We start from the raw sequence: 55,203 nt of genomic DNA, 5'->3' as shown, positions 1-55,203 counted from the left end.
ATTCGGAACCGCCGTATGCGACCCACGCTTGTACGGTGGTGTGAGAGGACGGAGGCCGCGAGGCCTCCTCCTACTCGATTGCATACTGCTTATGCCGTTAGCGACACTTTTTGACTATTTTTTCTCTTCCGGCAGCACCAGATTCAGAACGATTGCCGTAATACCACCTGCGGCCATCCCCGACGATAAAATGCTTTTAATCCATTCAGGCATGAACTGGAGGATTTCCGGTTTTTGGGCAATACCCAGTCCCATCGAAAAGGACAGGGCCATGATCAGAATGGCACGGCGGTCGAGCTCGCAGCGGGAAATAATGCGGACCCCTGAGGCGGCAATAGTACCGAACATCACGATGGTTGCACCGCCCAGGACTGGCTCAGGGATCAGCTGCACCAGATTGGCGACACCCGGGAACAGCCCGAGCAGTACCAGCATTCCGGCAACAAAGTAACCGATATAGCGGCTGGCGACGCCGGTCAACTGGATGATGCCGTTGTTCTGGCTGAAGGTCGAATTTGGGAAACTGTTTAATACCGAGGCCAGTGCCGAGTTGATACCGTCGGCAAGTACCCCGCCTTTAATGCGTTTCATGTAGACCGGTCCGGCTACAGGTTGCTCTGAAGTTTCCGAGGTGGCGGTAATATCGCCGATGGCTTCAAGTGAGGTGATGGCAAAGACTATTACAAGCGGGATGAGCAGTGACCAGTCAAATCCCAGGCCATATTGCATCGGCAGCGGAATGGCTATCAGGTCGGTATCGGCGGCGCGCGAGGTATCGATCATGCCGGTCAGCCATGCCAGCACGGTGCCGGCAGCCATCGCGATAACGATCGATGAAACACGCAGGTATGGGTTCTTGACCCGATTGAGTAGCACGATTAACCCCAGCACAGTGCCGGCCAGCATCAGGTTGTCGAGGCTACCGAAGCTGCCGTTTTCAATTGCGGCGTAGCCTCCGCCCATTGACGTCAGGCCAATCTGGATCAGGGTCAGGCCAATCAGAGTCACCACAATACCGGAGACCAGCGGGGTGATTACGCGCTGGGCATGCTGAAGGACTCGAGAGATAAAGACCTCAGTCAGCGAGGCGACCAGGATAGTGCCGAAAATGGCGGCCATCATGGTTGGGATATCGGCTCCGCCGGCTTTGAGCGCCAGACCGGCACCAATAATCGGGCCGAGGAAGTTAAAGCTGGTACCCTGAATCGACAGCAGACCGGAGCCGACAGGACCAAAGGTACGAATTTGGATGAACGAAGCCAGCCCCGAGGCAAATAGGGACATACTGACGATGGTATTGGTATCGCTGGCCGGAACGCCCAGCGCCTGACAGATGATCAGCGACGGGGTGATCACCGCGACAAACATAGCCAGCAAATGCTGGGTGGCGGCAAACAGGGTTTGTGGCAGTGGTGGCCTGTCTTCCAGACGGTAGATCAGATCAGAATTACGTGGTGTTTCGATGTCGCTATGTTGGCGGGTCATGGCCGTTTTTTCCTTGGACTTACTTCGGTATCCCTTTGCGATGCGCTGAATGGGCACTGCGTTGTGAAAGCTGGTTATATCTGTGATTGCTGTTACTCAGATCCGAGCTGACACCGGGAGAAGTGAAAGTGGGTGAAATTTGTGCGCTATTTTAATTATCTTTCTGTAAATAGCAAACGTTTGCGTGTTTTGTTTTGGATTATTTTTGCTTGCTTAGGAAATACACTGAGGAAGGGTGAAAACGTAAGAAATGTGCCAGAGGCGTTATTTATCCTAGGCTGCCAAGATCACAGTACGGAATTATAGTGTCAGCCAAGCGATTGCTATCAGCCAGAAAGGTGATTTTTTACCTTCTCTGGCTGAATTACTGTGTTGGTTAGGCGTTTGAGTAGTTCTCGCGTTGTCCGAGCCAGCGATCAATGATGGCCTTGGCATTGTCCGGGTAGCGGTCGTGGACATAGCGGGCCAGTTTCTGGACCTGGGGGATCAGGTGTTGGTCACGTACCAGATCGGCGACTTTGAATTCGGCGATACCGGTCTGCTTGGTACCCAGCAGTTCTCCCGGTCCGCGAATTTCCAGATCGCGCTGGGCAATCACAAAGCCATCGCTGCTCTCGCGGAGTACACCGAGACGCTTCTGAGCGGTCTTTGACAGCGGGGCGTGATAGAGCAGGACACAATGGCTGGCAACACTGCCCCGGCCGACCCGTCCGCGCAACTGGTGCAGCTGCGCCAGACCGAGGCGCTCGGGGTTTTCGATGATCATCAGACTGGCGTTGGGCACGTCTACCCCGACCTCAATGACGGTGGTGGCAACCAGCAGGTGCAGCTCGCCGTCCTTGAAGCGCTTCATGATTTCTTGTTTTTCAGCCGGCTTCATCCGGCCGTGCACGAGCCCGATATTGAGGTCGGGAAGTTGTGCGGTGAGCTCGTCGGCGGTGTCGGAAGCGGCTTGCGCCTCTAGGACCTCGGATTCATCAATCAGAGTACAGACCCAGTATGCCTGCCGGTCTTCGTTGAGGCAGGCCGAGCGGATCCGTTCGATAATTTCTGCCCGGCGCGAATCGGGTAGGGCGACGGTCTGGATCGGGGTCCGGCCCGGCGGCAGCTCGTCAATGACCGATGTTTCGAGATCGGCATAGGCGGTCATGGCCAGGGTACGGGGGATCGGGGTCGCGGTCATGATCAGCTGGTGCGGGTAGCGACCTTCATTGGCCCCTTTCTCGCGCAGCTCCAGGCGCTGGTGGACACCGAATCGGTGCTGTTCATCGATAATTACCAGTGCGAGGTTGCTAAATACCACTTGCTCCTGAAACAGGGCGTGGGTGCCGACTACCATTTTGGCTTCACCGCTTTCGATGCGGGCTAGCTCGCTATTGCGCGCTTTGCCCTTGAGCTTGCCGGCCAGCCAGCCGACCTCGATATCCATCGGGTTGAGCCAGTTGGCAAAGTTAATCGCATGTTGCTCGGCCAGTAGCTCGGTCGGCGCCATGAGGGCGACCTGATAGCCGTGTTCAATGGCGCGCAACGCTGCCAACGCCGCGACTAGGGTTTTGCCCGATCCGACATCGCCCTGAACCAGTCTCATCATCGGGTGCGGTTTGGCCAGATCAGTTTCGATATCGGCGACAACCCGTTGCTGGGCCCCGGTCGGGCTGAACGGCAGGCTGTCGAGAAGCCGGGTTTTTAAGCTATCGGAAGCGGTTAGCGGCCAGGCTTCGTGCTGTTGGCTTTTGCTGCGCACCGCCAGCATCGACAGGTTCTGTGCCAGCAGCTCTTCGAGGATCAGCCGGTGCTGGGCCGGATGCTTGCCTTCCTCTAGCTGATCAAGGGAGACATCCGGGGTCGGGCGGTGCATGATGTGCAACGCCTGGGCCAGTGTCATCTGGCGATCGTATAAGCCATCAGGTAATAGCTCGCTGACGGCTGCCTTGTCGAGCAGGCGAAGGGCCTGATCGGTCAGGTTACGCAGGGTAAGCTGGCGCAGGCCGTCGGTAGTCGGGTAGACCGGGGTGAGGGTTTCCTCGACGCTGAGCTCGGTCGGTTCGGAGAAGACCTTGTAATCCGGGTGGATGATTTCCAGCCCGAACTTACCGCGCTTGAGCTCGCCGTAGGCTTTGACCTGTTTGCCTTCGCTGAGGCTGTTTTTCATCGCCGCGTTGAAGTTGAAAAAACGCAGTGTCGCCGAGCCGCTGCTGTCGCTGATTTTTACCGTCAGCATCCGCCGTTTGCCAAAGCTGATATTGCTGTTTAGCACTTCGCCCTGAATAGTCAGGTACTGGCCGGGCATGGCATTGGCAATCGGCCAGATCCGGGTTCGGTCTTCATAACGGAGCGGAAGGTGGAACAACAGATCCTGGACGGTGTTCAGACCAATCTTTTCCAGCTTTTCTGCCATTTTGGCACCAACACCGGACAGTTCGGTCAGGGCTATGGTATCAAGTAGTTTTCCGCTCATCGCTTATCCCGATTGTGGCTGTTATTTGGCTTTTTTCTTTGGCTCGGTGGCCTGCATGATGCTCCACCACTGGTCATCAGCGGCAATCTGCCCGTGCTCATCCAGTGGCGGGTATGCTAGCCCTTTGCGGCGGGCAACTTTTGCCAGTACCGGATGACCCCGCTCAAACAGAATACGGTGAACGACCTCATCAGGCAGCTGGGTTTTCTCCAGATCGTACATGCCGGCATTCTGGCGCTGACGCTGGGCCTCGTAGAGGATCAGGGCGCTGGCGACCGAGACATTCAGTGACTGTACCATACCGACCATCGGAATGATGATGTCCTGATCGGCAAGGGCGAGGGCTTCAGGCGTGATCCCATTTTTCTCGCCGCCGAGAATGATGGCGGTAGGCTTGGTGTAATCGACATCACGGAAATCTATCGCGGTATCCGACAAGTTGGTCGCCAGCACCTGCATGCCTTGCTCTTTTAGCGTGTTGACGGCATTGACCATATTGTCATGGGTTTCGAGCTCGACCCAGTTGCGGGCACCTGCCGAGGTGTGACTCAGTACTCGCATGCCTTCCTTTGGCCAGACGGCGTGGACTTTGTGTACCCCCACGGCATCGGCCGTACGGATAATGGCAGAGACGTTGTTGGGTTTATGCACTTCTTCCATGCATACCGTCAGATCTGGCTGGCGGGTTGCCAGGACAGACTGAATACGTTGAAAACGATCGGGAGTCATAGTGTTCTTTGTCGTTCTTTAATAAAGAAAACGCCCGAAAACGGGCGTTTATGTTCAGTATAGGAAAGCTGGGCTAACCCGTTGTTCTTTTGGCCATCAGTTCTTCTGGCGTGATACGCGGACCACATTCGGCATGACCCGGATACGGCGCATGATATTGGCCAGATGGATGCGCCCCTTGGTTGTCAGGCGTACCGTAATGGTATAGAGACGGCCATCTTTTTCTTCGGTGGCCAGCCCCTGGATATTGGAACCGGTGCCCGCGATGGTATTGGTCAGATCGGCCAGTGCCCCCTGATGGTTCTGCATGTCGACCTTCAGGTTGGTGACGAACTCCTGCTCGAAGTCCTCGCTCCATTCGACCGGCATGTATTTGTCCGGTTCTTTCTGGTAGCCACGGATGTTGGCGCATTCTTCCCGGTGGATCACCAGGCCTTTGCCCGGGCTGACATGGGCCATGATCGGATCGCCATGGATTGGATGACAGCAGTTGGCAAACGTCAGCAGGATACCGTCCGCACCCTGGATCGGCAGGCGATGGGTGGTTTCCTTTACGGTCAGCTCGTCGACATTGCCCAGTAGACGGCGGGCAATCACCACGCTCATCAACTCACCCAGGCCGATAGCGGCCAGCAGGTCGTCAATCGTCTCGAGGCGCAAATCGGTCAGTACCTGGTGCAGGTTATCCGGATCGATTTGGTCGATGCTCAGCTCGCCCAGTGCATGGTTGAGCAGGCGGCGTCCCAAGGTGATGGACTCCTCGCGGCGCATAGTCTTGAGTACCTGGCGGATTTTGGTCCGCGCGCGCGAGGTTACGACATAATTGAGCCATGCTGCATTCGGGCGTGCACCCGGCGCACTGATGATGTCAATGGTCTGGCCGTTTTTCAGTGGTTTGCTCAGCGGATAAGGCTGGCGTTCCACCCGGGCTCCGACACAGGCATTGCCGACATCGGTATGGACCGCGTAGGCAAAATCGACCGCCGTTGCCCCGACAGGCAGCTCGACAATCCGGCCTTTCGGCGTGAAGACGTACAGTTCATCCGGGAACAGATCTGATTTGACGTTTTCGATGAACTCGAACGAGCTACCGGCACTTTGCTGCAGCTCCAGCAGGCTCTGCATCCAGCGCTGGGCTTTGACCTGCGCTGTCGTGCCGCTGCTTTCACCGTCTTTGTAGGTCCAGTGGGCAGCGACGCCTTTGTCCGCCATCTGATCCATGTCATCGGTACGGATCTGCACTTCGACCGGTACCCCGTGCGGGCCGACCAGCGAGGTGTGCAGCGACTGGTAGCCATTGGCTTTCGGAATGGCGATGTAGTCTTTCATTCGGCTCGGACGGGGCTTGTACAGGTTATGGACCTGGCCAAGCACGCGGTAGCAGGTATCCAGATCGGTGACCAGTACGCGGAAGGCGTAGATGTCCATGATCGAGTGGAAGCGCTGCTCCTTGTTCTTCATCTTGTTATAGATGGAGTACAGGTTCTTTTCGCGGCCCAGTACCTTGCCTTCGATCCCCGCATCGTCGAGACGTCCCTCGATTTCGGCGTGGATCTTGTTAATCATTTCTTTGCGATTGCCGCGGGCTGCTGCCACCACTTCTTTGAGTACCCGGTAGCGGTTTGGATATAGCGCCTCAAAGCCCAGCTCTTCGAGCTCGGTCTTGATATTGTGGATACCCAGGCGGTGGGCCAGCGGAGAGAATATCTCCAGTGTTTCGCGGGCAATACGACGGCGTTTGTCCGGACGCAAGGCGCCGAGGGTCCGCATATTGTGCGTGCGGTCAGCGAGCTTGATCAGAATAACGCGGATATCATGGGCCATGGCCATGATCATTTTACGGAAGTTCTCGGCTTGCGCTTCTTTGCGGTCGCGGAACTTCAGTTTGTCCAGCTTCGATACCCCGTCGACCAGCTCGGCTACCGTCGAGCCGAAACGGCTGTCGAGATCGTCTTTGGTGACCTCGGTATCTTCGATAACGTCGTGGAGGAGGGCTGCCATCAGCGTCTCGTAGTCGAGGCGCATTTCCGCCAGGATGCGGGCTACGGCAATCGGGTGGATAATATACGGTTCGCCGCTTGAGCGGGTCTGCCCTTCGTGGGCATCTCGCGCAACGAGATACGCCTGCCTGAGCGCCTCGATTTGAGACTCAGGCAGGTATTCGATTGCGACTTCTTTCAGGCTATCAAAAAGATACAATTCGCCCGGTTCCCTGAATTAACGGTGGTCGCCTGCAATAGCGCTAACAGCTGCTAGCTCTGCTGCTTCTTGCTCTTGAAGTTCCTGACGCTCACGAGCATCCAGGATATCTTTAGTGATCAGGCCTTCTTCGATTTCACGAAGCGCGATCACTGTATACTTATCGTTTTCTTCCGGAACCAGTGGATCCTTACCGCCAGTTTGCATCTGACGAGCGCGGCGTGAAGCAATTTGGATCAGATCGAAACGGTTGCCAATTTTATCAACAGCGTCTTGAACGGTTACGCGTGCCATGGAGGACTCCAGTGGTTATATATAAAAGATGGGAAATTGTACAAAAATTGTTACTGTTCTGCCAGTAGGGCATTGAGCATGCTGTTATATTTAGCAGCTTGTTTGTCTTGCTTCAATCGTTCTGCACGAATAATGGCCTTAAAGTCCATCAGCGCAACGTCGAAATCATCATTGACGATAACGTAGTCGTACTCGTCATAATGGGAGATTTCCGAGCGTGCTTCCTGCATTCGACGGGCAATAATGGCATCGCTGTCCTGGCCGCGGGCGTTCAGACGACGCTCCAGCTCCTCTTTTGACGGAGGCAGAATAAACAGGCTCTTGGCTTCTGGCATTTGCTTGCGAATCTGACGCGCACCCTGCCAGTCGATGTCCAAAAAGACATCAATGCCTTTATTTAGCTGCTCTTCAATCCAGGGACGGGAAGTACCGTAGTAGTTGCCAAAGACTTCGGCATGTTCAAGGAATGCACCTTGCTCTGCCAGCTCAGTAAACTCTTCCACACTAATGAAATTGTAATGAACGCCGTGTTCCTCACCCGGACGCATGCCGCGTGTGGTGTGGGATACGGATACTTTCATGTCATAGGTCGGGTTTGTTTCAAGAAGGGCGTTAATCAAGCTTGATTTACCAGCGCCACTTGGTGCCGACACGATGTATAGAGTACCTTTGCTCATTGCCTGTTTCACTCAGTGATAGAAGGGCGCGCAGATTATCATGATCTGCGCACAATTGAAATTATCTGGTTGCCTGAAAAATCATCTTTTTCAAACGTTATGGCCGTAATCTTAAGCCTAGATGGATTTTTCGCTTGTGTCTGCCTGTATAAAGTGATCAAAAAAGGCAGCGGTAGCACTGCCTTTTTTTAGTGAACGCGTTGATTACTCGATGTTCTGGATCTTAATGTTGGGTAATGACAATAAATGTTTATTTGTCAGTTGCTTATGTTGTCATTATTGGCCGATTTGCAGTTTTTACTACCCAATATACCCCCCAAGTAACCATCTTGTAGCTCGTGCATGCATGTATAATATACAGCAACTAGTTTTTTAACATCACATACTAATGAGATTGTTCTGGCTCGCCCTTGGTCATAGACGCATTAGAGATGTTGTCCTAACGCACTATGTTCAGCTTAGCAAAAGTAGCATGTCACCATTAGAATACAAAAACACTATGTATTGTCGCAGCTTTCACCAGCGATCCGAGGTTTTCTAAATGACTGTAATTTGCTGAGTTTATCGATAACAACTATACCTCTCAGTAAATACGTCTGCTTGCCATACTGAACGTAAGACTCTGAAATATATGCAGCTTTTTTTCTATAAGAAACAAGTGATTGTACAAACTCTTCGATATTCCTGTGCTTACTTGTAGCTTGCTCACCAAAGAACTCTACTTTTAGCCTATGAGTTAACTCCTTATCAACGTAATAGATATGCTGTTCTCTAGAAAATACGAAATTAAAGATACCTCGTTCGCTCTTCAAGAAGTTAAATGTGGACTCGTCGACCTGCATTATATTTGCTTTGTTTAAAGCAATATCACGCTTAAATGAATCCATTCGGCAACCTTGCTTCATTTCATTATAAGGAATACAGAGTAGTTCAAGGAAACTGTTTTCTGAAACACCTAAGTCTTTATATATCAAATACATAGTAAGCATCTTGATCTTGTTCAGATACAAGTAGACTTGTTGAGTCGATAGAGTTTCCATCTCACCGTGTGCGGCTCGATCTCGTATCTCCTTGATCTGATAGAAATCTTTATCATTGATGAACACATCTGATACAGTTTTACCGATATAACGTAAGTAAGTTTTAGCTTTCTTATTGAGAGTTGCTGCACTACGATTTGGTATGAGTCTTTTGAGAGTGGTTTCATCTGCTATATTGACCACAGCACCTTCACCAATAACACCTGCTATCAATGGATCATTCTCTGCAAGAGACGTTACTCTTGAAATGAACTTAGCATAGTCATTTTGTGACATCACGTTACTCAGCTCATGCCGATCAACTCTATAACTAAAATACTTATCAAGTATTGATGCATATAGCATAAGTTCATATTCAAGGACATTTTTAATGTTGAACAATGGAATTGTCTTCGACCATATTTTGTCGAAAATAAACTTGTTATCAACAAAGTAGCTCTGACAGATTGCTTGAAATGAGGTTCTTAGTTGATCGGCAGGCATGAATGGGTAGGGCTGAGAAACCTTTTCGGTCTCTTTAACCTTATGACTTGGGACATATAGATACCCCTTGTTTGAGTCTCCGTCATACAACTCAACTCTTGTTACATAACTCGGTGTTCCAAACAGCCAAGTAAACAGGTTAGTCACTTTGAACATTAGTTTGGAAATCTCTTCCATTGAAACAGGGGTATCGTAAGTGAAATTGATGTCTAGGGTACTAGTGAATACGAAACCATCTCCATTATCATTGTCCTTCAAGTGTTTAGATTGAAAGATATTAACGTTCTTAATACTATTGCTGTTAACTAACTCTGCATGCAGTGGCTCAATGTTGGTTTGAGCTGATACGTCTCCACCCTTCTTCAACCTCCTTTTTATCTCATGATTAAAGTAGACAGAAAGCTGAGGCATGATAAACGAGACTTGTGTAATTTGATTTCTATCTGCAGATCCAGTGTATACGTGATCAAACAGCTCATTATCGTATGAAAAACCATGACGGCCTGATAAATAGTACGATGATTCACCACCACTTACGTAATCATGAACGAGGATTTCATCTGCATCCTGAGATAAAAACGGCTCAAATCTATTTGCACATTTGAGCGTTGGAAACCTGCCCCTTTCAAACGAGAGTATTCCATAACTACCATCGCCGAGTTTGACATTTATCTGTTTTTCACAGTCGAGTGTTAGTTCCATTACATCGCATCAATATAAAACCAGTTTCAATTCATTCTACGATTTCACAAACAAAACTCAATTCAATAGACACGATCCATATAAGAACTGATCTACCGTTTCCTTACTAAGTAAGAGCATCGATCGTTGATTTTACCTTCTCCTCATCTGACAATGCGTTGATAATATCATCTGACCAATCGAAATCGGATTCTGAAGCCTCTCTGCCTAGTAAGAGCTTTATCGTTTCTTCTTGTAGTGTGTAGTTGTAGTTCTGAAGCAGTTCAGATATTTCATACTCATCCATTGCAACAAGCGAATCATCCTCATACTGACAGTATTTAACTGTGAGATGTAGCCGCTTTAGCATTATGGTTTCATAGTCTATAGCCTCAAAAGAGTTATTGTTCAACAAATAATCGGCAAATAGTGTTATCAAACAAGATAAGTCATCATAGCCAAGCTCATCATCAGAAGTGACAAAACCATGCTGCTTAGCAAGCGTTTTTAAATCAGTAAGTGTTTCCTGATGAAGATGAACCTTCTTCATTTTAAGTCCGGAATTTCTACGGAGATTGTCTGCTTTTCTTCTCCGGACATTGGCTGCTCTTTTCTGCTTTTCTTTCTTTTCTTTTTCTATGTCTTTCGCTGTCTTCTTTTTGATTCTTAGCTTCATTCCGTGAGTCTCACATTGATTTTGTGTTGGTCATACTATGGTGTGAGACTCACGTAATATCAAGTGTTCTCTTGGGTTTCTTGTGAGGCTCGATAAATGTTTGTGATTATAACTTATTGTAAACATACAATTTAATTTCTGTGAGCCTCACGATTTTTGGTTTTTCCAAAGACTCAATTGTGAGTCTCACAAGTGCTTTGGTATATGAGAAATGGGCTGTTTTGAAAACTGTAAATCGAGTTGTGACATCAAAAAACTGAGGAGAATGTCATGACAGATTTAGGTTTGATTAGACGTGAAATGATCTTGGAACAGCTCTGCATCTCTAACTCAACATTGTATCTGTGGATCTCACAAGGGAAGTTTCCAGAGCACACAAAGAAGTGTGGTCGAATTGTTTTCTGGCGGGTATCAGATATCAAGCAGTGGATGAATGGTTCTTATGGTGCAGAAGTTGACGTAGGAGATTCTGAATAATGGCTAAAAGAAAACTTACATCAGTTGTGTCCGCAAGATTGGTTGGGATGAAGATTATTGAGTGGATTGAGTTGAGACCGAGCGTACGAGCGCAGTCCGTAAACTTGATTAGCAAGGTAAATAAGGTGTTCAAATCATGAGCAAGAAATTAAATTTGAAAGAGCTACAATTCGAATCATGGATTGAAGAATGGGACTGGATTTATAACTACTACGATGCAGCGATAGAAGATGAGTATCGTGTAGATGTGCTAAGAAAGACCGCAGATAGTATCTACTTAGAGCCATATGTAAGGTACACAACTGGATATATGCACGAACTAGCGGACAAGTTGGAATTCTGTACGGATGAAGAACCATGTAAAAGTCCTGCTTGTAAAAGATGCGTTCGCATGTTTCAGATTGAAATCTATCGTTCAATCTTGCGCTCAATTGTGCATGAGCTAGAAAGAGATCCAGATACTCGCTTTTGCGCAATGAATATTGTCCAGTATTCTCGCGCCGTCGATGCCTATGGATTTGTTGATTATGACATCAAAGCGGATAAAACTAGACTTGGCAAGCTATTGTTTAACAGTAAAGTGACTGGCCCAGTTTTGGGTGCATTTGAGATGGATTTTCACAAGACACCACAAAAATGGCTTGGTCACTATCACTTGTTTGCTAGGTTGTCAGGAAATGAGGAAGCCATAGCAAGATTATCTGGGAAAGTTGGCAAATTACATCCCGAGCATATCAAGAGCAACGTTATAGCTAGACCATTTCTCGTTCAGGAAATACAGGATCCACGGAAGCAGATTAGCTACCTGTATAAATTAGGATTTAACGAAGTCAGAGACTTCAAAACACCAAATAGGAAAAGACGTACTAAGAAATACCGGCTCGAAGAGCGGTTGTTTTGTAACTATCTTTGCTGGATGTATGAGATGGGACTGAAGAAGTTCTTAGTTCGACGTAAAGCCAGTGTCTGGCTTAGACATTCCAATTTTTAACTGCTATCTGTTGTAATAGACTAGTGTATGAGGGGTATAGATGCATATAAAGGCTATTTCTATGAAAATCACCTGACAACACTAGTCTTTCTGCGGTGGTAGAAGCAATATCTACCATCTAGCCAATATCAATTAGAATGTATAGGTTGAGTTAGCCTCATATGTAGTGGCTCATACTCAATCATACATATCCGCTGGTAAGTCACGACTAGATCGTACTGTCGGCCTGCGGGTATCGTAACTCACAACTGGACAATTCCGAGTTACGAACCATAGAACACTCTGACTTTTCGCATAACTTGTAATTATAGCAAAGACTTGAGTCCAGTATTTAATTTGTCTAGAAGATATTGAATGTTGTTTAGCTAGGTGCAGAAATGACAAGCCATTTAAACATTGCTTAGCAACAAGGTACCTAAAATCGCGGCTATATTTGAACATCAAAAGCCCCCCAACAATTGGTTATCCAACTATTGGAGGCCAGTTCAAGATGGTGGTTTTTGTTTATTTGTCTGAACATGCTAACGGCAATGACCAGTTAAACAACATTGATGTCATCCTAATTACAAGTGTCACAGCCACACACATCGTGAACGACGTCATGTTGTCTACCCCAACATTCAGAGCCATGGCATAGGTCACGCCACCAATTATACAAGACGTCGCGTATATTTCCTGTTGAAGTACGCCAGCCACCTCACCTGTTAGCGAGTCTCTAAGGATTCCTCCCCCGCATCCAGTAATTACACCCATGGTCGTTGCGACTACGTATGAATCTTGAAACTGCATAGCCTTATCGAATCCAATTCCAACGAACACGGCCAGGCCAACTGCGTCACAGATTAGTAGTGGCCAATTCGGTATGGTCTTCTTACTTCGAACAAGGATGACTGAAGCAATGCATGTAATAAGGATTGTCCAAAGGTATGTGTTGTCATTCATCCAAAATACAGGGGTAGCACCAAGCGCAACGTCACGAACCGTCCCACCGCCAATGGCTGTTAGGCCTCCGAGGACAAGAGCGCCAAACGCGTCCATTCTGAATCGTGAAGCAACCAACACACCTGATATCGCAAAAATTGCAGTGCCGAAGATATCGAAGAAGTAAATTAGTGACATATAGAGAACGTACCAAAGAAAAGCCCTCTTTCGAGAGCTTGGTTATCAATTAGAGTTTAAACAGCCTCGCTGGCTACTAACGGCTTTTCGGCTTTCGACTTAGGGAACATCATCTGAGCCAAGATAGGACAAACCACCAGAATCACAAGAACGTAGTAGAACGCGCTAACAAAGCTGCCAGTCATATCTACTAAGTAGCCAACAATCTGAGTGTTTACCGTAGCCAAGATGTACGACGCAAGCCAGAACGTAGACATAGCAAACATGATTGTGTTTGTTGATGGGTTCTTGAGAAGTTCGCGAGGTAGAGAGAAGATGAAACTGAACCAAGAAGACAGCATCATCCCCGCACCAAACGCACCAGCAACAATAATGTACTCATTTGAGCCAAAGAACATCATGTAAGTTGTAACCGCCATGATTACTGATGTGACAGCAAATAGCTTCTGGTATTGAACGCCTTTGCCTTTCAGCCAAATAGATAGTGCCGCACCAACAACAATACCAATCTGGTTAATTGAAGGGGCAAGGTAAGCAATACTGTCTGCAGGAAGGTTTGCATACTCTGCATAGTAAGTCGGCAGGTATGTGAATGGCACTAGGAGCATTAGCAAGCCTCCAACATACTGAATGATCATGCTCCAAACTACGCGAGACTTAACAACCGTCTTGATCTCCGCACGCTTCTCTTCTGGCGTTGGCTCTTGGCCTTTCTCTTGCTTAAAATCCTTGAAGAAGACTATCCAAGCAACAGCGAATGCAAGCGTGATCCAGCCGTAAGACGCTAGAAGGGTTTTCCAGCCACCAGCAAATTCGATTAGAGGCGCTGCAAACATAAGAACAATCGCAGAACCGATAACGTTAGGAATACCATTGATACTGTTAAGCTTCGCTCCCGTCTTTGCATCAAAGTAGTGAGCCACTACCGGAACCATTGATACTAGGCACATCGCTCCGCCTAGGCCGTTTAGGAATCGGATTAGAACAAGCGTGTAAAAGTTATCAGTGAATGGGACGAACACAGCTGTACCAACTAAAAGTAGTGCAAGAAGGTAGGACTTCTTGATCCCAAGCTTGTAGGTAACAACGGCAATGCCAAGCGCACCAAGGATTTTTGCCCAAAGAATTGCATTGGTCATCATTGCTGAGTCGGCAACGCCTATACCATAGTCCTGCATGATTTGTGCACCAACTGCACCAGTAGTACTCCAACTCGCGCCAAACACGAGATAAACTGCGAACATTAAAAATTCGACAATGTATTTTTCTGATTTCATAGATTGACCTTATTTGATTTTGCCCCCTCCTGCTGCTGGATGCGGGGGCTATGACTGGTTATTGAGCAGGAAGGTTGTGCTCAACTAGCTTCACAAACATCGATGCGCCAAGTGGAATTATGCTGTCGTTAAAGTCGTAAGATGGGTTGTGTAGAGATGACCCCTCGTTGCCCACGAAGAAGTAGCAACCTTCAATATCTTGAAGCATCCAAGAGAAGTCTTCGCTGCCGGATAGTGGTCGGCAGTCAGCGTTAACCTTGTCTTCTCCAATTAGGTCGGCCGCGACCTTAGCAACAAGCTTGGCCTGTTCTGGATTGTTAACCGTCGCAGGGCAGCTTCCGTCACGAACGGTAACAGTTGCTTTAGCACCGTGCGCTTGGGCTGTCATTTCAACAACCTCTTTTAGTCGCTTAAGAGTAAGCTGGCGAATGCCTTCATCGAATGCGCGAACACAGCCTTTTAAGGTCGCCGTTTTAGGCATGATGTTGTAAGTGCCAGAACCTGCATGCGCGTCAGCAAAAGAAAGAACCACAGATTCTAGTGGTGATACGTTGCGAGATACGATTGTATGCGCCGCCATGATGATATTACTCATCACCAATGGGCCGTCAATCATACCTTCTGGCATAGCCGCATGGCCGCCCTTGCCTACAATCTCAATATCGAATCGATCGCAGCTTGCTTCAATTGCACCTTCACGAAGCCAAATGTGGCCTTCAGGTACGTGTGGCATGTTGTGCTGGCCGTAAATCACACCACAAGGGAATCGTTCGAATAGGCCGTCGTCGATCATGGTCTTTGAGCCAGTAAGCTCTTCCTCTGCAGTCTGGAAAATAAAGTGGATTTTTCCGCTAAACTCTCGACCTTGCGATAAGTACCATGCCGCAGCTAGAAGTGTTGCCATGTGGCCGTCATGGCCGCAAGCGTGCATTACGCCTTTATTCTTTGATGCGTGTTCGAACTCGTTAAGCTCTTCCATTGCTAGGGCATCCATATCAGCACGAAGGCCAACAGTCTTGTTTGATGGATACTTACCCTTAAGGACGCCAACTAAGCCAGTACCACCAATTCCAGTGTGTACCTCGTCGAATCCGAAGCTATCAAGCATTTCAGCGACTTTCTTTGCCGTGTCGTGCTCTTTGTAGCTAATCTCTGGATACATGTGGAACTCACGTCGCCACTCTGCGAACATCGATTTGTTGCTTTCTATTTCTTTTATCATTGTGGGTGCTCCTTGCTATTGGAAATTTTGGGAATTTCGTATAAGGAGCGCCGTGCAGCGCTCCATTTTGATTTGCTATCGGCCTGACTTCGCTAGGTACGCAGTCATTTCAGCTGCCGGAACCATGCCGCCGCCAGTCGCCCATACAAGGTGTGTTGCGTTCTCCAGCTTCTCTTCAGTAAGGTCCATTCGATCTTGGTACTCTTTGCCTTTTGATACGTGAACAGGGCCAACCATGCCAGATAGTGCTGAAGGCTCTAGCTGAACATCCTCAAGCTCTGAAAGCTCGCCCAAGTGCTTGTACATATTCTCATCCGTAATGGTGTAGAAGCCATCAAGCAGGCGCTCCATTGCACGGCCAACAAAGCCAGAGGCACGGCCAACTGCTAGGCCGTCTGCAGCAGTAATGTTGTCGATGCCAAGCTCTTGAACAGAAATGCCGTCATGTAGGCCTGTGTAAACACCAAGCAGCATGCAAGGTGAGTGAGTTGGTTCTGCAAAGATGCAGCGAACATTGTCACCAAACGCCAGCTTAAGACCGAACGCAACGCCACCCGGCCCACCGCCTACGCCACACGGTAGGTAAACGAACAGTGGGTTGTCGCTATCAACTTTGATACCCATATCGTCGAACTGCTTCTTAAGTCGCTCGCCAGCTACCGAGTAGCCAAGGAATAGGTTTCGAGAGTTCTCGTCATCGATAAAAAAGCACTTCGGATCATCTTTCGCATCTTCACGGCCTTTCTCTACAGCTACGCCGTAGTCTTGCTCGTGTTCTACAACCGTTACGCCTAGAGATCGAAGTTTGTACTTCTTCCACGTTCTGGCATCTGCAGACATGTGAACACTTACCTGAAAACCAAGCTTTGCACTGATGATGCCGATAGACATGCCTAAGTTACCCGTAGAGCCAACCGCAATGCTGTGTTCGCTGAAGAACGACTTCAGCTCATCCGAGTAAAGCTTTTCGTAATTGTCTTCCACTGAAAGCAAGCCTGCATTTATCGCCAGCTCTTCAGCGTGCTTAAGAACCTCGTAAATACCACCTCGCGCCTTGATCGAGCCAGAGATAGGAAGGTGGCTGTCTTTCTTCATTAGCATCTTGCCAGAGATTTTCACTCCATAGTGATTGCTTAGATACTCCTGCATTGCAGGGATTGCTTGAACCTCAGACTCAATAATGCCTCTGGTGGCCTCTAGTTCAGGGAATGCCTTGCACAAGTATGGTGCAAAGCGCTTAAGTCGTTCACTTGCGTCCTGCACGTCATTTTCATCAAGCCCCACGTAAGGAAGGCCAGCCTCAAGAGTTGTCGCATTTGGATTAAACCAAACTAGTTCTTCCAGGCTCATGAGGTTGTGAAGAAGTGGGAAGCTAGAAGTAAGCTCGGCTAGTTTTTCCTGGTTCATTTCTATCTCTTTTGTGTTTGTGATTAAGGAGCAAGGCTGTATATCAAGTTGTGAAGCAACTTTTGGAGTTTGCTATGGGGTGTAATTTTCCGGTTATCCGGCGGAGCGGTCAAACGATCAAAACTCACAACTAAGTTGAGCTGGATTGAAACAAGAAGGAGCTAACTTCACACTTTTTTGTCTTTATTGACCTTTTTTGTCAGAACTTGAGCATTTTGCGTGTTTCTGACTATTGCTGGTAGTATTCTTGCTCGCCACTAAATTGGCACTTTCACGACGCATCTACCATGTACACAAACAACAATAACCTAACCAAAGATTGGGCAGTAAGCAGCCACCAACTATCAAAGCTTCATACTTTTGAGGCTGCCGCCCGTCACCAGTCATTCTCACTGGCTGCAGAGGAACTTTCTCTAACTCCTAGCGCAATTAGCCACCGGATCAATATTCTTGAAGAAGAGCTTGGATTTAAGCTTTTCCATCGATACCACCGAAAGATAAAACTCACCAGCGAAGGGGAGCGCGTTTATTCTTCGTTGTATTCTTCGCTGCGAGCAATAAACCAAGAGATTGGTGAAATCAAAAGCAGCGAGTTGTCTGGCAAACTGTCCATATACTCCCGACCATCCATTGCTCAGTGCTGGCTCGTTCCTAAACTAACTGACTTCTACAAGAAGTATCCACTGATAGACCTAAACATTCTTACGGGGAATGAGTACATAAACTTCAACAAGTACAACGTTGATGTTGCTATCTACTATGACGACAATAACCCCGAAGGCATCCATTACGAAAAGCTAATGGGCGAATCAATTGTCGCTGTGTGTAGCCCTCAATATGCGGAAGATCACGAACTAACAGGCCGCGTTGACGCACTTGCTAACTGCACTTTGCTTTACGACAAGCAGGCTTGGGATTACAAGTCCGAGTTCAGTGAATGGTCGTTTTGGGCCAAATCATTTGGTATAGATTGGTTGGATGATTGTCGTAAAGTTGGCTTTGACCGTTCAGACCTATCGATCATTTCAGCAATAAATCATGGTGGCGTGGCTATTGGACGCCGAAGATTGATAGATAAGCACATTGAAAGCGGTATTTTGGTTAAGCCATTCCCTGACCTAGAACTTGATTGTAAGCACGACTACTACGCTATTACCCCGTACATAAACCAGAGCCCAAGAGTTAAGGTGTTTGTTGAGTGGCTTATTGAAAAAGCACGAGAAGACAACGTTAACCTTTGATTCAAATAAAAGTTCACCATTGTTGGCTAATGATGATCATTTAAGCAATAAGTCGGCTGAACGATCCTTAGAAGCTGTCAAAATCCGAGTGTTTCTCAGCACTCGGATTTTTATGTTATGAAGACAAGTTCTCGATCAGAAGCTCTGTTTCTCGGCTGACCAACTGAATGACCTTTCTATAAGCAGGTATTTCGGCCCACAGTAACCTTGATGAAGTATTTTGCTACAGAATCACAGGTCACTAAGATCGGCATTTTCTTCACGTTGAGGCAACTAGTAAGAACTTGACGAAGATAAGTGTACGGCTCATACCATTAGCCCGACAGTTGAGCATTAAGCTAAATAATATCGTACTCGCTTTGATTTGGCGCATGGAATGAGTACCATGCTAGTCCGCATTAATTCCAAGTTTTACAGCGCAATTTCTAATAATTGATCGATAGAATGAGTCGCTGATAGGTTGCTTTCAATCTCAAGTCTAGTTCTGATTCGCCAGATTTCTTTTAGCTTGTATGGCCTTTTTATGCCACTACATCTGCCTAAAGAGGACATTCTCATATTGACCTCCTTTTAAGTGTTACTGGTCAACATTTAGTTTGGCTATCAATAGGAACTTTTGGGTAAGCAGTTGATAAGAAATGAGTGAATGTTCTTATAGCTGAAAGTATAAATTGATACGAACGAGTAAAAACTGAATCTGGGTAAGAGAGTTATCCCTTTGTCTAGTAAGTTACCGAAATATTATTTTGCTCACCACATGTAAACCTCCATAAACCGTCTGCATATGAGCTTTAACATTAGAAAATATCGATCAATATGATTATGCTTGTTTAGTGAAGAGCTCCTGCTCTAAATAAGAAAGGGGCAGAACCGATTTATCCATCACAATAATTCTGGCGGTGTTTTAAGATATATACTCTTTAAGCACTGCTGAAAGCTTATTCAGTGCTTCCTTTCTTTCATTAAGATAATCATGGGTGTCATAAGTCTCAATCAGCTTACCAAGCTGATGATTCAAGCATCTTTCCCCGATATGGTAAGGAACACCACAAATAGAGAGGTGAGTTCTGAAGGTTCTCCTTAGATCATGGATGGTAAAATGCTCAATATCTCCCATTTTGTTAGGTGGCTGTACTTTTCGTCCGGGCTCTCGTCCGAAGAGCTTAGAGATTGCTCTGTTTAGGGTATCTTTCCCCATATGAGGTAGTTTGCTTGCTCTTCTAGCAGGAAACAGGTATTCAGAACCACACGCTCTGATACGCAGCTCCTCAAGCCATGCAACTACCTGATCAGTCAGTGGTATGGTTATTCCTGTACCTCTCTTCGCTCTTTCATCAGGCAAATGCCACAGTGCGTTGCTCAGATCAAACTCAGACCATTTAGCTTCCGTCAGCTCTGTCTTACGAATACCAAGAGAAAGCAGCAGTGCGCAAGCTAAGTAGTTGTCCCGTCCAAAACTTGGCAAGTTCTCTTGGAAAACTTCAAAGGTTTTCTGAATCTCATCAAGAGAAAGTGCTCGATCCCGACTCTCTTCTACACCACCCGCATCATTCACAGAAAATGCTGATGCTGGATTATTCTCACTTAAGCCTAGCTTAATTCCGTGGTTAAACAGTTGTTTGCAATACATTAGCGTGTCATTGGCAACGGTTGGTCGTCCACTATTTGCAACACCTCGGATGATTGTCCGGATATCAAGGGGAGATACGGAATTGATTTTCTTTCTTCCAATAATCGGGCCGATATCTCGTTGATAGATTCTCTTTGGGATGTTGGGATGCTTCAGTCTTGTCGCTAAATCGGCATACCAGTCTTCATATAGGTGATCGACCAGCTTGATAGTTATGGCTTGGTGCTGTTTGCGCTCCGCTAGCGGATCTTCTTCGTTACTTACTTTCTTCTTTAGTTCCATTGCCTTGTATCGGGCATCGGCTAAAGAAAGGTGCTTAACTTTGTCGATGGTCATCTCACGGCGTTTACCCATAATCGTATATCTGAGCATCCAATAAGCTTGACCAGACTTAGGGATCATCAGGTATAAGCCATTACCATCACTATGACGGCCAACTTTATTGTTACTAACCAAAGACTTAACTTGGTTTACCTTTAGTTTTCCCATACCGCTACGCTGATTAAAAAGAAGATATACCAATAGTAGCTCTGATAGTGGTGGGTAGTAAAGTGGTGGTCTTGCTGATTTGGAAAGAATTTTGAGGGGTGTCTACCCGTTTTACTCCCCGAAGTTTTTGGGTAGTAATAGGGTTTGTTAGGACTCAGTAGGAAAGGTTTTGCCCATAACTTGTTGTTTTTTATTCGAGTTATGGGCGTGTTAGAACCTTGTGGGACTTTACTCTATGTTCTGGATCTGCTCGCGCATCTGTTCGATCAGGACCTTTAGCTCGACCGCAGAAGCGGTGACATCGGTGCTGATTGACTTAGAGGCCAGGGTGTTCGACTCGCGGTTGAACTCCTGCATCATAAAATCGAGACGACGACCGCAGGCCCCGCCTTTTTTCATGATTTTCTGGGTTTCTTTGACATGGGAGTCAAGGCGGTCCAGCTCTTCGGCGACATCGCTCTTTTGTGCCATCAGGATCAGTTCCTGTTCGACACGGCCCGGGTCCAGCTCGACCTTGGCTTCTTCAAAGCGACTCATCAGGCGCTCACGCTGCCAGTTGATGATCTCGGGCATCTGCTCACGCACTTTGGCTGCTTCAACGGCGATGGCTTCCAGACGCTGGTCAATCAGGTCCTTCATGTTCTTGCCTTCGCTGGCGCGTGCCGCGATAAAGTCATTGATGGCTTCGTCAAACCCTGCCAGCAAGTCTTTGTTGATGGCATCCAGGTCTTGCTCTGGTGCTTCCATTACGCCCGGCCAATTCAGGACCTGGAACGGACCGATACTGCCTTCGCCGGAGGTATCCTTGACCCACTTGGCCGCCTTGATCACCTGCTTGGCCAGCTCCTCGTTGATGCTCAGCTCGTTACTGGCGGCGGTGTTGGCTTCAAAGCGCAGGTTGCATTCTACCTTTCCGCGGGCCAGGCGCTTGCGGAATCGCTCGCGCAGTACAGGTTCTAAGCTGCGGAACTGTTCAGGCATACGAAGGTAGGTTTCCAGATAACGCTGGTTAACAGAACGAATTTCCCAAACGGCAGTGCCCCAGTCGCCTTTTACTTCGCGACGGGCATAGGCGGTCATGCTATGGATCATTGGCTGATGGCCCTTTTAAGGTGATGGATGTAACTACTTATTTGGCTTACGGCGCTGCGGCCGGAAGCGAAATAGAAAACGTCGGTGCGTAGTTACCGGATAGTGTTGATTATACTCACCATCCAGGACAAAAGAAATGAAGTGCGGTGGTATGACTGTGTGGGCAACAGAGCGGAATCGGGATTCACGTGCACTGCGCCTGAGAACTGGCTATAATCGCCGGTTAATATAGCCCAGCTAAAGGTAAGGTCCCGATGCGTCCAAGCGGAAGAAGCACCAGTCAAGTACGTCCAATTACGATCACCCGTAACTTCACAGCTCATGCGGAAGGCTCGGTATTAGTCGAGTTCGGCGATACCAAAGTGATTTGTACAGCAAGTGTTGAAGAGAATGTACCGCGCTGGCTCAAAGGCAAGGGACAGGGCTGGGTGACGGCTGAATACGGCATGCTGCCACGTGCAACCCATTCGCGTAACCGCCGTGAAGCGGCCAGCGGCAAGCAAGGCGGTCGTACCATGGAAATTCAGCGCCTGATAGCACGTAGCCTGCGTGCGGCGGTAGACCTGGAAGCCCTTGGCGAACAGATGATCACTGTTGATTGTGATGTTATCCAGGCTGACGGCGGTACCCGTACGGCTTCTATTACCGGTGCGATGGTTGCTTTGGTTGATGCCATCAACTACATGATCGAGAAAGGCCTGCTGAAGGAAAGCCCGCTGAAGGGAATGGTTGCCGCTGTGTCGGTTGGTATCTATAACGGCGAGCCGATTTGCGATCTTGAATATGTCGAAGACTCTGCTGCCGAAACCGACATGAACGTGGTGATGACCGAAGAAGGCAAGATGATCGAAATCCAGGGCACGGCGGAGGGCGAGGCCTTCAGCCACGAAGAGTTGCTGGCAATGCTGGCGCTGGCCAAGTCCGGCATTGACGACATTATCAGCGTTCAGAAGCGAGCGTTGGAAAATTGATTTTGAAGCGGTTCCTGTTGGAGCCGCTTTTTTTTGTCTAAATTTTGGTGAGAGAGTGAATCTGCCAGGTTTGGACTTTGTGTAACAGTACAAATACCGATTATAGATAGGAGAAACCATGAAAGCATATCAGCGTCAGTTCATCGAATTCGCCCTGGAAAAAGGTGTTCTTAAGTTTGGTGAGTTTACTCTGAAATCTGGCCGTAAGAGCCCGTACTTTTTTAATGCGGGTCTGTTCAATACAGGTCGTGATCTTGCACGTCTGGGCCGTTTTTACGCTGAAGCTTTGGTGGATGCAGGCATCGAGTATGATGTGCTGTTTGGCCCTGCGTACAAGGGGATCCCGATTGCTACAACCACCGCGGTTGCGCTGGCTGATCACCATGATGTCGATACGCCTTATTGCTTCAACCGCAAAGAGGCCAAAGCACACGGTGAGGGCGGCAACCTGGTCGGCAGCGCACTGGAAGGCCGTATTATGCTGGTTGACGATGTGATCACGGCAGGCACGGCGATTCGTGAATCGATGGAGATTATCAAGGCCAACGGTGCCGATCTGGCTGGTGTACTGGTGGCGATTGACCGTCAGGAAAAAGGCAAGGGTGAGCTGTCGGCGATCCAGGAAGTTGAGCGCGATTTCGGCTGTGCGGTGATTTCTATTGTGTCGCTGGGTGATGTGGTGAGCTACCTGGAAGAGCAGGATGGCATGGAAACGCACCTTGAGGCGGTGAAGGCATACCGTGCTGAGTACGGTGTGTAATAGAGGGTTAGGGTGGGGTAAAGATCAACCCCCTCCCGGCCTCCCCCTTGAAAAGTGGGAGGAGCAAAAATTGCGTACTATTGAGTTTGCAGTGGTCGTATAAACAAAAAAAGCGAGAGGTATCTGCCTTTCGCTTTTTTATCTCGAAACTTGCGCCTCTGAACTCGGCTCTGGACTTAACCTAGTTCTGCACTTAGCAGTCGCCAGTAGTCGTCAAAGCTCTCGGTCGGCTTGTACTTGAAGTTTGAACGGACGAAGCGATTGAGGCTGCCTTCTACCTGGCCCAGTAGCTGTGCAGCCAGGATGCTTTCATCGACAGGGAAGCCCTTGCCTTCACGCAGCTTGCGCTCGCGCAGGATTTGGCGAAGTTGGGTTTCGATACGCTCGAACAGCTGGTTGATCCGAGCCTGAAGGCGGTCTTGTTCGAACATCAGGGCATGGCCGGTCATAATACGGGTCAGGCCGGGATTGCGTTCGGCAAAACCGAGGATTAATTGTAGGACCATGCGCAGGCGGTTAAGGGTGTCCTTCTCGTCATCGAGGATGCGATTGATGCGGGTGGTGATTGAGTCTTCGATAAATTCAATCAGTCCTTCGAACATCCGTGCCTTGCTCGGGAAATGGCGGTACAGGGCGGCTTCTGAAACACCAACCTGTGCTGCCAGCTTGGCGGTGGTAATGCGTTGACTGCCCTGGGCAGACTCCAGCATTTGCGCCAGCGCTTGCAAAATTTCTTCGCGGCGATTGTTTTTTTTATTGCCAGCCATGAATAACCGTTCCTTTTCGAAATGAGTTTGTTGCCGACAGCGCTAACCTGCCGATCAAACCCGCTTATCTTAGCGATGCAGCCGCGCCGTGAAAAGCGCTGGCGTTAGATACTGATCTCTTTATCGGCAAAAAAAGCTCAACCTGAAGCGGCGAGCTTTATATTTGATCTGTTTCGACTAATTCGCCATCAGTCGCGAGAAGAGGGCGAACTGCCGGAGCGTACTTACTGGCGGCCGGAGTGACCGAATCCGCCTTCGCCGCGGTCGCTGGCATCGAAGTCCGACACTATGTTGAAATCAGCCTGTACCACAGGGACAAAGACCAGCTGGGCAATACGATCGCCCGGCTCGATACTAAAGGTGCTGTGGCCGCGGTTCCACACCGATACCATCAACTGGCCCTGATAATCCGAATCGATAAGCCCGACCAGGTTACCCAGTACGATACCGTGCTTATGGCCCAGGCCAGAGCGAGGCAGAATGGTAGCCGCCAGGCCCGGATCGGCAATGTGGATAGCGACGCCTGTCGGGATCAGATGCGTTTGGCCGGGCTCGACGGTCAGGGCTTCATCCAGGCAGGCACGGAGGTCGAGGCCGGCCGATCCTTCTGTCGCGTAGGCTGGAAGCGGAAATTCATTACCGACGCGCGGGTCGAGGATTTTCAGGTCAATGTTCTTCATGCTTGCTCTCTTAGTTCTGCTTCTTTTTAAACAGGTCAATGATTTCGCTGATCAACTGCTGGCCGAGGTCATGCTTTGATGCCAGGGGTAGCGCTTTGTCGCCATCTGGCCAGTACAGGTGCAGGGCATTGCTGTCGCTGTTAAACCCCAGGCCTTGCTGGGAGACATCATTGGCACAAATTAAATCTAAGTTTTTGCGGCTTAGTTTACCGCGGGCGTATTGCTCTACGTCCTGGGTTTCTGCGGCGAAGCCGACGGTGAAGGGACGGTGTTGTGCCAGAGCTGCAACGCTGGCAACAATATCCGGATTTTTGACCAGTCGAAGCACCATTTCGTCTTCACCGGACTTTTTCTTCATTTTCTGAGAGGCGATCTCTGCCGGACGAAAATCGGCTACGGCAGCACAGGAGATGAAAATATCGTGGCTGGTTGCCGCGTCCATCGCCGCCTGGTGCATCTGCTCGGCGCTGTCGGTATCGATACGCTCGACGCCCGCAGGGGTAGCCAGATTGACCGGGCCACTGATCAGGGTGACGTGTGCGCCGCGCTTGGCGGCCGCTTCGGCAATGGCGTAACCCATTTTGCCCGAGCTGTGGTTGGTCAGGTAGCGAACCGGATCGATGGCTTCCCGGGTTGGACCGGCGGTGATAGCAATCTTGATATTGCTTAAATCGGCAGGCTGAAAGAACTCCTCGGCACAGTGAACCAGATCCATCGGCTCGAGCATGCGTCCCGGGCCGACATCGCCACAGGCCTGTTCGCCGCTGGCTGGCCCCCAGATGTGGAAGCTGCGTCGTGCCAGGGTGGTCAGGTTTTCCTGGGTAGCAATATTGCTGTACATCTGCTGGTTCATCGCCGGGGCAACGGCAATCGGCGAGTCCGTGGCCAGACACAGGGTGCTGAGCAGATCATTGCCCATACCGACAGCGATGCGGGCAATCAGGTCGGCAGTTGCCGGTGCCAGCAGGACCAAGTCGGCCCATTTGGCCAGTTCGATATGCCCCATAGAGGCCTCGGCGGCAGGGTCGAAAAGGCTATCAGAGACAGGATTTCCCGAGACTGCCTGCATGGTGAGCGGAGTAATAAACTCTTGGGCAGATTGGGTCATCACGACTCGCACCTCGGCGCCGCGCTCTATCAAGCGGCGCGTCAGCTCTGCGCATTTATAAGCAGCAATGCCGCCGCTGATCCCCAGAAGTATTTTTTTTCCTGCCAGTGTTTCCATTGTTCTGCCTGTCTCTGTGAGCCAATTCAATCAGGCCAACAAGATAGCACCAAAGGCCGTGAGATTCACCGTTAGAGATCAAGCTACAACCGGCGGCGGGGTGTAATGCAAGCCGAGGATATTTTTGCGAAGGTTTTCTCACAAGCCATATGAGGCTCTTGTTTTGATGTCTGCAAAGCCCTTTTCTGTAGCAATAGATTGGAGGGCTTATGTCTTTGAAGCAATTACCCCCGGCTTCCCGCCCGCGGGAAAAGCTATTGTCGCACGGTCCGGAAGCCTTAACGGATGCCGAGCTGCTGGCTATTTTCCTGCGGACCGGCATTGCCGGGATGAATGCTATCGAACTGGCGACATCGCTGCTGGATCAGTTTGGTTCGCTACGGGCCTTGTTGGCGGCAAGTAAGGAGGAGTTTTGTCGACATAAAGGATTGGGACCGGCGAAGTATGCCTTGCTTCAGGCTGTATTGGCGATGAGTCACCGGCATTTTGAAGAAACACTGAAGAGAGAGGATGCCCTGACCAGCCCGGCGCATACACGTCGTTACCTGAGCCAGAAGTTGCGGGACAGACATCGTGAGGCATTTTATGTGCTGTTTTTGGATAACCAGCATCGGGTGCTGACCGGCGAGGTCCTTTTTGAGGGGACAATCGATGCTGCAAGCGTTTATCCACGGGAAGTTGTAAAAAGATCACTGGAACTTAATGCAGCCGCGCTCATTTTAGCGCATAATCACCCGTCAGGCGTAGCAGAGCCGAGTCAGGCAGACCGTCGAATTACACGAAGAATCAGCGATGCGCTGGCCTTGGTCGATATTCGCATCCTAGATCATTTTGTTGTTGGCGATGGGGAGATAGTTTCTTTCGCTGAACGAAATTGGCTATAAAATAGTCAAAATTCGATCAAAAAGTTGAGAAAGGACTGCTCGGGACTTGAGCAACTGGTTTTGACTTAGTATAATGCGCGACCTTTGATAGCTGTGGTTGTATGTGAAAAGTTTTTTCGCATTGAATTAACCACGGTAGATATCGAGCTGAAACGATTTGGAGAAGACAGTAATGTCCCGAGTATGCCAAGTAACTGGTAAGCGTCCTGTAACGGGTAACAACCGTTCACACGCACGTAATGCCACCAAGCGTCGTTTTCTGCCGAACCTGCAAACTCATCGTTTCTGGGTAGAAAGCGAAAAACGCTTCGTTAAACTACGCCTTTCTGCGAAAGGTATGCGTATCATTGATAAGAAAGGCATCGATGCCGTTCTTGCAGATATGCGTACTCGCGGCGAGAACGTTTAAGAGGATTTGAACAATGGCTAAAGGCATTCGTGAGAAGATCCGTCTAGTATCATCTGCTGGTACAGGCCACTTCTACACTACCGACAAAAACAAGCGTAACATGCCAGGCAAATTCGAGATCAAAAAATTTGATCCTGTAGTTCGCAAGCACGTTATGTACAAAGAAGCTAAAATCAAGTAATTGATTTTTTCTGTTCTTTGATAAAAACCCGGCATTATGCTGGGTTTTTTTATGCCTGCGATTTACTGGCTGGCGCACTTGTTCGATACCGTGCGTAACGGGCTTTGGTGTTATATTCATAGAGAAGTCGGATTGGAAACACAGAGGAAGAATTATGGGGATTAAGCTGTCTCGGCGGGGGTGGAACAACGTTATTATTATTTCCGTCGTTTTGTTTATTGCTGCTATCCAGTTTCCCGAGCTGATCCGGGCACGGTTTGAGCCCGAGGCAACGCAGGCATCGCCGGAAGTGCAGGCCTTGTTGCCGGAGCAGGCTGTCATCTCGCGATTGGTCCTGCATCAGCATGTCTTCACCGCAGAGGATGGCCGTTGGACTGCCAAGCCCCTGGTTGAGGGGGCTCCCCAGACGATTGTCGAGCACTGGCAGTCGATCACCGGTACGCTTGTCGACGACGGTACCATGGCTCAGCTCAAACCGCAGTTGAATGCCCCGGAGACGGTTGAGGTATGGCTGCACTCTGCTGACGAACCGGTACGGGTAACTGTCTATCAGCTGCCGCAGTTTTGGCTGCTAAAGAACTGGCAGGGCAACTGGCTGGCGATCTCTGTTGACGAATCTTATTTATTTCCTCACTGATTGTTTCTATGGATTGAATCATGCCTGAATTACCTGAAGTTGAAGTCAGCAGAATGGGGATCACTCCTCATGTCACGGGCCACCGTGTGGCCGAAATCATTGTCCGCAATCCCAGGCTTCGTTGGCCGGTGCCTGAAGAGATCCGTCAGATTGAAGGCCAGGTCATCCGCAGGATCAGCCGGAGGGCGAAATACCTGCTGCTTGAAACGGATATCGGCTATGCGATTGTCCATTTAGGGATGTCGGGGAGCCTGCGGGTGCTGCCGGCCTCGGTACCGCCAGAAAAGCATGATCACGTGGATCTGGTGCTGTCGAGCGGTGAGGTGCTGAGATATAACGATCCGCGGCGATTTGGCGCCTGGTTGTGGCAACAGCCTCTCGACGAAGAACATACGGTGCTGAGCAAGCTCGGTCCCGAGCCGTTGAGTGATGCATTTAGCGCTGATTACCTGTTTGACAGGGCACAGGGAAAGCGAACGGCTATCAAGCAGTTTCTGATGGACAACCAGGTGGTGGTGGGTGTCGGGAACATCTATGCCAACGAGTCCCTGTTCAGTGCGGGGATCCATCCGAAAAGAGCGGCGGGCAAGATTTCCTTGCAACGGATGACAGTCTTGGTGGCCGAGGTGAAAGCCGTACTGGCATTTGCCATCGAGCAGGGCGGAACGACCCTGAAAGACTTCAAAAATGCCGACGGCAAGCCGGGCTATTTTGCCCAGGAGCTATTGGTATACGGTAAGGGCGGCGAGCCATGTCCGCGCTGTGACAAAACACTGAGCGAGATGAAAATTGGCCAGCGGGCAACGGTCTATTGCTCTGACTGCCAGACATAACTGATGTGTTTGTCAGCGGTTGGCTTTATTCATACCTTGGTACCATAGCGAAACAGTCAGTCTATCACTATGATTCAATGGTGATTGTATAGATTGATGATGTGTCGTGTCGGCATATCTGCCGGGGAAGGGAATGTATGAAATATCTTGTCACGGGTGCCGCAGGGTTTATTGGCAGTGCAGTTTCGGAGCGTCTTTGTGCTCAGGGGCATGAGGTTATCGGTATTGATAATATTAACGATTATTACGATATAAACCTCAAACAGGCACGGCTGGATCGTATTCGTCACCCGGCTTTTCGTTTTATCAAAATTGATCTTGCAGATCGTGACGGGATGGTCGGGTTGTTTGCCGATCATCATTTTGATCGGGTGATCCACCTTGCTGCTCAGGCTGGAGTACGTTATTCCATTGACAATCCGATGGCGTATGCTGACAGTAACTTAGTCGGGCACCTGACGGTACTTGAAGGCTGCCGTCGGCATAATATCCAGCATCTGGTATATGCTTCCTCAAGCTCGGTGTATGGCCTGAATCAGAAGAAGCCGTTTGCGACGACAGACAGCGTGGACCATCCTATCTCACTCTATGCGGCAACTAAAAAATCCAATGAGTTGATGGCTCATACCTATTCCCACCTGTACGGTATTCCGACTACCGGTTTGCGCTTCTTTACTGTTTATGGCCCGTGGGGCAGGCCGGATATGGCGCTGTTTAAGTTCACCAAGAAGATTGTTGATGGCGAACCCATTGATGTCTACAACCATGGTGATATGCGGCGAGACTTTACCTATATTGATGATATCGTCGAAGGGATTATCCGTATTCAGGATGTGATCCCGGAAAAGATCCCAGAATGGACGGTTGAGGCTGGCACCCCGGCAACCAGTTCGGCTCCGTACCGCGTCTACAATATCGGCCACGGCAGCCCGGTGAAGCTGATGGATTTCATCGAGGCGCTGGAAGAAGCATTGGGTATCGAAGCCAGAAAAAATTTAATGCCGATGCAGCCGGGCGATGTATACGCTACCTATGCAGATACGGAAGACTTGTTCAAGGCCATTGACTATAAGCCGGCTGTATCAGTGAGAGACGGGGTGAAGGCCTTTGTGGACTGGTATCGGAAGTTTTATCTGGATTAGCCGGTGCCGTGTTCGGTGATAGGGTGAAAGATAACAAAGGAGGCAAATGCCTCCTTTGTTATGTTGGTATTATTTGCCGTGGAGCTTTTCCAGCAGGGCGTCGGTGATTTCCGGGTCGACAAACTGGGTGACATCACCGTGGTGCAGCGCGACCTCCTTGACGATGGTCGAGGAGATAAATGAATTCTCTTCCGCCGGAGTCAAAAAAACTGTCTCGAGCTCTGGCATCAGGCGGCGGTTCATGTTGGCGAGCTGGAATTCGTATTCAAAATCGGATACGGCCCGCAGTCCCCGAACCAGGATATTGGCCTGGTATTCTTTGGCAAAATCAACCAGCAGCCCGGAAAAGCCGACAATCTCGACATTGGACAGGTGCTGGGTAATGCGCTTGGCCAGCCGAACCCGCTCTTCGAGATCGAACAGGGGCTTTTTGCTCGGGCTAAAGGCAATGCCGACGACGACATGGTCAAACATCGCAGCAGCGCGTTCGATGAGATCAAGGTGCCCGTTGGTGATGGGATCAAAGGTGCCGGGATAGATGACACGGGTATTCTTATTGTGCTTCACAAGGAGATCCTCAATACAAAGATGACGTTATGCTATCAAAAAAGCAGCTGGCAGCTCCATCTTTCACGCCAATTGCTATGGTTAATTTTTCCCTATCTTGTATTATCCGGACGGATTGGTTTTAGTTGGAACAAGGTGCTATGAAGAAAGTTCTCGTTGTGCGAAATGACAAAATTGGTGATTTCATGCTGGCCTGGCCCAGCTTTGCGATGCTCAAGCAATCACTTCCAGAGTGTCGGGTGACCGCTCTTGTTCCTAACTATACTGCGCCGGTTGCCAGACTTTGCCCGTGGATTGACGAGGTGATGATCGATCCGACGGCAAAATCGAGCAAGGCAGAGCAGGCTGAGCTGGTCTCAGATATCAAGCAACGAGGGTTTGATGCGGCAATCTGCCTGTTTTCCAATGGCTATAATGCCAAATTGCTCTGGAAGGCTGGGATCCCCTACCGTCTGGCACCGGCCACCAAGCTCGCACAGTTCCTGTTCAACCGTCGCCTGAAGCAGCGTCGCTCCCGCTCGGAAAAGCCGGAATTTGAATACAACCTGGATTTGATCCGCTACTTCCTGGCGGATAACCAGATTGAGTGCATCGAGCCACAGGGACCGTATCTGGCTTTTGATGAAGAGGTACTGGCGGCCCAAAAAGAGAAGCTTGTCGTACAGCTGGCTCTGGATAGCGGCAAGCCGTGGTGCTTTATCCACGTCGGTAGTGGCGGATCGGCTAATAACCTGTCACTGGCGCAGTATGCCGAGTTGATTAAAGGCGTGGCAAAACAGCAGCATTGTGAATTTGTACTGACTGCCGGGCCGGGCGAGGAAGTGATGGCGGCGTCGCTATATGAATTAATCAAGGCAGAGGTGTCAGCCTATGTCTATGACACAAATGACGGCCTGCAAGATTTCACCCGTTCTTTGGCATGTGCCGATCTGTTTATGGCCGGATCGACTGGCCCGTTGCATATCGCGGCTGCCCTTGATGTGCCGACGATTGGTTTCTTCCCGAGCAAGCGCTCAGCAACCCCGTTGCGGTGGAAGACACTGAACACGGCAGGGCGTCACTTGGCATTCTGTCCGCCTGCCGGCAAGGAGCAGGAGACGGACATGGGACTGATTGAGATTGAGGCGGTGCTGGAAGACGCTAAGCCTTGGGTGGCTCAGTACTGCTCCTGATCCACAGATCGGCATATTTCACAAAAGTGGAGTGTGCCGATAGAATCGATAGCAGGAAGCCCTGCTTGCCATCAAGGAAGCCCGCTCTAAGCACATACATTTTCAGGAAGCAGCCAATAGCGTGCAGCAGGCCCTGGCCGATGCTGCTGCGTTTGCCGCGCTTTTCCCGCTGTTCAGCCCAGGCTTTGGCATAGCCAGCCGATTTGACCAGGTAGTGGTGCAAGTCGTTGTAGGTGAAGTGCAGCAGATCGCCTTGCAGCGGCTGTACTTTTATCTCCGGGGATAGCTCAACTTTCTCGTGCACCAGATCCTGGTTGTACTGTGTCAGCTTGGTCGGATAGAGGCGGTTGACGCGATCCGGATACCAGCCACAATGGCGGATATAGCGGCCAAATACCCAGCTCAGACGCGGAATACTGTATACCGTCTTGTCCTTTGGTGATGAGAGCACATCCATGATGTTCTGCTTGAGCTCCGGAGTGACTCGTTCGTCGGCATCTAGCCACAAGATGTAGTCAGACTCGACATGGCTCTGAGCCAGTCGGCGCTGGGGGCCGAATCCCGGCCATTCGGCATTGACGAAGAACTTGTCGGTGTACTGACGGGCAATAGTCTCGGTGTTGTCAGTACTTCCGGCATCGAGTACAACAATCTCGTCTACCCAGCCTGAAACTGACTCCAGGCAGGCCTGTAAGTTATCGGCTTCATTTTTGACGATCAGCGCAACAGCAAGGGTCGGCTTAGTGGCACTCATTGTGTCTCCTTAAGGGTATGAAAATCAGATAGGGCTTTGTCGAGCATGGTAATAACGGCTTCGGCAGGAATGCGCTGCATAGCATCAGGATCTTTGACCCGGCTTCGCCAGGACAGTTGGCTTAAAGGCTTACCGGTTTCTGCCTCAATGGCTTCCTGGTAGGCACTGACAACGTAATTCAGGTAACGGTAGGGACCGGTTCGCTTCGGATTGTGATGGGCGTAGAGGCCAATAACCGGTGTGTTGGTCGCAACGGCCATATGGGCCGGGCCGGTATCAGGTGCAATGACCAGTTTTGCCTCTGCCAACAAGGCAAGCATTTGTTTCAGACTACTTTTTCCGACCAGGTTGGTCAGTGGCACGCTGCTCAGTTTGCAGACCTGCTTGGCCAGCTGTATTTCGACCTCGGCCGGACTGCCGGCCAAAATGACTTTCATTCCCCTGGCGACCGCATGCTCGGCAACTTTTGCGTAGCCATCGGCAGTCCAGTTTTTGAATGCTTTGCTGGCAGCTGGCACGATAACCAGTATTGGTGCTGAATCTGAGTGTTGCTTGGCCCAGTCCTGATCTGCCTGAGAGAGTTCCAGTTCCCAACGGGGATTGCTATCTTCAATGCCTATGGTCTGGGCAAAGGCCATAAACCCATCGAGCACATGGGGAGAGTCTGGTGATATTACCGGGGTATTAATGAACCAGTTTTGCAGATCACTGCTTCGGGTTTTATCGAAACCGAGACGGTATTTTGCCCGGATCCCCAGGCTGACAATGCTGGCTCTTAGTGCGGTTTGTAAATGCAACAATGCATCAAACCGTTCGCCGCGAAGCTGTTGCCATAACTGGGTATAACCTTTCCATCCCTGCTTTTTGTCAAAGGTAATGACACGCACTCCGGGTAAATCACCCAGCAGCTGCGCTTCCGCCTTGCCCATGATCCACGTAATTTTTGTTGTGGGCCATTGGCGCTGTATCGCCTGAACCATGGCGCAGGTATTACACGCATCGCCGATAGCGGAAAGACGGAGGACACATAATGAAGACGGAGGGGACGAAAATAGGGCCATATACAATTGCTCTGGAACTCATTAACCTGCATTATGCAGCTGGGATTTAAAATTGTAAAACGACTCATCTTAACGATTATGCAAGTATTGTCACTTAATGGAAGCCGGATCTGGTTTGATGATTCGCTACTTAAAACAGAGCCAGAACGCTGCTTTGATCCTAATTACTGGCAGCAACAGGATGCGATTACCGGAAAGGCCAGCGGTCGTGGCACTACGTACTTTATTTCTACCCCCCAATTGCCGGTGGCTCTGCGTCACTATTGGCGCGGTGGTTTGTTGGGAAAACTGGTGAAAGATCAGTATTTCTTTACCGGCTGGGAAAAGACCCGTTGTGCCGAAGAGATCAAACTATTGCAACTCTTGGCCGAAGGCGGTGTCAGAGTGCCAAGGCCGGTGGCTGCCAGAGCGGTAAGGTGTGGCTTGATATACCGGGCCGATATTCTCACCGAGCAGGTTGCCAACGCCAGGGACTTGGTTGCTGTGTTGCAACAGAGAAAGCTGTCTGAAAGCGAGTGGCAAGGTATCGGGCAGTTAATTAGGAAAATGCATAACCTGCAGGTATGTCACACCGATCTGAATATACATAACATATTATTAGATGATAAGGGGCAATTCTGGCTTATCGACTTCGACAAGTGTTACCAGAGCAAGGGTGATAAATGGAAACAAGGTAACCTTGATCGGTTGCAACGCTCATTAATAAAAGAAGTTAAGCGCTTTTCTATATTGTGGGATGAGAGCGAATGGAATTGGTTATATAACGGCTATATAGAAAACCAAGTGTAATCTGAAAAACAGACATTTGACGTGAAATAGTGATAGAAAGAGAAAGTATGAACGCAATAATTCTAGTAGTTAATCGGTTGAGCAAAGTGATTGGCAATATATGCAAGTTGTTTGCATATCCGTTTCATTATGTATTACCTAAAAAGCGATTTGCGATACCGGCATATTCTAAGGCCAAGATAAGGCCAAATAGTGACTCTGAAATTCCACGGGTGATCTGGCAAACCAATTACTCTAACAAGTCTACGCTGCCAGTTTATCTCAATTACCTGTTTAATCGCCTGATGTCGCTGGATCATGATTATCGCTATGTCAGTACGGAAGAAAGACTGGAGTTTATTCGCGACAATGCGTCGCAAGAGGTGTACGAGTGTTACAAAAGGATCAATGACGGTGCAGCCCAGGCCGATTTGTGGCGATTGGTCGTTTTGAATATGAAAGGCGGTGTTTATCTTGATATCGATGCCAACCTCGTCTGGCCATTATCAAAAATTACCCAAGACAAGCGCCATGTGTTTATTACAAATAAGCAAGATACCCAGATCACCAATTTTTTTCTGGCAACGGCGCCTAATAACCCCATTTATCAAAAAACAATTGATTTGATTGTTCGCAATATCAAGAACAGGGACGAATCCCAAGGTGTCTACTCGACAACCGGGCCGCAAGTGCTGAGTGATGCCTTACAAGGAGAGGATGTCGAATTTAGAAGCTACCGCTATACCTGTATTCAGGGTAGCTTTACTAATGAACACTTCCAGTACCTTGATAAGCCAAGAGGCAAGTGGATACATACTGCGCCAAAAGATTTGATCAAGGACGAGAATACAGAATCGAAAGATTAACGACTTGTTGAAATATAGGAACAATGCTCAGTCCTTCGCGAAAGGACTGAGCATTGTTCGTTAATGGGTAAGCACAGGCTTGAGGTTGTTTACCGTTTTTTCAATCGCTCCCTGGTTCAGTTTCACCACCTGCAAAGCTTGTTGCCCAGTTTCCTCTCGTGATACCTCGTCTTTGAACCAGGTTATGAGCTGGGCGGCTATTTCCTTGCTGTCCTGGCAAACCACACATCCATTGTTCTCGAGGAGCTGCTGGGTGATATCCGTGAAGTTGAAATAGCTGGGGCCGGTGATAATGGGTTTGCTCATCGCAGCCGGTTCAAGTAGGTTATGCCCGCCGACTTTATCTCCCAGCAAACTACCGCCGATGAAGGCAATATCAGCAGCAGCCAACATGACTAACATCTCCCCCATGGTGTCACCCAGATAGATATCGCATTGATCGGGTACCTGATCTGTTGCCTCGGTACGGCGAACAACCGTCAGGCCGCTTGAGCGACAGAGATCGGCGACTTCAGCAAAGCGCTCGGGATGGCGGGGCACTAGGATCAATAGTGAATCAGGTATTTCCGCTCTGACTTGGCTAAAGGCGTCGAGCAGTTGTTCATCCTCTCCACGATGGGTACTGGCTGCAATCCAGACAGGCCGATGCTGACCGAGGATATGACGGAGCTGGTTGCCATGGTCGTGTATCTCCTGGCTGACCGAGATATCAAACTTTATCGATCCGGTAACGGCAACCTGGTCTTCACTCAATCCAAGTTGCACAAAACGCTCTGCATCATCTTTGTGCTGGCACAGAAGGTGGTCAAGGTTGTTTTTGACGATATCAAAGAGTGGCTGCACTTTTTTGTATCGTTGACAGGAACGTTCCGAGAGCCGGGCGTTAAGTACATAGACGGGGAGTCCGGCCTGTTTGGCCTGGGCAAGCGTATTTGGCCATAGCTCCGTTTCCATAATGAGCAGAGCTTTGGGTTTTGTCACACGAAGGAAGCTTTTTATGGCCCAGCTAAAGTCAAGGGGCATGTAGCGATGCTCAATACGCCCCGAGAGTTTTTCTGCCTGCGCGGCACCCGTGCTGGTGGTTGTGGTGATCAAAATGGGTTGTTCAGGGAAGTCGCGCTGAATCGCTTTGATGAGCTGTGTAGCCGCGATGACTTCACCGACAGAAACCGCATGTATCCAAACCGGGTTGTTGTGCTGCAAAGGCGGACATTGGCCAAAGTGCTCACGCCAGCGTGAGCCGTAAGTCGGTTTGTCGTCCTGCGATTTGTACAACTTCTTCAGAAAGAATGGTGTCGCAAGATACAGTAAGATTGAATACAGGCTACGTATCATGGGTGTGGACCTATTATGAAGAAAGCTTGCCGATGGCCTCTATTACACGTGACGGAGGCAGCTCATTGAGGCATTTCAAGTGGCCGAATGGACACTCTCGCTTGAAGCACGGGCGACAGCTTATATCGGTATGAACGATTTCTACCTGCTGTGAAAGTGGCGGTGTGTAATCCGGTGAGGTAGAGCCATACACAGCGACAATCTTGGTACCGACAGCTGCGGCGATATGCATTAAGCCTGAATCATTGCTTATCACGATGTGACAGCTTGCCAGTAGATCGACGGCTTCAACCAGTTGCGTTTTTCCTGCCAGATTTGCGCAGTGCTGGCGCAGTTCCGGGGCTATTTGTTGTTGGATATCTGATGTGACAGCTTGGTCTTTATTCGAGCCAAACAGCCATACCTGATAGCCTTTTTGGATCATTTCGCTGGCAACTTGCGCAAAATACTTGTCTGGCCAGCGTTTGGCCGGACCAAACTCGGCACCCGGGCACATCCCGATTATCGGACGGGCTAAATTAAGGGCAAGGTGCTCGATACTGCGTTGTTGTGATGCACTGTCGACGAGTAGTTTCGGTTGGGGGATAGCGGATAGGCAACTGCTGTCACCCATATCTTGCTTTTGATAGGCCAGAGCACAGTAGCGTTCAACCATCAGGCCAAAGTCTTTTTTGTTCGTTCGGATATCATTGAGCAGCCCATACCGTGACTCGCCCTTCCATCCAGTACGAGACGGAATGCCTGCGAATAAAGGTATCAAGGCTGATTTGGCCGAATTGGGAAGCACATAGGCATGGGTGTACTGCGCTTTACGCAGCTTCTTGCCGAGCTGGTAACGCCCTTTGAGATTGAACTCACCGTGGCCGATTGGCATCTCGATGGCATTATCGATCTCGGGCATGCGTTCCAAAATAGGTCGGCACCAGGCCGGAGCCATGACGTCAATTGATGCATCAGGGTGTTGTTGTTTCAAGCTGATATATAATGCTTGGGACATCACCATATCGCCCACCCAGGATGGACCTATAATCAGAATTTTCATAGCATGCCAGGAATTAGATTTTGTCTACACGGATTTCCAATCTTAGCATATGTTGTGTATGATTTTCTAATATTCTGAAAGGCAGAATACGGCTTAATATTTCTGTCAGTACAATAATCAGTAGTATTTACGTTTGGGTTGATTGAATGAGTGTTAGGAAAATAATAGATAAAATACGCCTTAGCCGCGATTTAATAAGAAGGCGAATTGGCATTTTATTATTCGATAATAAAAAAACAAATGCAGTTGATGCAAGTCAACTAAATAGAATCGTTATTTTTCGGCTAGATGCAAAAATCGGTGACTCTATTGTTTCTTCTTTTGTTTACAAGGGATTTAAACGTCGTTTCCCCAATGTAACTATTGACGTTATTACAACGGCTGAAATGAGTGATATGTATAGCACTTACTTTGGTGTGGATAATGTATATATTTCGAAGAAAAGGCCAGCATACAATGAGATCGCCAAGCTTGCTGATAAAGTAGCAGGGGCTGATTTGGTTGTTCATTTTTCGAAATCATTAAAGATGAAAGATCTGTTTTTTTTAAAACGTTTAAATGGAAAAGCGGTTGCCGGTTTGGATGATGAGGTCAATCTGGTCAATATTAAGCTCGGAAATAAAACAGATGATCAGCACTTTTCCTATAAATATAAAACCCTGCTTGAATATTATGGTGTGACTGATGTCGATGACTCTTATGTTATTCCAAATAATCCTAAATGTTATGATGATGTGGCTGATGAAACTAACTTAAAAGGCGATAAGCTTATTATTATTAACCCCTTTGGTAGCGGTACGCCACGAAAACTATCAAAGGAAAACTTAACTTTATTAATTGATAAAATAAGAAAACTTGAATTAGGTGTAAAAATTTCCTTTACGGTTTCGCCTTCAGAGAAGAGTACTGTGGAAACACTGGTAAAGGAAAATGCTGATATTTGTTTTCTATTGGACTCGTGCCGTTCTATTTATCATGCTATTGCGCTGATTAACTTGGCTGATTTGGTGATCAGTGTAGACACATCAATGATTCATATAGCCAGTGGCCTGAATAAAAAACTGGTTGCCTTGTATAATCCTGATATGAACAATTATAAAGAGTGGGCACCGAAATCTGACAGATTTGAAGTGATTTTCTCGAAAGAGAATCATATCAATGGTATCGAGATAGACAAAGTTGTTGCTGGGGTGAAGCAGCTTATGGTGGATGAAAAGACTCTCGGCTAGCTATAAGACTTCCGTTCTAACTGTTTCACTCGAAACAATTAGAACGGATGCTTGTTAATTTGTCTTACTCCGACTTGTTGATGCCATAAGGTGTGTAGGCGATTTTCTCTTGCCTGACCTTATCAAACAGTGCCTCATTGACAGAAGAGCGAGGTAATTCAACATGATAGAGGTGAATTTGGTTGGCCATGAAAAATACGTTTTTGACTTTTACGCCTGCAAGCCTTAGTCGATAGTCGATATCGCTATCTTCACCGATACCTGGCGCTTCGTACCTTTCATCGAATCCGTTTATGCTCAGTAAATCCGCCTTGTTGGCAGAGAAGTTACAGCCGACTAATCCTTTATTTTTTCTATTGAGGAAGGCTGATAGTGTTGGCTGGGTAATGCGAAAGCCTTTCTCTATATTTTTTCCCTTTCCTCGCAGGTAGTCACTGAGGATTGCACTGCGGTAGGACTTAAATAGCTTGTTAGGTTCTGCGTGATCCTTTTCCCTTATTTGGTCGCTGACTGTGGGTGAGAGATCCGCTCTTCTTCCATTTAGGCAGGTACAGGGCTCGGACTGACTAAGGTGATCGCTGACAAAATTGTCCTGAGGGATACAGTCGCCGTCAATAAAGATAAGATAATCATTGGTCGCCTTCATTATTGCTTGATTCAGGATCTTGTTTTTGCGAAAGCCTTTATCTTCATGCCAGACATGATGAATATCAAAGAGATAATTGCTACTTAGCGATTTCACTTCGTTAACATTTTCATCATTAGAGCCATCGTCAGCGATGACGACGTCAAAGTTATCGTCATATTGATTATTTAACGCTGTTAAGATCATCTTCAAACTTTTCACATTGTTATAAAAAGCGATGATAACGCTGGCTTTAAGCATGCGTATTCTCCTGCAGGCGGGGAAGGGCGATAGATATAAAATAGAACATACAGATAGTCTGATACTCTAGTTGGTTGGTATAAAATATACCAATAATGAAAAAGGCCATAATAACGCATAAGCCTGAATACTTAATGTTTGGACTTGCCGTGAGAATACTCCTAGCTATCAGGGCAATAAGCAGTAAAAACAACAACTCATAGATAATACCAAGCTTGTTAGCCGCATCTAGAATGCCATTATGGGTGTCTCTAAAGGAAAACTTTGAATAGTGACCTATTATATTTTCGTTAGTAGAGTTGATGAATGCTGTGTATTCTTTTTCAAAATTAATCGGGCCACTGCCGAAGAAGAAAGCGCTTGGGTTGTTGGTCAGTTTCTCTAGAGCAAACAAAGAGCCTGACTCCCACATTTTAAGACGTGCCGAGTTTGATTCGTTACTTGTTGTATTGGTTATGCTGATAATTCTGTCCTGTACCACACTCGCTTTCGATGGGAACATAAACATTAATAGCGGCAAAATAACAATTACTACAGCGGATACTTTTAGCAACATATCTCGTTTGTATGCGACTAGGTACAGTATGCTGACAGTGAACGAGGCTACGACTCCTCCTCTGGAACCACTAAGGAGCAGGCAAATAAAAGCAATAACAATCAGGCATAAAAAAGCGACTCGACGGTTCTTTTTTTCTTTGCCGTCCAAGGTAAGAGGTAACAAAAAAACGATGAAGTAGGTGAGAACTTCGGCCCAGCGGCCGACATCCAGGAAGCTAGAAATCCTTTGACCTCGCCAAGAATCAAGGTTTAGAGCCTGATAGGCTGCAAATATGGCGGCAAAAATAAAACCGACACAAAGGGATTTTATTGCTAATTCTTTGTTTTCTTTGCTCATATTGAGCATGAAGAGACAGGGGATTGCGAGCAGAAAGGCGGCCTTTCGGGCAAAATATAATGTATCAACTGTGTTGAATGGGTATATAGCGGTGGATACCAGGCCTATTAGATACAGTGCTATTGATAATATAAATACCTTGTTGCTGGCTATTTGTGCTCGGTATGTTTTGTTACTGAAAAATGAGTAAATAAACAGAAGCAAGAGTAGAACAATAGAGATATTCAACCCGGCTTTTGATGTAAAGACAGAAACCCCGAAGAAGGCAATGATGGCTTTCTCGAAAAAGTTGATATTCACGATATGTCTCATTGCTTATTTAACTACCTTCATTATCTGTTCTAGGTTGTCGTTATGTACTTCAATGCAAAATAGCTCTTTTGCTCGACTTTTTAATTGTTGCGCTAATGGGCTGAATGCTATGAGGTTAATGCTCATTTCATTAAGCTGGTGTTGAATGTCACTGACCTTGAGGGGGTTAACCGTAAATGGGTAGTTTTCCCCGAGAATTTCCGGAATTGCGCCGGTATTTGCACCAAGAATTAGCTTTTCTGCTGCCATCGCTTCAATCACAGTGAGCCCGAATGCCTCATTATGTGACAAGATTGCCACGATGTTCATGACGGCAAGCATATTCTCGGTATCGCTCCGAAAGCCGGGAAGGTGAATTTGTTTAGATAGGCCACTGTCTTTGATTGTCGCCTGAATGTCTTCTACCAGTTCGATATCAGAGCCCTGATCGGCTTGCAATCCACCAACCATCAGGAGGTGAAAAGGTTGATCGGGGTTTTGGTTAACCAAGGCGATGAATGCATTAAGTAACTCTTTTTGCCCTTTAGCGTGGTTAAACCGCCCTACGGTCCCGATGACAATGGCATCGTCAGGAATGCCAAGTTCTTTTCTAACCTTCAGGACATGATTGGGATCGTCAATTGCCGGGTGTATCTCTGTCCCCAGCCATAGGCGCTGGATTTTTTTCGCTGGCACCGGCAGCGCTTTGAGGTTGCGCTTTTTGGTTGCTTCGCTGATCGACAGTACCTGATCGACGTGGCTATATACCCAGCGGTGATAAATATCTTTTTTGGGCCGAGTGACCCCCATATGTTCGGTAAAAAGAACTCTGTACGAAGATATTGTATCCAGTAGCGCTGCTACGACTAAATCGCCGGATTTGTGGCAATGGATCAGGTTGACATCGTTTTGCTTAAGCCATTGATGAATAAGCTTAAGCTGCTTCAGTACTGCAAATTTTGATTCAACTTCGTAGGTTTCTATGCCTTGCTCTCGCATCCCTTGGGCAACCCGGGTGCCTTTTAGGCACAGTCCAAGTACTTTCCAGCCTTTTTCCCTGAACTGACCGCCGGTACGAATTGGGTACATCTCCAATCCCCCCCAACCCTTGGATAGACAAATATGCAATACTGCTTGGTTAGACATTACTTAAAAACCTTTGGGTGCCGGCAGGCAACTCGCTTCGTCGGTTGAAGATCCGTTGTTTTATAGTGAGATAACAAGGCAAGCTGGGTATGCCCAGCTTGCCTTGTTGGATTTATCTCGTCAGCTTACTAATTAATTAGCGACATGTACTCGGCAACGCCTTCGGCGACAGACTTGAACGGCTTATCGTATCCGGCTGCGCGTACTTTGGTCAGATCCGCCTGGGTAAAGGCTTGGTAGCGACCTTTTAGGTGATCAGGGAAAGGGATCTCTTCTATTTCACCCTTGCCATGATGCTTGATAACGGCTTTGGCTACTTCGCGGAAAGACTCGGCATTGCCGGTACCGCAGTTAAAAATACCCGAGACGTTGTTTTCCCAGAACCAAAGGTTCATCTGGCAGACATCGCCGACATAGACAAAGTCACGTTTGAATGTATCGGAGCCTTCGAACAGCTTCGGGTTTTCACTTTTGTTGATCTGGGTATTAAGGTGGAAGGCAACCGAGGCCATGCTGCCTTTATGCTGTTCGCGAGGGCCGTAGACGTTGAAATAGCGGAAACCGGTGATTTGAGATAGAGTTTCGCCATGCTCCTTGGCATCTTGCCACAGACGACGAACATAGTTGTCAAACTGCTGCTTGGAGTAGCCGTAAACGTTCAGCGCACCCTCATACTGCTTCTCTTCGATGAAGTCATGATCGCGACCGCCGTATGTTGCTGCCGAAGAAGCATATAGGAACGGGATTTGACGCTCAAGGCAGTAATGTAACAATTCTTTTGAATATTCATAGTTGTTAAGCATCATGTACTTGCCATCCCACTCCGTGGTTGCAGAACATGCGCCCTCATGAAAAATGGCATCGATCGGACCAAATTCGTCACCGGCCATGATCTGGGTAATGAAGTCTTCCTTATCCATGTAATCAGCGATATCCAGATCAACCAGGTTGGCAAACTTGGTTCCGTCCTTCAGGTTATCCACAACCAGGATGTCGTTGCGTCCTTGCTCGTTCAGAGCCTTTACGATATTGCTGCCGATCATGCCGGCGCCACCAGTTACGATAATCATGGTTATTCCAGTCTTTAATACATTGGGACAACGGCCGCATAACTGCCACCGCTATAAATATTCTTTGTGATAACATTACACTATTGCCATTGGGCGACGGAAGTAGTGAGAAGCAAATGAAGACCCGCGACAGAATTATTCAGGCAGCACTGGAGCTTTTCAACGAAAGCGGTGAGCCAAACATAACCACGAACCACATTGCCGCTCATCTGGGGATCAGCCCCGGCAATCTGTATTATCATTTTCGCAATAAAGAAGAGATTATACACAGTATTTTTGACGAATACGCCCGTGATTTGAGTATTCGTTTCCAGCCTCAAGGGGAATCTAACGTAACTGCCGATAATTTATTGGGTTATCTCGATGCGGTATTTATGTTGATGTGGCGATATCGTTTTTTCTACGCCAATCTGCCCGATATCCTGCGCAGGGATCCCGAGCTACAGGAAAAATACCTGGCCGCGCAAGAAGGGCTGCATCAAAACATTATGGGGATGATGAATAGCTTCCGTGCCAGCGAGTTGCTTGATCTTGATGATGATGAACTGCTTAGCCTGGCCAACACCCTGAAGCTAGTTGCCTCTAGCTGGATTTGTTACCAGACCACCCAGGCTGCAGGGGCAAAAATTACCAAGGCGGTGATCTATCAGGGCGTGTTGCAGATGCTGAGCATTGTGCGGCCGCTGACTACGGCTAAAGGAAAAGAGCAGGTGATCCTGCTTGAATCGCACTACTGCGAGCAGGTAAAGCGTAATGCCTAAGTGCTGATAGCCCGGCTCTGAGATGTCTGAACGGATATGTCAGGGCGCTCTTTGAGGTTTCCGCTGAGATCTGATTATAGGGAGTTAGGGGTATAGTGCTGAAATACGTACCAGCTGGACATCTTGTTCAGCAAGCCCCGGCAATTGCTCCTCGAGTGTGGCCAGTGTAACGGGGTAGGGGTGGCCAATGGCGACGGCATAACCGTTACGCTTGGCACGCCTGACTGCTTGAGCCAGTTGCTGGCGAACAAACTGCGGGGTACGGTAATGGTCGAGAAAGATGTGGCGGCGCAATGCAGGGATCCCCTGGGCGCGCGCCTGCTTGAGAGCGATTGACTTTGCCGTTGTTCGGCTGTCGAGAAAATTGACTCCCTGCTCTCCCAGGACATCCATGACCCAGCCCATCGCCTCGGTATTCTGGGTAAGGGCGCTGCCCATATGATTGTTCATGGCGACGGCATTTGGTACCCGGCTCAGGGCATGGCGCAGGGTTTGCTGAAGCTCGGCCTGTGACATTTTCCCGGTAAGAGTCGTCAGCTCCAGCGGTGCCGTACGTTGTGGCTCCATCGGCATGTGCAGCAGGGTGTCACGCTGCTCCAATCCGGCCTGTTTGGCCGTGGCAAGATCATAAGGGGTGTCCGGCAGGATAGAGATACTGACTTCCGGCGGCAGGGTCGACAGTGCAGCAGGCATGGCCCGGTAACCCAAGTCATCAATGACTATGGCGAGTTTGGCTGCGAGGCTGTGTCCTGGCAGCGCCAAGCTGAAGAGCAGAGAAAACCAGAGTGCAATCCATCGCATGTCAGGTGTCCTTATCGGTACAAGCTTATCTTTTCAGCCAGCCTTTGGGGTTAGTGGGATTGCCTTTACGGCGGATTTCAAAATATAGTCCCGAACGTTCCTGTCCGCCGCTGTCACCGACAAGTGCAATGGCTTCGTTGGCCTGTACCACATCACCGACTTTTTTGAGCAAGGTCTGGTTGTAACCGTAGAAGCTCATATCGCCTTTGCCATGGTCGATAACCAGCATTAGGCCATATCCGCGTAACCAGTCGGCAAATACAATTTTGCCGGAATACACGGCCTTGACCTGGCTGCCTGTTGCTTTTCCGATCACCATACCCTTCCAGCGCAGTTCGCCTTGTTGAGGAGTGTCGTAATGATGAAGGATTGCGCCTGTGACCGGCCACGGCAGCTTGCCTTTGTGTCTTGCCAGCCCGTCCATCGGTACGCGTCTTGCTGCCTCGGCAGCCGCTTTGGCCTTGGCGATCTCTTTGACCAGGCGCTGTTCGTTGCTCTTGAGCTCGGACAGGTACTGAGAGTCTGATTTTAGCTGGCCCCTGATAGTACGCACTGTTTTATGGCGTTGTCGTTGCTCGTTCTCCAGCGTACTTTTCTCGGTTTTGAGCTGGGTCAGCAATGTTTTTTGCTGCTGACGCTGCTGGGTCAGCTGGTGTGCCTTCAGCTGTAGCTCTGTCGTGGTTGCGGCGAGTTCATCCAGTGTCTTGGCGCGCGCTTCACTGAGGCGTTCGGCATAGATCGACATTCGGTCAAGCTCGGTGCTGTCTTCACCACTGAGCAACGAGGCTAGCTGGCTGTTTTTTCCCTGGCGGTATTGGGTGCTGAGCAGCTCTTTCAGCATTTCTTGCTGGCCGAGCTGTTGTTGCTGAAGGCGTTGCTGTTCTTGCTGAAGCTTACTGATAGAGCGGTCGAGCTGCTTGAGCTGATTATCGGCCTTGTGGATTTTTTGGGCCGTTGCTGCGATAGCAAGCTCCTGCTGTTTTAGGGATTGTTGCAGCGTATTGATTTTTTTTTGCTTGGTGCTTAGCTGATCCTGCTGGCGTGAGATTTCCTTTTTGACGCCTTCGAGCTGGTTCTGGTTGCTTGCCAGGCTTGGTTGTGAAAATGTCAGACATAACAAAGCGCCAGTGCATAATGCACTGGCGCGGAGGATGTTGCCTAGGTGTTTGATCTTATCCCGCATGAGGGAGATTATTTCAGATCAAACAGCACCTGACCAGTCATCTCTGCAGGGATTTCCATATCTGTTAGCGCCAGCATAGTTGGTGCAAGATCAGACAGTTTACCGCCTTCTTTCAGGGCAAGAGACTTGTCACCGACGTAAACAAGCGGTACTGGCAGGTTGGTGTGCGCAGTGTGGATACCACCGGTTTCAGGGTTAATCATCATTTCGGCGTTACCGTGGTCGGCAGTGATCAGCAACTGACCGTCAACTTCTTTGATTGCCTCAACTACTTGGCCAATGCAGCTATCCAGTGCTTCACAAGCCTGGACTGCAGCATCGTAAACACCGGTATGGCCAACCATGTCGCCATTCGGATAGTTACAGATAATAGTATCGAATTCACCGCCCTTGATGGCTGCAACCAGCTTTTCAGTCAGCTCCGGTGCACTCATTTCAGGCTGTAGATCATAGGTCGCTACTTTTGGTGAAGCGACTAGCGAGCGAGATTCGCCGTCAAACTCCGTTTCGACACCGCCGTTGAAGAAGAAAGTAACGTGCGCGTACTTTTCAGTTTCAGAGATACGCAGCTGTTTCTTGCCTTTCTTCGATAGCCACTCGCCCAGCGTGTTATCAAGGGTTGCTGGTGGGTAAGCAATAGCCAGGTTAATGTCAGCAGCGTACTGGGTTAGCATCACGAAATCAGCCAGCGCAGGCACTTTAGCACGCTCGAAGCCAGCAAAGTCTGTCTCGAAGGCACGGGTGATCTGGCGGGCACGGTCAGCACGGTAGTTCATGAAGATAACGGCATCGCCATCTTCCATCGCAGCAACATCCTGGCCTTCGGCACGGATTTCAGTGGCTTTTACGAACTCATCGTTTTCATCACGCGCGTAGGCTGCTTCAAGGCCTTCCACGGCAGATGCCGCTGAGAACTCGGCTTTCGCTGCAGTAAGCAGGTCGTAGGCGACTTCAACACGGTCCCAGTTGTTGTCACGGTCCATTGCGTAGTAGCGGCCAACCAGTGACGCCACACGGCCTTTGCCTAGTTCGGCAAACAGGGCATCAAAGCGCTCCAGTGATGCCTGTGCGCTACGTGGTGGTGTATCACGGCCGTCCAGGAAGCAATGCAGGTAGATTTTTTCTGCGCCGCGCTTGGCTGCCATTTCAACAGCTGCTGCAATGTGGTCTTCATGGCTGTGAACACCGCCCGGAGACATCAGGCCCATGATGTGAACAGCTTTGCCGGCATTGATAGCCTTGTCCATCGCCGCAACCAGTGCTTCGTTTTCGAAGAAGTCGCCGTCGGCAATAGATTTGGTGATGCGTGTCAGATCCTGATAAACAACGCGACCGGCACCAATGTTGGTGTGACCAACCTCAGAGTTACCCATCTGACCGTCTGGCAGACCCACATCCATGCCCGAAGCAGAAATTAGGGTGTTGGCTTCATTTGCCATCAAGCCGTCCATCACCGGAGTGTTTGCGTTTGCAATTGCGTTGTCGGAATTGTCTTCGCGGTAACCCCAGCCATCCAGGATAACTAAAGCCAGTGGCTTCTTAGCAGACATATGCTGTCCTCTCGTAAAGTTAGAAATCTGAGTGTAATTTAGACCAATTACCTTAAATATCTGCGAAGTATCTAAGGTGATTGGTCTGGTTGTGTGTAATTTTACTACAAATCATGGCCAAAACTGTAGGGCAAGATCAAACAATGCTGTAAATGGATTGTTATCTTCCTACGAGAAATATATGCATTTCTGCCTTTGAGTGTAAGCCCTGATTGAGAGTTTTTTTCTATTTCATTGAAAGGTGGAAGCTGAAAACGATTGTTCAAGGCGTATACTATTATCGCCGGAATCGAGTGAGCCAATACGCGGAATTGTTGACGCCTGCTGTACAACAACGTTGCCGCGGGTATACTCGGGTTCCTTTGAGGTGGAGTCTGGCCCTGATTATCAGGTGTCTTGTATTAGGAAAATAGAGCGAAAGTCATGCAGCAATACATCGATTTTGTTACAAGTAATCCAATGTTATCCCTGGTATGGGTGGGTTTGGTCGTGGCAATCATCGCGTCTTATGTGAAACAGAAGGCCGCGGGCTATAAAGTTGTTACCCCCAATGAAGCGACGGTCATGGTGAACCGTGAAGACGGCGTATTCATCGATATCCGTAGTCGTGATGAGTACCGCCAGGGTCATATTTCGGGTGCCCTTCACATTTTGCCGAGCCAAATTAAAGAACAGAACTTTTCAGAGCTTGAAAAGCACAAAACAGCCCCAATCATTGTGGTATGCAAGACAGGCCAGACAGCACAAGAGAGTGCCAATCTGTTACATAAAGCCGGTTTTGAGAACGTTAATTTGCTGAAGGATGGCCTGATTTCTTGGAATGAAGCCAATCTGCCGCTGATCCGCAGCAAATCCAGCAAGGGCAAGAAGTAATCTCTTGTCGCTCGGAACGCGCCATACTAGGCAGTGTCTCCGATGCAAACCGAATTTGTGCAGCGTGTGATAATTATCATGGTTGCGAATATTTATGATCTCATGTGATGAGATTGAGAGAGAAAAGGACACGAAAATGGCTGAAGCAGCAAACAACGAAGCACAACAGAACTTCCAGATCCAGCGTATCTTCCTGAAAGATGTTTCTTTCGAAGCGCCGAATTCACCTGATATGTTCCAGAAAGAGTGGAACCCAGATGTGAAACTGGACCTGGATACCCAGAGCCGCGAGTTGGGTGAAGGTGTTTTCGAAGTGATTCTTCGTCTGACTGTAACTGTGAAGAACGCCGATGACACGGCATTCCTGTGTGAAGTTCAGCAGGGCGGTATTTTCTCTGTTTCAGGCATGGAAGCGCCTCAGCTTGCACATTGCCTGGGTGCATTCTGCCCGAATATCCTGTTCCCATATGCGCGTGAAACTATTTCAAGCCTAGTGGTTAAAGGTACTTTCCCTCAGCTGAACCTGGCACCTGTTAACTTTGATGCTTTGTTCATGAACTACCTTCAGAACCAGGCGCAAGCTAACCCTGAAAGCACTGAAGCCTAATCGCTAAAGTGGCCGTTATGAATCAGAACGTAGACAAAGCAATCACGATGACAGTGCTGGGTGCCGGCTCTTACGGCACCTCCCTGGCCATCTCTCTGGCCCGAAATGGTGCTAACGTCATATTGTGGGGCCATGAGCCTGAGCATATGGCGCAGCTCGAGATTGACCGTGCCAATGAGGCTTTCCTGCCGGGCGTTCCGTTTCCCGACTCGCTGATTGTCTCGGCGGATCTGGAGGCGGCTGTTCAGGCCTGTCAGGATTTGCTGGTGGTAGTTCCGAGCCATGTGTTTGGTGAAGTACTGTCGAATGTGAAGCCTTACCTGCGTGATGATTCACGTATTTGCTGGGCAACCAAAGGGCTTGAGCCTGACACCGGGCGCTTGCTCAAAGAGGTTGCCATCGATGCATTGGGTGAGGATGTTCCGCTGGCCGTGCTTTCCGGCCCGACGTTTGCCAAAGAGCTGGCGGCGGGGATGCCGACCGCGATCGCTGTGTCTTCTCCTGATGAGGTCTTCGTCCGTGAGCTGCAGGAAAAAATTCACTGCAGCAAGACATTCCGTGTCTACAGCAATACCGATTTTATCGGCATGCAGCTGGGCGGCGCGGTGAAGAATGTGATTGCGATTGGTGCCGGTATGTCTGATGGTATTGGCTTTGGTGCCAATGCCCGTACCGCATTGATCACTCGCGGTCTGGCGGAAATGTGTCGCCTTGGCGCTGCCCTGGGCGCCCAGCCGGAAACCTTCATGGGGATGGCGGGACTGGGGGATTTGGTGCTGACATGTACCGATAACCAGTCACGCAACCGTCGTTTTGGTCTGGCCCTGGGCCAGGGCAAAACGGTTGATGCGGCACAGGATGACATTGGCCAGGTGGTCGAAGGCTATCGCAACACCAAGGAAGTCTGGGTACTCTCCCAGCGCTACGGGGTTGAGATGCCGATTACCGAACAGATTTATCAGGTGCTTTATCAGGGCAAAGATGCCCGTGAAGCGGCCAAAGATCTGCTGGCTCGCGAGAAAAAAGACGAATAACGGCAAAATAGCTGCCGCGTACAGGATCACGAGCAATATAACAACGCGTGCTGCCAAGCCCGCGTTGTTTTTTTTTTCAAGCACGTTAAAGTTAAACAGATACCGATTTGATGACAAAACGAACAGAGGGTGATGTGAAGGAGTGTCAACAATATGAGGTCTGGCAGGCTATCAAGCGGGAAGCGCGGGAGCAGTCAGAGCAAGAACCGATGCTGGCCAGCTTTTATCATGCAACCATTATCAAGCATGATAACTTAGCCGCTGCGCTCAGTTATATACTGGCCAACAAGTTGGCGACGCCGTCGATGCCGGCGATGGCGGTGCGCGAGGTCATTGAAGAAGCCTTCGCTGCCGACTGTATGATCACCGAATCGGCAGCCTGCGATATCCGTGCTGTGGTTGAACGAGATCCTGCAGTAGAGATGTATTCCATCCCTCTGCTATACCTGAAAGGCTACCATGCCCTGCAGGGCTACCGTGTGGCCAACTGGCTGTGGAAACAAAAGCGGGTTGCCCTTGCTGTCTATCTGCAAAATCAAATTTCGGTCGCCTGTCAGGTAGATGTGCACCCTGCGGCGACGATTGGCCAGGGGATCATGTTTGACCATGCGACCGGTATTGTGATTGGTGAAACAGCCGTGATCGAGAATGATGTGTCGATTCTTCAGGACGTTACCCTGGGTGGTACGGGTAAGGAAGGCGGCGATCGTCATCCGAAGATCCGCGAAGGCGTGATGATCGGTGCTGGTGCCAAGATACTGGGCAATATCGAAGTCGGCGAAGGGGCGAAAATCGGATCCTGCTCGGTGGTGCTCAATCCGGTGCCTTCGCATACCACGGTGGCCGGGGTGCCGGCGAAAATTGTTGGTCGTCCAAGTAGCGAGAAGCCTGCGATGGATATGGATCAGCAATTTAACGGCAACGGCCAAACCTTTATGGCCGGTGACGGTATTTAAGTACGGTGTTGTGGTTCCAGATAGCAAAAGCGAGAGTTTAACGGCTCTCGCTTTTTTGTTTCTTATCGGGAGGTTGATCTATACCGCCCCTTTAAATCCAAGCTGACGCCAGGCTTCGTAACCGATGATGGCGGCGGCATTGGACAGGTTCAGACTGCGACTGTCCGGATGCATTGGGATACGCAGGCGCTGCTCGAGTGGCAGGCTGTCAATCAGCTCGGCTGGCAGGCCACGGGTTTCCGGACCGAACAACAGCACATCCCCTTCTTCGAACTTGGCGTTGGTATGGAAGTTGGTGGTTTTGGTGGTACAGGCAAAAATCCGACGGTTTTCCATCGCCGCCATGAAGGCATCGAAGTTTTTGTGGCGATGAACGTGCGCCAGATCGTGATAATCCAGCCCGGCACGACGTAGTTTCTTTTCTTCCAGGTCAAAACCGAGCGGCTCGATCAGGTGCAGGTTGGCACCGCAGTTGGCGCATAGGCGAATTATATTGCCCGTATTGGGGGCGATTTCAGGTTCGTACAGGGCGATATCAAACATTGTCTGGCTGTCAGTTTGCAAATTTGGCCATATTGTAGCGAAAAAAGCAGGCTTTCAGACAGCAGATTGTCTGAAAGCCATGCAGTTATGCCGGTTGATTAGAGAGTCAGGGGCAGGGTGATGGTGATCCGTAGCCCGCCAAGTGGACTGCGGCTGGCCATGATGGTACCGCTATGCTGGCGGATGGCGCTCTCGGTAATGGCCAGTCCCAGCCCGGTGCCGCCGCTACTGCGGTCCCGTGCCGTCGAAACCCGGTAGAACGGACGGAAAATATCATCCAGTTCATTGTCGGGCACCCCTTCACCGTTATCGTCGATGACGATATTGAGGGTGTGGTCCCTGACACTGAAGTTGACCTCTATGACATCGTTGCCGTATTTGATAGCATTGCGAACGACATTTTCCAGGGCGCTGATCAGCAGGTTGGGATTTCCGCTGACAGGCCATTCGCCCAGGTCATTGACTTTGAAAACTTTGTTGTTTTGCTCGGCCTCGAAACGGGCATCTTCCAACATCTCATACCATAGGCTGCGTGCATCGGAGTGTTCGCGAAGCTCATGGCTGTTGACCTGCATTCGCGACAGTTCCAGCAGTTCGCTGATCATCTTTTCCAGCCGCTCTGCCTCGGTATCGATACGGCTGAGCTCTTTGCTCTCTCCCTGCTTGCGTTGGGCCAGGGCGGTAGCCATTCTCAGGCGGGTTAGCGGCGAGCGCAGCTCATGGGAGATATCCGACAGCAGCCGCTGCTGACCCCCGATCATCTGGTTGATGGCCTGAACCATCTGATTGAAGCTGGCCCCGGCCTGCTTGAACTCCCTCGGCCCGGCTTCCAGCTTCGGATCAGCCTCGAACTGCCCGGTTGCCACCCGCTCTGCGGCCTGTTGCAGTCGACGGGCCGGCATACTGATCGCCCATGCGAGCCAGAGTAGCAGGGGCGTACTGACCAGCATTGTGACGAGAAGCAGCTGGAACGGTTTATCCAGAATCTGAACAAAAAATGGCGGAGGCTTGCGCGAGACCCGGCCGACATACATCAGCACGGTTTGTTGCTCGTAGCTGAAGGCAAACGGCCCGGCCATCATCCAGCGCCCGTAAAGCTTTTGTTTCGGCGAACTAGGGCTATCGGCCATGGTGATAAAATTACGCAGTGCCTTGTTGCGGCCATCCGGCGTAATAATTTCACCTTCTTCGGTGGTGAAATAAAGCTGAAATCCCTTGTGTCGGTCGTGGTTGGTAAATCGCTGTAACCTGTATTTGAGCGGTCCCCTGTCGCGGGTGATTTTCTCGGCAATGCTCAGTGCCGACTCCTGAAACCGCTTCTGCTGGCGTTCCGGTATCGTATGCTGGGCCCGGGGATCGAGGTTGGGTAGCAACAAAACTGTCACGACGACAATCAGCAGGGTCAGCCAGAATACGGCGAAAATCCGGCCATACAGGCTGGAAAAACGAGGTAGCTTCATTATCTGCCTCCTTGTTGGCCGCGTCGGTTAACTGCCAGTGTACCGGGCTGCATTATATTTCCTCGACTAATAGGTAGCCTTTACCGCGAAGGGTCTTGATGCGAGGTTTGCCGTCAGTACGCTCAGGCAGTTTTTTGCGTAGGTTCGATACATGCATATCAATGGCACGATCGAACTGAGCCAGACGCTTGCCCAGCACCTCAAGGCTGAGTTCATTCTTGGCAATGATTTTGCCCGGATGCTGAATAAAGTAACTCAGCAAGGCCAGTTCGGTGCCGGTCATTTCTATCGGCATTCCCTTGCAGAAGACTTCCTGTCGCCCCGGATAGATATCAATATCCTGATAGGTCAGGCAGTCAGGGGTATTATTGCGCGAGTCGTTACCGGCAATTTGTGTCCGGCGCAAAATAGCGCGCATCCGTGCCAGCAGCTCACGATCACTGAAGGGTTTGGGCAGGTAGTCATCGGCACCGAGTTCCAGCCCCAGCACCCGGTCAATCTCTTCGCCTTTCGCTGTCAGCATGAGTACCGGTGTCGAGTAGCTTTCCCTGAGTTTACGCAGCATTTCGGTGCCGTTCATTTTCGGCATCATGACATCGAGCAGGATCAGATCGATACTGTCATCGACTTTGCTGAGGCCCTGCTCGCCGTTGTTGGCCTCCAGGATCTCGAACCCCTCCATTTCGAGGATATCGCTGAGTAGTGAGGTCAGCTCCGTATCGTCGTCGACCAGCAAAATTTTTGCCATGTTAGCTACCTTATTGTTTCAGTCTCGCCCTATGTAGGTAAATACGTGACAGGATGAATGAGATAGCCTCAGTATCGCTAATCTAGCTGCGGGAACCAAGTTAATGTCAGTTGGCTTTACGCAGTTTTACGTTCTTTAGACAGCAGTTTACCTTGTGGTCGTTATTCTTAACTCATACCCGCTGACGGACATTTGGAGAAGAACATCATGACTACATTCAAGAAAACACTGATAATGGCAATCGCGCTTCCTCTGGCTCTCGGTTCTGCCTCTGCGCTGGCTTTTGGCGGCGGTAAGGATGGTCACCATGGTGGCTATCATGGTGGCTATCATGGTGGTAAAGGTGGCTGCGGTATGAAAGAGGGCTACAAGGTTTTCCGCAAGCTTGACCTGACCGATGAGCAGAAGCAGCAAATGAAGGATATGCGCGAAGCCAACCGCGATGCGATGAAAGACAGTTTCGGTGAGCAGCGTGCCGTAATGCAGGCGAACCACCAGAAAATGCAGTCCTTGCTGCTGGCCGCTGATTTTGACGAAAATGCGGTCCGCGAACTGGCTCAGCAGATGTCAGAACAGCAGGTTGAACGCCGGATCACCATGATGAAGAAGCGTCATGAAATGCTAAACATTCTGACCGCCGAGCAAAAAGAAAAATACCAGCAGCTACAGGCCGATCGTGCAGAACAGTGCCAGGCTCGCTGGGCCGAAAAGAATCAGTAAGTTGGCTCTCACTGACGAAGCCGCAGCCTAGGTTGCGGCTTGCATTTCGTTACTCAAACCAATAAATCCCTCAGTAAATTACCTTTCTCTACTATTTTTGTTATTAATTTTCACCGTAAAAAAGCTATACTGCGTGACATTGCCCAGTGAGTGCTATGAATAGGTGTGATTATCATGGATGAAAATGCACAGTCGCCCGCGGTTATCACTCTCCCTAGATGCACAACTGGTGGCTCTGATGGCAGGATATATACTTAAGGCATGATGAGGCCTTGTAGGCGGTATCTCCTTGGTCGTCAACCAGAACGCTAACAGTTTCGTTTCATATCCGTTGTCGGATCAGGCAAATATCATGCTGCTGGCTGAAGTCAGGGATGATCGTGATATGAATCAACAAAATTTTTTATCAAAATTGTAATACTTCTACATTAGTAGGAAAGTTACAGTTTACACGAGCATAAGCCCGGCATGTCGGCTTATGGTGCCGAGAGGGGGAACCTCGGTAACTCGTGCCGGATTTGATTTTTCAATTCCCAAAGTCAGAGGGTAACCATGATTAAAAAGATTGGTGTATTGACCAGTGGTGGTGACGCACCTGGTATGAATGCGGCGGTTCGCGGTGTTGTTCGTGCTGCATTGTCAGAAGGCCTGGAAGTTTATGGTGTATATGACGGCTATCAGGGCCTGCATCAGAACCGTATTGAAAAGCTGACTCGCTCTAGCGTGTCA

Annotated in this window: 54 protein-coding genes and 1 pseudogene (1 of these 55 cut by a window edge); 22 read left to right on the top strand and 33 right to left on the bottom strand. The window is 49.2% G+C overall.

Annotation, left to right across the window (positions count from 1 at the left end; genetic code table 11):
- Window positions 1-114: 114 nt before the first annotated feature.
- The 8 genes from BIT28_RS07700 to BIT28_RS07665 form a co-directional block, all read right to left on the bottom strand.
- Window positions 115-1,485 carry a uracil-xanthine permease family protein gene (locus BIT28_RS07700; RefSeq protein WP_075763039.1) on the bottom strand — a complete coding sequence of 457 codons (1,371 nt, stop codon included), beginning with the start codon at window positions 1,483-1,485 and terminating at the stop codon, window positions 115-117.
- Between the two features lie 376 nt (window positions 1,486-1,861).
- A complete protein-coding gene (gene recG, locus BIT28_RS07695; RefSeq protein ID WP_075763038.1) occupies window positions 1,862-3,943 on the bottom strand; it encodes an ATP-dependent DNA helicase RecG in 2,082 nt (693 codons plus the stop codon).
- A gap of 21 nt (window positions 3,944-3,964) precedes the next feature.
- A complete protein-coding gene (gene trmH / locus BIT28_RS07690) occupies window positions 3,965-4,672 on the bottom strand; it encodes a tRNA (guanosine(18)-2'-O)-methyltransferase TrmH (protein WP_075763037.1) in 708 nt (235 codons plus the stop codon).
- Between the two features lie 96 nt (window positions 4,673-4,768).
- Entirely contained in the window at window positions 4,769-6,871 is a 2,103-nt protein-coding gene (gene spoT, locus BIT28_RS07685) for a bifunctional GTP diphosphokinase/guanosine-3',5'-bis pyrophosphate 3'-pyrophosphohydrolase (protein WP_075763036.1), read from the bottom strand.
- An 18-nt stretch (window positions 6,872-6,889) separates the two neighbouring features.
- Window positions 6,890-7,165 carry a DNA-directed RNA polymerase subunit omega gene (gene rpoZ / locus BIT28_RS07680; RefSeq protein WP_036821454.1) on the bottom strand — a complete coding sequence of 92 codons (276 nt, stop codon included), beginning with the start codon at window positions 7,163-7,165 and terminating at the stop codon, window positions 6,890-6,892.
- 50 nt (window positions 7,166-7,215) lie between these two features.
- Complete coding sequence (gmk, locus tag BIT28_RS07675; RefSeq protein ID WP_075763035.1) at window positions 7,216-7,842, bottom strand: guanylate kinase; 627 nt, start codon at window positions 7,840-7,842, stop codon at window positions 7,216-7,218.
- A 497-nt stretch (window positions 7,843-8,339) separates the two neighbouring features.
- Entirely contained in the window at window positions 8,340-10,067 is a 1,728-nt protein-coding gene (locus tag BIT28_RS07670; protein ID WP_075763034.1) for an ApeA N-terminal domain 1-containing protein, read from the bottom strand.
- A 106-nt stretch (window positions 10,068-10,173) separates the two neighbouring features.
- Complete coding sequence (locus tag BIT28_RS07665) at window positions 10,174-10,722, bottom strand: hypothetical protein (protein WP_075763033.1); 549 nt, start codon at window positions 10,720-10,722, stop codon at window positions 10,174-10,176.
- Between the two features lie 270 nt (window positions 10,723-10,992).
- Here BIT28_RS07665 and BIT28_RS07660 point away from each other — a divergent pair, with 270 nt between their 5' ends.
- Both BIT28_RS07660 and BIT28_RS07655 read left to right on the top strand, forming a co-directional pair.
- A complete protein-coding gene (locus BIT28_RS07660) occupies window positions 10,993-11,199 on the top strand; it encodes a helix-turn-helix transcriptional regulator (RefSeq protein WP_075763032.1) in 207 nt (68 codons plus the stop codon).
- 136 nt (window positions 11,200-11,335) lie between these two features.
- Complete coding sequence (locus tag BIT28_RS07655; protein ID WP_075763031.1) at window positions 11,336-12,190, top strand: hypothetical protein; 855 nt, start codon at window positions 11,336-11,338, stop codon at window positions 12,188-12,190.
- 504 nt (window positions 12,191-12,694) lie between these two features.
- Here BIT28_RS07655 and BIT28_RS07645 read toward each other — a convergent pair.
- The 4 genes from BIT28_RS07645 to BIT28_RS07630 form a co-directional block, all read right to left on the bottom strand.
- Complete coding sequence (locus BIT28_RS07645) at window positions 12,695-13,309, bottom strand: trimeric intracellular cation channel family protein (protein WP_075763030.1); 615 nt, start codon at window positions 13,307-13,309, stop codon at window positions 12,695-12,697.
- Between the two features lie 56 nt (window positions 13,310-13,365).
- Complete coding sequence (locus BIT28_RS07640; RefSeq protein ID WP_075763029.1) at window positions 13,366-14,586, bottom strand: MFS transporter; 1,221 nt, start codon at window positions 14,584-14,586, stop codon at window positions 13,366-13,368.
- A 58-nt stretch (window positions 14,587-14,644) separates the two neighbouring features.
- The gene (locus BIT28_RS07635; protein WP_075763028.1) at window positions 14,645-15,808 is read right to left on the bottom strand and encodes a M20 aminoacylase family protein; all 1,164 of its coding nucleotides are present in this window, start codon (window positions 15,806-15,808) and stop codon (window positions 14,645-14,647) included.
- 75 nt (window positions 15,809-15,883) lie between these two features.
- On the bottom strand, window positions 15,884-17,215 hold the full coding sequence (locus tag BIT28_RS07630) for a D-serine ammonia-lyase (protein ID WP_075763027.1): 1,332 nt from the start codon (window positions 17,213-17,215) through the stop codon (window positions 15,884-15,886).
- A gap of 287 nt (window positions 17,216-17,502) precedes the next feature.
- Here BIT28_RS07630 and dsdC point away from each other — a divergent pair, with 287 nt between their 5' ends.
- Window positions 17,503-18,456, top strand: coding sequence for a DNA-binding transcriptional regulator DsdC (dsdC, locus tag BIT28_RS07625; RefSeq protein ID WP_075763026.1), 954 nt, complete (start codon window positions 17,503-17,505; stop codon window positions 18,454-18,456).
- 456 nt (window positions 18,457-18,912) lie between these two features.
- Here dsdC and BIT28_RS30340 read toward each other — a convergent pair.
- From BIT28_RS30340 to BIT28_RS07615, 3 genes and pseudogenes are all read right to left on the bottom strand, one after another.
- A pseudogene (locus BIT28_RS30340) lies at window positions 18,913-19,014 on the bottom strand (integrase); the annotation flags it as partial.
- Between the two features lie 346 nt (window positions 19,015-19,360).
- A complete protein-coding gene (locus BIT28_RS07620) occupies window positions 19,361-20,575 on the bottom strand; it encodes a tyrosine-type recombinase/integrase (RefSeq protein WP_075763025.1) in 1,215 nt (404 codons plus the stop codon).
- 228 nt (window positions 20,576-20,803) lie between these two features.
- Window positions 20,804-21,667: a YicC/YloC family endoribonuclease gene (locus tag BIT28_RS07615; RefSeq protein ID WP_075763024.1), complete on the bottom strand. Its 864-nt coding sequence runs from the start codon at window positions 21,665-21,667 to the stop codon at window positions 20,804-20,806.
- Window positions 21,668-21,921: 254 nt separating this feature from the next.
- Between BIT28_RS07615 and rph the strand changes: the two genes are divergently transcribed.
- Together rph and pyrE are read left to right on the top strand one after the other, a co-directional pair.
- The gene (rph, locus tag BIT28_RS07610; RefSeq protein ID WP_075763023.1) at window positions 21,922-22,638 is read left to right on the top strand and encodes a ribonuclease PH; all 717 of its coding nucleotides are present in this window, start codon (window positions 21,922-21,924) and stop codon (window positions 22,636-22,638) included.
- A gap of 118 nt (window positions 22,639-22,756) precedes the next feature.
- Entirely contained in the window at window positions 22,757-23,398 is a 642-nt protein-coding gene (gene pyrE / locus BIT28_RS07605; RefSeq protein WP_075763022.1) for an orotate phosphoribosyltransferase, read from the top strand.
- 176 nt (window positions 23,399-23,574) lie between these two features.
- Here the strand turns inward: pyrE and slmA are convergent, their stop codons facing one another.
- From slmA to coaBC, 3 genes are all read right to left on the bottom strand, one after another.
- Window positions 23,575-24,165: a nucleoid occlusion factor SlmA gene (slmA, locus tag BIT28_RS07600; protein ID WP_075763021.1), complete on the bottom strand. Its 591-nt coding sequence runs from the start codon at window positions 24,163-24,165 to the stop codon at window positions 23,575-23,577.
- A gap of 224 nt (window positions 24,166-24,389) precedes the next feature.
- A complete protein-coding gene (gene dut, locus BIT28_RS07595) occupies window positions 24,390-24,845 on the bottom strand; it encodes a dUTP diphosphatase (RefSeq protein ID WP_075763020.1) in 456 nt (151 codons plus the stop codon).
- 10 nt (window positions 24,846-24,855) lie between these two features.
- A complete protein-coding gene (gene coaBC / locus BIT28_RS07590; RefSeq protein ID WP_075763019.1) occupies window positions 24,856-26,070 on the bottom strand; it encodes a bifunctional phosphopantothenoylcysteine decarboxylase/phosphopantothenate--cysteine ligase CoaBC in 1,215 nt (404 codons plus the stop codon).
- A 209-nt stretch (window positions 26,071-26,279) separates the two neighbouring features.
- Here coaBC and radC point away from each other — a divergent pair, with 209 nt between their 5' ends.
- From radC to BIT28_RS07560, 6 genes are all read left to right on the top strand, one after another.
- Window positions 26,280-26,954, top strand: coding sequence for a RadC family protein (gene radC / locus BIT28_RS07585; protein ID WP_075763018.1), 675 nt, complete (start codon window positions 26,280-26,282; stop codon window positions 26,952-26,954).
- Window positions 26,955-27,126: 172 nt separating this feature from the next.
- On the top strand, window positions 27,127-27,363 hold the full coding sequence (gene rpmB / locus BIT28_RS07580; RefSeq protein WP_075763017.1) for a 50S ribosomal protein L28: 237 nt from the start codon (window positions 27,127-27,129) through the stop codon (window positions 27,361-27,363).
- 13 nt (window positions 27,364-27,376) lie between these two features.
- Window positions 27,377-27,544, top strand: a complete 168-nt coding sequence (gene rpmG / locus BIT28_RS07575) for a 50S ribosomal protein L33 (RefSeq protein ID WP_004405486.1) — start codon at window positions 27,377-27,379, stop codon at window positions 27,542-27,544.
- Between the two features lie 154 nt (window positions 27,545-27,698).
- A complete protein-coding gene (locus tag BIT28_RS07570; RefSeq protein WP_245823664.1) occupies window positions 27,699-28,181 on the top strand; it encodes a hypothetical protein in 483 nt (160 codons plus the stop codon).
- Window positions 28,182-28,201: 20 nt separating this feature from the next.
- A complete protein-coding gene (gene mutM, locus BIT28_RS07565; protein ID WP_075763016.1) occupies window positions 28,202-29,014 on the top strand; it encodes a bifunctional DNA-formamidopyrimidine glycosylase/DNA-(apurinic or apyrimidinic site) lyase in 813 nt (270 codons plus the stop codon).
- A gap of 137 nt (window positions 29,015-29,151) precedes the next feature.
- Complete coding sequence (locus BIT28_RS07560; RefSeq protein ID WP_075763015.1) at window positions 29,152-30,156, top strand: NAD-dependent epimerase; 1,005 nt, start codon at window positions 29,152-29,154, stop codon at window positions 30,154-30,156.
- A gap of 69 nt (window positions 30,157-30,225) precedes the next feature.
- Here the strand turns inward: BIT28_RS07560 and coaD are convergent, their stop codons facing one another.
- Window positions 30,226-30,723 carry a pantetheine-phosphate adenylyltransferase gene (gene coaD, locus BIT28_RS07555; protein ID WP_075763014.1) on the bottom strand — a complete coding sequence of 166 codons (498 nt, stop codon included), beginning with the start codon at window positions 30,721-30,723 and terminating at the stop codon, window positions 30,226-30,228.
- Window positions 30,724-30,863: 140 nt separating this feature from the next.
- Here coaD and BIT28_RS07550 point away from each other — a divergent pair, with 140 nt between their 5' ends.
- Window positions 30,864-31,895, top strand: coding sequence for a glycosyltransferase family 9 protein (locus BIT28_RS07550; protein WP_075763013.1), 1,032 nt, complete (start codon window positions 30,864-30,866; stop codon window positions 31,893-31,895).
- Here BIT28_RS07550 and BIT28_RS07545 read toward each other — a convergent pair.
- Together BIT28_RS07545 and BIT28_RS07540 are read right to left on the bottom strand one after the other, a co-directional pair.
- Window positions 31,864-32,649, bottom strand: a complete 786-nt coding sequence (locus BIT28_RS07545; RefSeq protein ID WP_075763012.1) for a glycosyltransferase family 2 protein — start codon at window positions 32,647-32,649, stop codon at window positions 31,864-31,866. The two genes, BIT28_RS07550 and BIT28_RS07545, sit on opposite strands and share 32 nt — an antisense overlap.
- Entirely contained in the window at window positions 32,646-33,710 is a 1,065-nt protein-coding gene (locus tag BIT28_RS07540) for a glycosyltransferase family 9 protein (protein WP_075763011.1), read from the bottom strand. The genes BIT28_RS07545 and BIT28_RS07540 overlap by 4 nt, the downstream gene beginning before the upstream one ends.
- Before the next feature lie 78 nt (window positions 33,711-33,788).
- Between BIT28_RS07540 and BIT28_RS07535 the strand changes: the two genes are divergently transcribed.
- Both BIT28_RS07535 and BIT28_RS07530 read left to right on the top strand, forming a co-directional pair.
- Window positions 33,789-34,499, top strand: coding sequence for a 3-deoxy-D-manno-octulosonic acid kinase (locus BIT28_RS07535; RefSeq protein WP_075763051.1), 711 nt, complete (start codon window positions 33,789-33,791; stop codon window positions 34,497-34,499).
- 47 nt (window positions 34,500-34,546) lie between these two features.
- Window positions 34,547-35,344 (top strand): glycosyltransferase family 32 protein, encoded by a 798-nt coding sequence (locus BIT28_RS07530; protein ID WP_075763010.1) that lies wholly within the window; start codon window positions 34,547-34,549, stop codon window positions 35,342-35,344.
- Window positions 35,345-35,404: 60 nt separating this feature from the next.
- On the opposite strand, the gene waaA is transcribed toward BIT28_RS07530, so the two are convergent.
- Window positions 35,405-36,679 (bottom strand): lipid IV(A) 3-deoxy-D-manno-octulosonic acid transferase, encoded by a 1,275-nt coding sequence (gene waaA / locus BIT28_RS07525; protein ID WP_075763009.1) that lies wholly within the window; start codon window positions 36,677-36,679, stop codon window positions 35,405-35,407.
- A 13-nt stretch (window positions 36,680-36,692) separates the two neighbouring features.
- Window positions 36,693-37,721, bottom strand: coding sequence for a lipopolysaccharide heptosyltransferase II (gene waaF / locus BIT28_RS07520; RefSeq protein WP_075763008.1), 1,029 nt, complete (start codon window positions 37,719-37,721; stop codon window positions 36,693-36,695).
- Between the two features lie 146 nt (window positions 37,722-37,867).
- Between waaF and BIT28_RS07515 the strand changes: the two genes are divergently transcribed.
- Window positions 37,868-38,950 carry a glycosyltransferase family 9 protein gene (locus tag BIT28_RS07515; protein ID WP_083651763.1) on the top strand — a complete coding sequence of 361 codons (1,083 nt, stop codon included), beginning with the start codon at window positions 37,868-37,870 and terminating at the stop codon, window positions 38,948-38,950.
- A 64-nt stretch (window positions 38,951-39,014) separates the two neighbouring features.
- Here the strand turns inward: BIT28_RS07515 and BIT28_RS07510 are convergent, their stop codons facing one another.
- The 4 genes from BIT28_RS07510 to rfaD all read right to left on the bottom strand — a co-directional run bounded on the left by BIT28_RS07510 (window position 39,015) and on the right by rfaD (window position 43,238).
- Window positions 39,015-39,836: a glycosyltransferase gene (locus BIT28_RS07510; protein ID WP_075763006.1), complete on the bottom strand. Its 822-nt coding sequence runs from the start codon at window positions 39,834-39,836 to the stop codon at window positions 39,015-39,017.
- On the bottom strand, window positions 39,829-41,031 hold the full coding sequence (locus tag BIT28_RS07505; RefSeq protein ID WP_175577499.1) for an O-antigen ligase family protein: 1,203 nt from the start codon (window positions 41,029-41,031) through the stop codon (window positions 39,829-39,831). Before BIT28_RS07505 ends, BIT28_RS07510 begins: the two co-directional genes overlap by 8 nt.
- 15 nt (window positions 41,032-41,046) lie before the next feature.
- A complete protein-coding gene (locus BIT28_RS07500; RefSeq protein ID WP_075763004.1) occupies window positions 41,047-42,168 on the bottom strand; it encodes a glycosyltransferase family 4 protein in 1,122 nt (373 codons plus the stop codon).
- A 128-nt stretch (window positions 42,169-42,296) separates the two neighbouring features.
- Window positions 42,297-43,238, bottom strand: coding sequence for an ADP-glyceromanno-heptose 6-epimerase (rfaD, locus tag BIT28_RS07495; protein WP_075763003.1), 942 nt, complete (start codon window positions 43,236-43,238; stop codon window positions 42,297-42,299).
- Window positions 43,239-43,354: 116 nt separating this feature from the next.
- Between rfaD and BIT28_RS07490 the strand changes: the two genes are divergently transcribed.
- Window positions 43,355-43,999, top strand: coding sequence for a TetR/AcrR family transcriptional regulator (locus BIT28_RS07490; protein ID WP_075763002.1), 645 nt, complete (start codon window positions 43,355-43,357; stop codon window positions 43,997-43,999).
- Between the two features lie 84 nt (window positions 44,000-44,083).
- Here BIT28_RS07490 and BIT28_RS07485 read toward each other — a convergent pair whose 3' ends face one another.
- From BIT28_RS07485 to gpmM, 3 genes are read right to left on the bottom strand one after another with little or no spacing between them, the layout of a single operon-like run.
- Window positions 44,084-44,800: a divergent polysaccharide deacetylase family protein gene (locus BIT28_RS07485; protein ID WP_075763001.1), complete on the bottom strand. Its 717-nt coding sequence runs from the start codon at window positions 44,798-44,800 to the stop codon at window positions 44,084-44,086.
- Window positions 44,801-44,825: 25 nt separating this feature from the next.
- Complete coding sequence (locus BIT28_RS07480; RefSeq protein ID WP_075763000.1) at window positions 44,826-45,983, bottom strand: peptidoglycan DD-metalloendopeptidase family protein; 1,158 nt, start codon at window positions 45,981-45,983, stop codon at window positions 44,826-44,828.
- 8 nt (window positions 45,984-45,991) lie between these two features.
- On the bottom strand, window positions 45,992-47,533 hold the full coding sequence (gene gpmM / locus BIT28_RS07475) for a 2,3-bisphosphoglycerate-independent phosphoglycerate mutase (RefSeq protein WP_075762999.1): 1,542 nt from the start codon (window positions 47,531-47,533) through the stop codon (window positions 45,992-45,994).
- A 423-nt stretch (window positions 47,534-47,956) separates the two neighbouring features.
- Between gpmM and BIT28_RS07470 the strand changes: the two genes are divergently transcribed.
- The 4 genes from BIT28_RS07470 (at window position 47,957) to cysE (ending at window position 51,003) form a co-directional block, all read left to right on the top strand.
- Window positions 47,957-48,406, top strand: coding sequence for a rhodanese-like domain-containing protein (locus BIT28_RS07470; RefSeq protein WP_075762998.1), 450 nt, complete (start codon window positions 47,957-47,959; stop codon window positions 48,404-48,406).
- 136 nt (window positions 48,407-48,542) lie between these two features.
- Window positions 48,543-49,013 carry a protein-export chaperone SecB gene (secB, locus tag BIT28_RS07465; RefSeq protein ID WP_075762997.1) on the top strand — a complete coding sequence of 157 codons (471 nt, stop codon included), beginning with the start codon at window positions 48,543-48,545 and terminating at the stop codon, window positions 49,011-49,013.
- A gap of 17 nt (window positions 49,014-49,030) precedes the next feature.
- Window positions 49,031-50,047, top strand: a complete 1,017-nt coding sequence (gene gpsA / locus BIT28_RS07460; protein WP_075762996.1) for an NAD(P)H-dependent glycerol-3-phosphate dehydrogenase — start codon at window positions 49,031-49,033, stop codon at window positions 50,045-50,047.
- Between the two features lie 110 nt (window positions 50,048-50,157).
- Entirely contained in the window at window positions 50,158-51,003 is an 846-nt protein-coding gene (gene cysE / locus BIT28_RS07455) for a serine O-acetyltransferase (protein WP_425439626.1), read from the top strand.
- Between the two features lie 78 nt (window positions 51,004-51,081).
- Here the strand turns inward: cysE and trmL are convergent, their stop codons facing one another.
- The 3 genes from trmL to BIT28_RS07440 all read right to left on the bottom strand — a co-directional run bounded on the left by trmL (window position 51,082) and on the right by BIT28_RS07440 (window position 53,754).
- Window positions 51,082-51,546, bottom strand: coding sequence for a tRNA (uridine(34)/cytosine(34)/5-carboxymethylaminomethyluridine(34)-2'-O)-methyltransferase TrmL (gene trmL, locus BIT28_RS07450; protein WP_075762995.1), 465 nt, complete (start codon window positions 51,544-51,546; stop codon window positions 51,082-51,084).
- 98 nt (window positions 51,547-51,644) lie between these two features.
- Window positions 51,645-53,006 (bottom strand): envelope stress sensor histidine kinase CpxA, encoded by a 1,362-nt coding sequence (gene cpxA, locus BIT28_RS07445; RefSeq protein WP_075762994.1) that lies wholly within the window; start codon window positions 53,004-53,006, stop codon window positions 51,645-51,647.
- A gap of 52 nt (window positions 53,007-53,058) precedes the next feature.
- A complete protein-coding gene (locus tag BIT28_RS07440) occupies window positions 53,059-53,754 on the bottom strand; it encodes a response regulator (protein WP_075762993.1) in 696 nt (231 codons plus the stop codon).
- A 207-nt stretch (window positions 53,755-53,961) separates the two neighbouring features.
- Between BIT28_RS07440 and BIT28_RS07435 the strand changes: the two genes are divergently transcribed.
- Complete coding sequence (locus tag BIT28_RS07435; protein ID WP_075762992.1) at window positions 53,962-54,474, top strand: CpxP family protein; 513 nt, start codon at window positions 53,962-53,964, stop codon at window positions 54,472-54,474.
- A 552-nt stretch (window positions 54,475-55,026) separates the two neighbouring features.
- Window positions 55,027-55,203, top strand: partial view of a 6-phosphofructokinase gene (pfkA, locus tag BIT28_RS07430; RefSeq protein WP_075762991.1) — the beginning only. Its footprint extends 786 nt past the window's final position; only the first 177 of its 963 coding nucleotides appear in the window; it begins with the start codon at window positions 55,027-55,029; the stop codon falls past the right edge of the window.

This window comes from Photobacterium proteolyticum (genome assembly GCF_001939735.1).
In the GTDB taxonomy this organism is placed as follows: domain Bacteria; phylum Pseudomonadota; class Gammaproteobacteria; order Enterobacterales; family Vibrionaceae; genus Photobacterium; species Photobacterium proteolyticum.
This window is presented reverse-complemented; position numbering and strand designations above follow the sequence as displayed.

Coding starts and splice junctions, on each gene's coding strand:
- BIT28_RS07640 (WP_075763029.1), bottom strand. CDS start 14,586: ATGAAATCAGAAAAATACATTGTCGAATTTTTAATGTTCGCAGTTTAT.
- BIT28_RS07515 (WP_083651763.1), top strand. CDS start 37,868: ATGAGTGTTAGGAAAATAATAGATAAAATACGCCTTAGCCGCGATTTA.
- rpoZ (WP_036821454.1), bottom strand. CDS start 7,165: ATGGCACGCGTAACCGTTCAAGACGCTGTTGATAAAATTGGCAACCGT.
- BIT28_RS07655 (WP_075763031.1), top strand. CDS start 11,336: ATGAGCAAGAAATTAAATTTGAAAGAGCTACAATTCGAATCATGGATT.
- pyrE (WP_075763022.1), top strand. CDS start 22,757: ATGAAAGCATATCAGCGTCAGTTCATCGAATTCGCCCTGGAAAAAGGT.
- BIT28_RS07440 (WP_075762993.1), bottom strand. CDS start 53,754: ATGGCAAAAATTTTGCTGGTCGACGACGATACGGAGCTGACCTCACTA.
- BIT28_RS07620 (WP_075763025.1), bottom strand. CDS start 20,575: ATGGGAAAACTAAAGGTAAACCAAGTTAAGTCTTTGGTTAGTAACAAT.
- trmH (WP_075763037.1), bottom strand. CDS start 4,672: ATGACTCCCGATCGTTTTCAACGTATTCAGTCTGTCCTGGCAACCCGC.
- recG (WP_075763038.1), bottom strand. CDS start 3,943: ATGAGCGGAAAACTACTTGATACCATAGCCCTGACCGAACTGTCCGGT.
- rfaD (WP_075763003.1), bottom strand. CDS start 43,238: ATGATTATCGTAACTGGTGGCGCCGGCATGATCGGCAGCAATATCGTA.
- radC (WP_075763018.1), top strand. CDS start 26,280: ATGTCTTTGAAGCAATTACCCCCGGCTTCCCGCCCGCGGGAAAAGCTA.
- slmA (WP_075763021.1), bottom strand. CDS start 24,165: ATGGCTGGCAATAAAAAAAACAATCGCCGCGAAGAAATTTTGCAAGCG.
- rpmB (WP_075763017.1), top strand. CDS start 27,127: ATGTCCCGAGTATGCCAAGTAACTGGTAAGCGTCCTGTAACGGGTAAC.
- BIT28_RS07660 (WP_075763032.1), top strand. CDS start 10,993: ATGACAGATTTAGGTTTGATTAGACGTGAAATGATCTTGGAACAGCTC.
- BIT28_RS07615 (WP_075763024.1), bottom strand. CDS start 21,667: ATGATCCATAGCATGACCGCCTATGCCCGTCGCGAAGTAAAAGGCGAC.
- BIT28_RS07550 (WP_075763013.1), top strand. CDS start 30,864: ATGAAGAAAGTTCTCGTTGTGCGAAATGACAAAATTGGTGATTTCATG.
- BIT28_RS07670 (WP_075763034.1), bottom strand. CDS start 10,067: ATGGAACTAACACTCGACTGTGAAAAACAGATAAATGTCAAACTCGGC.
- BIT28_RS07540 (WP_075763011.1), bottom strand. CDS start 33,710: ATGGCCCTATTTTCGTCCCCTCCGTCTTCATTATGTGTCCTCCGTCTT.
- dsdC (WP_075763026.1), top strand. CDS start 17,503: ATGTACACAAACAACAATAACCTAACCAAAGATTGGGCAGTAAGCAGC.
- BIT28_RS07700 (WP_075763039.1), bottom strand. CDS start 1,485: ATGACCCGCCAACATAGCGACATCGAAACACCACGTAATTCTGATCTG.
- BIT28_RS07560 (WP_075763015.1), top strand. CDS start 29,152: ATGAAATATCTTGTCACGGGTGCCGCAGGGTTTATTGGCAGTGCAGTT.
- BIT28_RS07645 (WP_075763030.1), bottom strand. CDS start 13,309: ATGTCACTAATTTACTTCTTCGATATCTTCGGCACTGCAATTTTTGCG.
- BIT28_RS07480 (WP_075763000.1), bottom strand. CDS start 45,983: ATGCGGGATAAGATCAAACACCTAGGCAACATCCTCCGCGCCAGTGCA.
- BIT28_RS07630 (WP_075763027.1), bottom strand. CDS start 17,215: ATGAACCAGGAAAAACTAGCCGAGCTTACTTCTAGCTTCCCACTTCTT.
- rph (WP_075763023.1), top strand. CDS start 21,922: ATGCGTCCAAGCGGAAGAAGCACCAGTCAAGTACGTCCAATTACGATC.
- BIT28_RS07470 (WP_075762998.1), top strand. CDS start 47,957: ATGCAGCAATACATCGATTTTGTTACAAGTAATCCAATGTTATCCCTG.
- waaA (WP_075763009.1), bottom strand. CDS start 36,679: ATGATACGTAGCCTGTATTCAATCTTACTGTATCTTGCGACACCATTC.
- BIT28_RS07500 (WP_075763004.1), bottom strand. CDS start 42,168: ATGTCTAACCAAGCAGTATTGCATATTTGTCTATCCAAGGGTTGGGGG.
- BIT28_RS07490 (WP_075763002.1), top strand. CDS start 43,355: ATGAAGACCCGCGACAGAATTATTCAGGCAGCACTGGAGCTTTTCAAC.
- gpsA (WP_075762996.1), top strand. CDS start 49,031: ATGAATCAGAACGTAGACAAAGCAATCACGATGACAGTGCTGGGTGCC.
- secB (WP_075762997.1), top strand. CDS start 48,543: ATGGCTGAAGCAGCAAACAACGAAGCACAACAGAACTTCCAGATCCAG.
- rpmG (WP_004405486.1), top strand. CDS start 27,377: ATGGCTAAAGGCATTCGTGAGAAGATCCGTCTAGTATCATCTGCTGGT.
- BIT28_RS07510 (WP_075763006.1), bottom strand. CDS start 39,836: ATGCTTAAAGCCAGCGTTATCATCGCTTTTTATAACAATGTGAAAAGT.
- BIT28_RS07570 (WP_245823664.1), top strand. CDS start 27,699: ATGGGGATTAAGCTGTCTCGGCGGGGGTGGAACAACGTTATTATTATT.
- dut (WP_075763020.1), bottom strand. CDS start 24,845: ATGAAGAACATTGACCTGAAAATCCTCGACCCGCGCGTCGGTAATGAA.
- BIT28_RS07435 (WP_075762992.1), top strand. CDS start 53,962: ATGACTACATTCAAGAAAACACTGATAATGGCAATCGCGCTTCCTCTG.
- BIT28_RS07635 (WP_075763028.1), bottom strand. CDS start 15,808: ATGATAAAAGAAATAGAAAGCAACAAATCGATGTTCGCAGAGTGGCGA.
- cysE (WP_425439626.1), top strand. CDS start 50,158: ATGACAAAACGAACAGAGGGTGATGTGAAGGAGTGTCAACAATATGAG.
- coaBC (WP_075763019.1), bottom strand. CDS start 26,070: ATGGAAACACTGGCAGGAAAAAAAATACTTCTGGGGATCAGCGGCGGC.
- trmL (WP_075762995.1), bottom strand. CDS start 51,546: ATGTTTGATATCGCCCTGTACGAACCTGAAATCGCCCCCAATACGGGC.
- gpmM (WP_075762999.1), bottom strand. CDS start 47,533: ATGTCTGCTAAGAAGCCACTGGCTTTAGTTATCCTGGATGGCTGGGGT.
- gmk (WP_075763035.1), bottom strand. CDS start 7,842: ATGAGCAAAGGTACTCTATACATCGTGTCGGCACCAAGTGGCGCTGGT.
- BIT28_RS07485 (WP_075763001.1), bottom strand. CDS start 44,800: ATGCGATGGATTGCACTCTGGTTTTCTCTGCTCTTCAGCTTGGCGCTG.
- BIT28_RS07665 (WP_075763033.1), bottom strand. CDS start 10,722: ATGAAGCTAAGAATCAAAAAGAAGACAGCGAAAGACATAGAAAAAGAA.
- mutM (WP_075763016.1), top strand. CDS start 28,202: ATGCCTGAATTACCTGAAGTTGAAGTCAGCAGAATGGGGATCACTCCT.
- cpxA (WP_075762994.1), bottom strand. CDS start 53,006: ATGAAGCTACCTCGTTTTTCCAGCCTGTATGGCCGGATTTTCGCCGTA.
- BIT28_RS07545 (WP_075763012.1), bottom strand. CDS start 32,649: ATGAGTGCCACTAAGCCGACCCTTGCTGTTGCGCTGATCGTCAAAAAT.
- BIT28_RS07535 (WP_075763051.1), top strand. CDS start 33,789: ATGCAAGTATTGTCACTTAATGGAAGCCGGATCTGGTTTGATGATTCG.
- BIT28_RS07530 (WP_075763010.1), top strand. CDS start 34,547: ATGAACGCAATAATTCTAGTAGTTAATCGGTTGAGCAAAGTGATTGGC.
- waaF (WP_075763008.1), bottom strand. CDS start 37,721: ATGAAAATTCTGATTATAGGTCCATCCTGGGTGGGCGATATGGTGATG.